At 40.7% G+C, this 57,671-nt stretch carries 47 protein-coding genes and 1 pseudogene (1 of these 48 running past the window's edge); 20 read left to right on the forward strand and 28 right to left on the reverse strand.

What is annotated here, in order from left to right; all coding sequences use genetic code 11:
- Positions 1–39: 39 nt before the first annotated feature.
- From ACM0OS_RS11130 to ACM0OS_RS11150, 5 genes are all read right to left on the reverse strand, one after another.
- Positions 40–660, reverse strand: coding sequence for a TMEM165/GDT1 family protein (locus tag ACM0OS_RS11130; protein ID WP_414543246.1), 621 nt, complete (start codon positions 658–660; stop codon positions 40–42).
- 302 nt (positions 661–962) lie between these two features.
- Positions 963–1,460 (reverse strand): SgcJ/EcaC family oxidoreductase, encoded by a 498-nt coding sequence (locus ACM0OS_RS11135; protein ID WP_414543247.1) that lies wholly within the window; start codon positions 1,458–1,460, stop codon positions 963–965.
- 371 nt (positions 1,461–1,831) lie between these two features.
- On the reverse strand, positions 1,832–3,559 hold the full coding sequence (locus ACM0OS_RS11140; RefSeq protein WP_414543248.1) for a succinate dehydrogenase/fumarate reductase flavoprotein subunit: 1,728 nt from the start codon (positions 3,557–3,559) through the stop codon (positions 1,832–1,834).
- Between the two features lie 253 nt (positions 3,560–3,812).
- Positions 3,813–4,130, reverse strand: a complete 318-nt coding sequence (locus ACM0OS_RS11145; protein ID WP_414543293.1) for a hypothetical protein — start codon at positions 4,128–4,130, stop codon at positions 3,813–3,815.
- Positions 4,131–4,267: 137 nt separating this feature from the next.
- Positions 4,268–5,194 carry an energy-coupling factor transporter transmembrane component T family protein gene (locus ACM0OS_RS11150; protein WP_414543249.1) on the reverse strand — a complete coding sequence of 309 codons (927 nt, stop codon included), beginning with the start codon at positions 5,192–5,194 and terminating at the stop codon, positions 4,268–4,270.
- A 162-nt stretch (positions 5,195–5,356) separates the two neighbouring features.
- On the opposite strand from ACM0OS_RS11150, the gene ACM0OS_RS11155 reads away from it, so the two are divergent.
- The 3 genes from ACM0OS_RS11155 to ACM0OS_RS11165 all read left to right on the forward strand — a co-directional run bounded on the left by ACM0OS_RS11155 (position 5,357) and on the right by ACM0OS_RS11165 (position 7,017).
- The gene (locus ACM0OS_RS11155) at positions 5,357–5,632 is read left to right on the forward strand and encodes a hypothetical protein (protein WP_414543250.1); all 276 of its coding nucleotides are present in this window, start codon (positions 5,357–5,359) and stop codon (positions 5,630–5,632) included.
- On the forward strand, positions 5,611–6,030 hold the full coding sequence (locus ACM0OS_RS11160; protein WP_414543251.1) for a type II toxin-antitoxin system VapC family toxin: 420 nt from the start codon (positions 5,611–5,613) through the stop codon (positions 6,028–6,030). The genes ACM0OS_RS11155 and ACM0OS_RS11160 overlap by 22 nt, the downstream gene beginning before the upstream one ends.
- A gap of 192 nt (positions 6,031–6,222) precedes the next feature.
- Entirely contained in the window at positions 6,223–7,017 is a 795-nt protein-coding gene (locus tag ACM0OS_RS11165; RefSeq protein WP_414543252.1) for a hypothetical protein, read from the forward strand.
- 3 nt (positions 7,018–7,020) lie between these two features.
- Here ACM0OS_RS11165 and ACM0OS_RS11170 read toward each other — a convergent pair whose 3' ends face one another.
- Positions 7,021–8,196 carry a DNA cytosine methyltransferase gene (locus tag ACM0OS_RS11170; RefSeq protein ID WP_414543253.1) on the reverse strand — a complete coding sequence of 392 codons (1,176 nt, stop codon included), beginning with the start codon at positions 8,194–8,196 and terminating at the stop codon, positions 7,021–7,023.
- Positions 8,197–8,386: 190 nt separating this feature from the next.
- Positions 8,387–12,373, reverse strand: coding sequence for a magnesium chelatase subunit H (locus tag ACM0OS_RS11175; RefSeq protein WP_414543254.1), 3,987 nt, complete (start codon positions 12,371–12,373; stop codon positions 8,387–8,389).
- A 298-nt stretch (positions 12,374–12,671) separates the two neighbouring features.
- Between ACM0OS_RS11175 and ACM0OS_RS11180 the strand changes: the two genes are divergently transcribed.
- Positions 12,672–13,910, forward strand: coding sequence for a lipid-A-disaccharide synthase (locus tag ACM0OS_RS11180; RefSeq protein ID WP_414543255.1), 1,239 nt, complete (start codon positions 12,672–12,674; stop codon positions 13,908–13,910).
- 165 nt (positions 13,911–14,075) lie between these two features.
- On the opposite strand, the gene ACM0OS_RS11185 is transcribed toward ACM0OS_RS11180, so the two are convergent.
- From ACM0OS_RS11185 to pheT, 3 genes are all read right to left on the reverse strand, one after another.
- Positions 14,076–14,474 carry a hypothetical protein gene (locus ACM0OS_RS11185; protein WP_414543256.1) on the reverse strand — a complete coding sequence of 133 codons (399 nt, stop codon included), beginning with the start codon at positions 14,472–14,474 and terminating at the stop codon, positions 14,076–14,078.
- Between the two features lie 234 nt (positions 14,475–14,708).
- Entirely contained in the window at positions 14,709–14,978 is a 270-nt protein-coding gene (locus ACM0OS_RS11190; protein WP_414543257.1) for a YciI family protein, read from the reverse strand.
- An 84-nt stretch (positions 14,979–15,062) separates the two neighbouring features.
- Complete coding sequence (gene pheT, locus ACM0OS_RS11195; RefSeq protein WP_414543258.1) at positions 15,063–17,498, reverse strand: phenylalanine--tRNA ligase subunit beta; 2,436 nt, start codon at positions 17,496–17,498, stop codon at positions 15,063–15,065.
- Between the two features lie 384 nt (positions 17,499–17,882).
- Here pheT and ACM0OS_RS11200 point away from each other — a divergent pair, with 384 nt between their 5' ends.
- From ACM0OS_RS11200 to ACM0OS_RS11210, 3 genes are all read left to right on the forward strand, one after another.
- The gene (locus tag ACM0OS_RS11200) at positions 17,883–18,230 is read left to right on the forward strand and encodes a hypothetical protein (protein ID WP_414543259.1); all 348 of its coding nucleotides are present in this window, start codon (positions 17,883–17,885) and stop codon (positions 18,228–18,230) included.
- Positions 18,227–20,308, forward strand: coding sequence for a dynamin family protein (locus tag ACM0OS_RS11205; protein WP_414543260.1), 2,082 nt, complete (start codon positions 18,227–18,229; stop codon positions 20,306–20,308). Before ACM0OS_RS11200 ends, ACM0OS_RS11205 begins: the two co-directional genes overlap by 4 nt.
- Before the next feature lie 287 nt (positions 20,309–20,595).
- Positions 20,596–22,818 carry a dynamin family protein gene (locus ACM0OS_RS11210; protein ID WP_414543261.1) on the forward strand — a complete coding sequence of 741 codons (2,223 nt, stop codon included), beginning with the start codon at positions 20,596–20,598 and terminating at the stop codon, positions 22,816–22,818.
- 118 nt (positions 22,819–22,936) lie between these two features.
- On the opposite strand, the gene ACM0OS_RS11215 is transcribed toward ACM0OS_RS11210, so the two are convergent.
- Both ACM0OS_RS11215 and ACM0OS_RS11220 read right to left on the reverse strand, forming a co-directional pair.
- Complete coding sequence (locus ACM0OS_RS11215; protein WP_414543294.1) at positions 22,937–23,521, reverse strand: Uma2 family endonuclease; 585 nt, start codon at positions 23,519–23,521, stop codon at positions 22,937–22,939.
- 106 nt (positions 23,522–23,627) lie between these two features.
- Entirely contained in the window at positions 23,628–24,266 is a 639-nt protein-coding gene (locus tag ACM0OS_RS11220; protein WP_414543262.1) for a peroxiredoxin, read from the reverse strand.
- Between the two features lie 164 nt (positions 24,267–24,430).
- On the opposite strand from ACM0OS_RS11220, the gene ACM0OS_RS11225 reads away from it, so the two are divergent.
- The 4 genes and pseudogenes from ACM0OS_RS11225 to ACM0OS_RS11240 all read left to right on the forward strand — a co-directional run bounded on the left by ACM0OS_RS11225 (position 24,431) and on the right by ACM0OS_RS11240 (position 29,223).
- Entirely contained in the window at positions 24,431–25,540 is a 1,110-nt protein-coding gene (locus ACM0OS_RS11225; protein ID WP_414543295.1) for an extracellular solute-binding protein, read from the forward strand.
- A gap of 169 nt (positions 25,541–25,709) precedes the next feature.
- Positions 25,710–26,438 (forward strand): hypothetical protein, encoded by a 729-nt coding sequence (locus ACM0OS_RS11230; protein WP_414543263.1) that lies wholly within the window; start codon positions 25,710–25,712, stop codon positions 26,436–26,438.
- Between the two features lie 14 nt (positions 26,439–26,452).
- Positions 26,453–27,577 carry an extracellular solute-binding protein gene (locus tag ACM0OS_RS11235; protein ID WP_414543264.1) on the forward strand — a complete coding sequence of 375 codons (1,125 nt, stop codon included), beginning with the start codon at positions 26,453–26,455 and terminating at the stop codon, positions 27,575–27,577.
- Between the two features lie 186 nt (positions 27,578–27,763).
- A pseudogene (locus tag ACM0OS_RS11240) lies at positions 27,764–29,223 on the forward strand (cation:proton antiporter).
- Positions 29,224–29,450: 227 nt separating this feature from the next.
- On the opposite strand, the gene hpsP reads toward ACM0OS_RS11240, so the two are convergent.
- The 5 genes from hpsP to glmM all read right to left on the reverse strand — a co-directional run bounded on the left by hpsP (position 29,451) and on the right by glmM (position 36,185).
- On the reverse strand, positions 29,451–30,647 hold the full coding sequence (hpsP, locus tag ACM0OS_RS11245) for a hormogonium polysaccharide biosynthesis glycosyltransferase HpsP (protein ID WP_414543265.1): 1,197 nt from the start codon (positions 30,645–30,647) through the stop codon (positions 29,451–29,453).
- A 47-nt stretch (positions 30,648–30,694) separates the two neighbouring features.
- Positions 30,695–31,876: a hormogonium polysaccharide biosynthesis glycosyltransferase HpsO gene (hpsO, locus tag ACM0OS_RS11250; protein WP_414543266.1), complete on the reverse strand. Its 1,182-nt coding sequence runs from the start codon at positions 31,874–31,876 to the stop codon at positions 30,695–30,697.
- Between the two features lie 27 nt (positions 31,877–31,903).
- A complete protein-coding gene (hpsN, locus tag ACM0OS_RS11255; RefSeq protein ID WP_414543267.1) occupies positions 31,904–32,896 on the reverse strand; it encodes a hormogonium polysaccharide biosynthesis glycosyltransferase HpsN in 993 nt (330 codons plus the stop codon).
- Between the two features lie 87 nt (positions 32,897–32,983).
- Positions 32,984–34,633 (reverse strand): hormogonium polysaccharide biosynthesis protein HpsL, encoded by a 1,650-nt coding sequence (hpsL, locus tag ACM0OS_RS11260; protein WP_414543268.1) that lies wholly within the window; start codon positions 34,631–34,633, stop codon positions 32,984–32,986.
- A gap of 79 nt (positions 34,634–34,712) precedes the next feature.
- Positions 34,713–36,185, reverse strand: coding sequence for a phosphoglucosamine mutase (gene glmM / locus ACM0OS_RS11265; RefSeq protein ID WP_414543269.1), 1,473 nt, complete (start codon positions 36,183–36,185; stop codon positions 34,713–34,715).
- Positions 36,186–36,730: 545 nt separating this feature from the next.
- Here glmM and ACM0OS_RS11270 point away from each other — a divergent pair.
- From ACM0OS_RS11270 to ACM0OS_RS11280, 3 genes are all read left to right on the forward strand, one after another.
- Positions 36,731–37,447 carry a heme oxygenase (biliverdin-producing) gene (locus ACM0OS_RS11270; RefSeq protein ID WP_414543270.1) on the forward strand — a complete coding sequence of 239 codons (717 nt, stop codon included), beginning with the start codon at positions 36,731–36,733 and terminating at the stop codon, positions 37,445–37,447.
- A 190-nt stretch (positions 37,448–37,637) separates the two neighbouring features.
- Entirely contained in the window at positions 37,638–38,678 is a 1,041-nt protein-coding gene (cobW, locus tag ACM0OS_RS11275) for a cobalamin biosynthesis protein CobW (RefSeq protein WP_414543271.1), read from the forward strand.
- 22 nt (positions 38,679–38,700) lie between these two features.
- Complete coding sequence (locus ACM0OS_RS11280; protein ID WP_414543272.1) at positions 38,701–39,171, forward strand: ABA4-like family protein; 471 nt, start codon at positions 38,701–38,703, stop codon at positions 39,169–39,171.
- A gap of 91 nt (positions 39,172–39,262) precedes the next feature.
- Here the strand turns inward: ACM0OS_RS11280 and ACM0OS_RS11285 are convergent, their stop codons facing one another.
- Both ACM0OS_RS11285 and ACM0OS_RS11290 read right to left on the reverse strand, forming a co-directional pair.
- Positions 39,263–39,961, reverse strand: a complete 699-nt coding sequence (locus ACM0OS_RS11285; RefSeq protein WP_414543273.1) for a Crp/Fnr family transcriptional regulator — start codon at positions 39,959–39,961, stop codon at positions 39,263–39,265.
- Positions 39,962–40,004: 43 nt separating this feature from the next.
- Positions 40,005–41,396 (reverse strand): amidase, encoded by a 1,392-nt coding sequence (locus tag ACM0OS_RS11290; RefSeq protein ID WP_414543274.1) that lies wholly within the window; start codon positions 41,394–41,396, stop codon positions 40,005–40,007.
- Between the two features lie 228 nt (positions 41,397–41,624).
- On the opposite strand from ACM0OS_RS11290, the gene ACM0OS_RS11295 reads away from it, so the two are divergent.
- Positions 41,625–43,115 (forward strand): hypothetical protein, encoded by a 1,491-nt coding sequence (locus ACM0OS_RS11295; protein ID WP_414543275.1) that lies wholly within the window; start codon positions 41,625–41,627, stop codon positions 43,113–43,115.
- A gap of 11 nt (positions 43,116–43,126) precedes the next feature.
- Here the strand turns inward: ACM0OS_RS11295 and ACM0OS_RS11300 are convergent, their stop codons facing one another.
- The 3 genes from ACM0OS_RS11300 to ACM0OS_RS11310 all read right to left on the reverse strand — a co-directional run bounded on the left by ACM0OS_RS11300 (position 43,127) and on the right by ACM0OS_RS11310 (position 45,290).
- Entirely contained in the window at positions 43,127–43,747 is a 621-nt protein-coding gene (locus ACM0OS_RS11300; RefSeq protein WP_414543276.1) for a Uma2 family endonuclease, read from the reverse strand.
- Between the two features lie 76 nt (positions 43,748–43,823).
- Positions 43,824–44,651: a type I methionyl aminopeptidase gene (gene map / locus ACM0OS_RS11305; protein WP_414543277.1), complete on the reverse strand. Its 828-nt coding sequence runs from the start codon at positions 44,649–44,651 to the stop codon at positions 43,824–43,826.
- A 126-nt stretch (positions 44,652–44,777) separates the two neighbouring features.
- Positions 44,778–45,290, reverse strand: a complete 513-nt coding sequence (locus ACM0OS_RS11310) for a plastocyanin/azurin family copper-binding protein (RefSeq protein WP_414543278.1) — start codon at positions 45,288–45,290, stop codon at positions 44,778–44,780.
- Between the two features lie 776 nt (positions 45,291–46,066).
- Between ACM0OS_RS11310 and aqpZ the strand changes: the two genes are divergently transcribed.
- Complete coding sequence (gene aqpZ / locus ACM0OS_RS11315) at positions 46,067–46,840, forward strand: aquaporin Z (RefSeq protein WP_414543279.1); 774 nt, start codon at positions 46,067–46,069, stop codon at positions 46,838–46,840.
- A 58-nt stretch (positions 46,841–46,898) separates the two neighbouring features.
- On the opposite strand, the gene ACM0OS_RS11320 is transcribed toward aqpZ, so the two are convergent.
- From ACM0OS_RS11320 to ACM0OS_RS11330, 3 genes are all read right to left on the reverse strand, one after another.
- Entirely contained in the window at positions 46,899–47,327 is a 429-nt protein-coding gene (locus tag ACM0OS_RS11320) for a VOC family protein (RefSeq protein WP_414543280.1), read from the reverse strand.
- A gap of 400 nt (positions 47,328–47,727) precedes the next feature.
- The gene (locus ACM0OS_RS11325; protein WP_414543281.1) at positions 47,728–48,702 is read right to left on the reverse strand and encodes a DUF1517 domain-containing protein; all 975 of its coding nucleotides are present in this window, start codon (positions 48,700–48,702) and stop codon (positions 47,728–47,730) included.
- Between the two features lie 278 nt (positions 48,703–48,980).
- Positions 48,981–50,207, reverse strand: a complete 1,227-nt coding sequence (locus ACM0OS_RS11330) for a cytochrome P450 (protein WP_414543282.1) — start codon at positions 50,205–50,207, stop codon at positions 48,981–48,983.
- 515 nt (positions 50,208–50,722) lie between these two features.
- On the opposite strand from ACM0OS_RS11330, the gene ACM0OS_RS11335 reads away from it, so the two are divergent.
- Positions 50,723–52,117 (forward strand): cytochrome P450, encoded by a 1,395-nt coding sequence (locus ACM0OS_RS11335; protein WP_414543283.1) that lies wholly within the window; start codon positions 50,723–50,725, stop codon positions 52,115–52,117.
- An 81-nt stretch (positions 52,118–52,198) separates the two neighbouring features.
- On the opposite strand, the gene ACM0OS_RS11340 is transcribed toward ACM0OS_RS11335, so the two are convergent.
- The 3 genes from ACM0OS_RS11340 to ACM0OS_RS11350 form a co-directional block, all read right to left on the reverse strand.
- Entirely contained in the window at positions 52,199–52,549 is a 351-nt protein-coding gene (locus ACM0OS_RS11340) for a DUF1257 domain-containing protein (protein WP_048868763.1), read from the reverse strand.
- A gap of 140 nt (positions 52,550–52,689) precedes the next feature.
- Entirely contained in the window at positions 52,690–54,201 is a 1,512-nt protein-coding gene (locus ACM0OS_RS11345; protein WP_414543284.1) for an AAA family ATPase, read from the reverse strand.
- 90 nt (positions 54,202–54,291) lie between these two features.
- A complete protein-coding gene (locus ACM0OS_RS11350) occupies positions 54,292–54,639 on the reverse strand; it encodes a hypothetical protein (RefSeq protein WP_414543285.1) in 348 nt (115 codons plus the stop codon).
- Positions 54,640–54,918: 279 nt separating this feature from the next.
- On the opposite strand from ACM0OS_RS11350, the gene ACM0OS_RS11355 reads away from it, so the two are divergent.
- The 3 genes from ACM0OS_RS11355 to ACM0OS_RS11365 all read left to right on the forward strand — a co-directional run.
- Positions 54,919–55,449 (forward strand): hypothetical protein, encoded by a 531-nt coding sequence (locus ACM0OS_RS11355; protein WP_414543286.1) that lies wholly within the window; start codon positions 54,919–54,921, stop codon positions 55,447–55,449.
- A gap of 116 nt (positions 55,450–55,565) precedes the next feature.
- On the forward strand, positions 55,566–56,720 hold the full coding sequence (locus tag ACM0OS_RS11360) for an NAD-dependent epimerase/dehydratase family protein (RefSeq protein WP_414543287.1): 1,155 nt from the start codon (positions 55,566–55,568) through the stop codon (positions 56,718–56,720).
- Positions 56,721–56,946: 226 nt separating this feature from the next.
- Positions 56,947–57,671 carry the 5' portion of a glycosyltransferase family 4 protein gene (locus ACM0OS_RS11365; protein ID WP_414543288.1) on the forward strand. 412 nt of this gene lie beyond the right edge of the window, so only the first 725 of its 1,137 coding nucleotides appear in the window; it begins with the start codon at positions 56,947–56,949; its stop codon lies beyond the right edge, outside the window.

The following is a 57,671-nucleotide window of genomic DNA, read 5'->3' on the forward strand; positions in this document are numbered from 1 at the left end:
CTGCCCCCCTGCCTCTTTCCCCCTGCCCCCTGCCTCTTCTCACACTCCTTCCACCGCAGCGAGGATACCAAAGAGCAGAAACAAGCATCCGCCGGCAAAGGTGAGCTGACGTTCGGAAATGCGCCCGGCGATCATTCTACCGCCGATGACGGCGATCGCAGTACAAATGGCATGTCCTAATACGGCTCCTGCTGCGACTCCAATGGGGTTGTGTCTGGCTGCTAGGGCAATTGTGGCAATTTGTGTGCGATCGCCCCATTCTGCTACAAATGTGAGGGCAAAGGCTTCTAGAAAAATTGCTAATGGGGTTTGTCGCTTTGGTAGTTGGGAATCGGCTTTTTCTACTGCTGCTTTGGCTTCGTCTACAACTTCTGTGTCACATGTGGAGGCGGGCATTTTACTTGCTGCGTATAGCAATTTAATCCCAAAGATCATAAATAAAGCGATCGCGGCGTAATGAATATAAAATTTTGGCAATAAAGATACTACTTGTCCGAATAGCACTGACAGAATTGTCATCGCCGCTAAAGCAGAAGCCACACCCATGAACACCAGTCTGCGTGAGTGTTTCATGGCTAAGATGACAGCAATGAAAAATGTTTTATCTCCCAGTTCGGAAACTGTAATTAGTAATAAACCTGCGGTAAATGCTGTTAACACTCTCTAAAACTCCTAAGGATTTTTTACCTGTATGGAGCTTCAATGAGAGCAAAAACACTTCACCGAAGCTCACACACTTTTTTGTGCAAACTTTAGTGAAGGTCTCGCTTCCAAATATTTGTTATTTGTCATCTGAACCAGGCTCATCGCCAGCATGTTGATTCAGATGGACTGGCACGGAAATTTCTTTAATGCCAGCAGCTACTCCCCTTCGAGTGCCTGAATCATACATCTTTACATGGTAGTAGTCAAGATAGTTTCAGCGTTGCTTGACTAACTTTGTCTTTGGCTGGGTTAGCAGATTACTTGTGAGCGCTAACATCAATTACTTCTGGCATAGCTGAAGAGTGATGCTCGACTATTACCCAGTTATCATCTATTTTTTGATACACAAATGTATATCTTGCTTGGACTTGTGCGGCTTGATTATCTTGAGTCACATTAAATGTATAAATGCCTGAATTGATGGCAAGACCACAAAAAACACGAATGTTTTGCTGATTAATTTTACCTTCGGGTTTCAGTGCCAAGAACTTGACAAAATAATCTTTGATTTCATCATGATTTGTTCGCACTTGATTAGAAACTGTCGGTAATAAAACACCATCTTGGGCATAGTTTTGGACAACTGCATCTGGATCACCCGTTTGTAAAGACGTATTCCAGCGGTCGAAGAGTTGGGCAATATCTTCTTCTTCAACTTTAGGACAGTTAGTTTGAGCTTGGACAGGTATGGGCACGATGCTAGAAAAAGCTAGTGCAGCTCCAAAAACTGATGACAGGACAGATCGAGCAATCATTGTTCTCATGACTTTTTTGTTTTTACTAGAAAGTGAACTTTGAATCACTCCAACCTAACTGTTAAAACCAACGGGTTTAGAGGTAGTCTTATCGCTTTTCAAACTTCCGGTTAGATCGGAGTGCTATACGCAAAATTCTCTCATATTTTGTTAGTAAGTAATCAATTATCAATAGTAACCATAGAAAAATAATATCCAATAAACGCCATAAACCTGTGTATTAATTATTTCTGCTCAATCCCTCAAAAACTTCCTCAACCAAAAATAACGAATTAATTTTTGACAAGGAAAGTTATGGGGATCAGCAGAATTAGAACAAAAGAAGGCATAAAATCGCCTTAAATCGAAAAAATAGGGGTTTATTGGAATTTTTAATATTTTCGCTCCTTTGGCTCAAACATGGTGATTGCCACTGGCCGATATTGAATATCAATACCTGCTGGTGAATAATAAGCCATAGTGTGTTGGAGAAAATTACTATCGTCTCTCTGGGGATAGTCTTCACGGAAATGTGCGCCACGGCTTTCTTGACGATTTATGGCTGAGGCTAAAATTGTTTGTCCTACTACCATTAAACTTTTTAGTTCTAAGGCTTCTACTAATTCTGTATTCCAACAACTACCTTTATCATCTAAATAAATATCAGAATATTTCTGTTGCAAATGATCTATTTTCTGCCATCCTTCGCGCATTAATTCTTCAGTGCGAAAAACGCCACAATGCTCAGTCATGCAATCTTGGAAAGATTGACGCACTTGGTTAATCCGATATTTTCCTGTTTGTTCGAGTAAGGCTTGAATTTGTTGTTGGGCTTCGTTAACGTAAAGTTGCTCGTCGATGTCTGGTAACTTTCGATTTTGCACATATTGAGCGATCGCCGCCCCAGTGCGCTTACCATAAACTACACATTCTAATAACGAATTACTACCGAGGCGATTGGCACCATGTACAGACACGCAAGCTGTTTCCCCGGCAGCAAAGAAGCCCTCAACTAAATTATCGCCACTGCTACGGACTTGACCGTCTGTGTTTACAGGTATACCACCCATACAGTAATGATTGGTGGGGCGAATGGGCATTGGTTGAGTTACAGCATCCACACCTACTAAACGATGGGCTTCTTCCCAACAGAAAGGAACGCGACTCATGATTTTTTCTTTACCCATGTGCCGCAAATCAAGATAGACAAAGGGGCCACCTGCACTACCATCAGGATGAATCCCCCGACCGGCACGAATTTCATAGGCGATCGCCCGTGAGGTAATATCACGAGGAGCTAGTTCCATCCGACTGGCTGCATAGTTTTTCATGAAGCGATCGCCTTCACTGTTAATTAAATATGCTCCTTCCCCACGCACTGCTTCGGAAATTAGTACACCCACTGGATACAAGCCAGTAGGATGAAATTGCACAAATTCCATATCTTCTAAAGGTAAACCTGCCATCGCCGTCATGGCCAAGCCATCACCTGTAGAGGCATAATCATTCGATGTGGTGTTATAAACGCGACCATACCCGCCAGTGGCAAACATCACCGCCTTGGCCCTCAGCACTTCTATATGTCCGTCTAGCAGGTGAAACATTACCACACCCTTGACCTGATTTGATTCCAAAATCAGGCGCATGACGTACCATTCTTGATAAATTTGCACCCCATAACGCCGCAGGTTGTTCACTAATTCGTGTAGAATTGCGTGACCAGTCTTGTCAGCGGCGTAGCAAGTACGGTTATGGGAATGTCCCCCAAAAGCTCTTTGGGCAATCTTACCGTCCGGCAAACGCGAGAATAAAACACCCATGTGTTCCAAATCAATCACCACATCTGGGGCTTCTTGGGCAAGAATAGCTACGGCATCTTGGTCTGCTAAATAGTCAGAACCCTTGACAGTATCAAACGCATGTGCTTCCCAACTATCTTCTGAATCAACATTTTTCAACGACGCCGCCATACCACCTTGAGCCGCCACCGAGTGCGAACGAATAGGGTGAGTTTTAGCTACCACAGCAATATTTAAACTGGGGTCAGTGCGTGCAATTTCCACAGCAGCGCGACATCCCGCCAATCCACCCCCGACAATTATCACATCATGTTCCAGCATAACTAGCCCCTGACTGCAAAAAGCTGCTGTTCTATTGTAGAGATGTAATTCATCCAGCAGTGAGTTAAATGCATTTTGAAAAAAAAATCCCTACCAACAAAGATTAGTTGATAGGGTAGATGACATTTTCAAACGTGAGTGTGGATACACTTCCATGACACTACATTTCGGATAAAAATGGTGCGTTGCGCTACGCGACAATGCACCCTACTGACTGGATATTTTTTTTAGAGGAAAATTTGATGATTAATAGTCAGCTAGTTGCCTGTACTGGTTGTTGCTGAGAAATATTGCCAGGGATAGGTTCGGTCTTAGTTGTTGATTCCATCGGCATGACTTCAATATGATTTAACAATGTCGTGACGAATGCAAACAACAAAAATGGCAGCGACAGCAGAACGATAAGACCTACTGTTACTAAGGCATACACAGGCCGTTTCGCACCCATCAATGCTAAGGCTGATGCCAAACTCAGAGTAATTGTGATTAACCAAATCATGATCTGACCGTAGATATCACCAAAGGTCAGGGTACAGACAAACCGATATTTTTGAATATTGCTCTTATTCATCATATTTACCTCAAGTCTCTCTTACTAGGTTCTACGTTAGAACCATGTTTGAATAGCAGGTAATTTCTCAATATTTTTGCAAGCTTTGTAATATCACTTAACAAAAAATTCTTTTTGTTACCCATCTCAACACTATTTTAAAACGCCATATTGCCTAGAACTAACCTTGCCCCCCAAAATAACGTTAAGATTGCGATCGCTAGCCAATCTCGTGCTTTAAGTCGTAGTTCGTGCCATTTGACTTGATGTTCGTTGGGGCTAGTAAAGCCGCGTACCATCATGGCGCTAGCCATTTGTTCTGCCCGTAATAAGAGATTTTCTAATAGTCTTTCGGCTACTATCATCCAAAGCTTGACTGCTCCCTTCAACCCCAGTTTTTTCCAGTTTATGGCCCTGGTCATGACAGAGCGAATTAAGTTTTGCACTTCTTCCAGGACTAGGGGAATAAATCGCAAGGACAAAGTTAAAGTTAAAGTAATTTCAGTTACGGGTATTTTCAGCCGTCGCAAGGGCTGCATTAAGCTTTCTATGGCTGTAGTAATTTCTTCAGGCGCTGTGGTGAGGAGATATAAGTTACTGCTGTAAATTACGGTAAAGATAATTGTACTCAAGCGCACAGCCAAATCCAATGAACGACGTGTGACTTTAACTGGCCCTTGGTGAAATAGGACATAGCTATAGCCTTGATTACTAATTGTGACTGGAACACTGTTGGCATCATTAGCATTTATCGGCTGAGTTAAGACTTGCTCGTTTACTGGTAGGCGTGGTTGATAATTTATACCCAAACCATCAGGACTGATAGATGCAATCACTAACACAAAAAAACAGAGCATTAATAGCCAGCCCATTTGCTTTTGCCAGACTCGGCGGGGAATGCGAGCAATTAAAGTAAAAAGAATTAATAGTGCTACCAACAGTATGCGCCATTCGTTATTGGCAAAACTGTAACTAGTGAGAAAGCTCATTAACCAAGCAATTTTTACCCTTGGGTCGAGCTTGTGTAGCCAAGTTTGCGGCTGTTCTAAATATAATCCGAGCGGTAGCGATCGCAATAAGTCCATGTGGGAGTGCTGGGTAGTAAAAACTCAATGGTAATGTTTTAATTTTATGCTTCGATGCCTAACAGAGCCATGTCTACCACAGGCGACACCTGCTGTCAGGGAGATTAACCCCTAGGGTATTGTTATAATTTGGGTTATGACCCATAAGAGAGAACTGATATTGTGAACTCTACATTTAAGTGGAATCCTGAAAAGACTTTATGGGAAAAAGTCATACACCTAGCTAGTGAACGTGGTCAATCTCCTGAATCAATTATTAGTGAAGCTGTGAGATTATACGTGGATACACAATTAGTAGAACCTGTTAATAATGTTGTGTCTGACCCATTAATTGGCTTATTTTCAACAACACCTGATTTAGCTATCAATTCAGAAGATATTCTCCAAGATGAGATTAGGGAAAAATCAGGTTGGACATGGAAAGAACACCATCAGTAGCTGATACTGGCTTTGTGGTTGCATTGTTGAATAGTTCAGATATACTGCACACTGCTATTACAAAAATATACATACAACAAAAACAAATTTTATTACCACAAACAGTATTAGCAGAAATAGCTTATCTAGTAGGAAAAAATACAGGTATCAAGACAGTAGTAGACTTCTTACAAGGATTATCTGCAAGCCGATTTACTTTAGTGGCTTTGACAGATAAAGATATCATGCGTGTGGGGGAAATATTGAATGAGTATGCAGATAGCAGGATTGACTTTGTAGATGCAAGTGTCATGGCTATAGCTGAACGTTATGGGACTCAACAGATATTGACGTTATATCAGCGAGATTTTAGATTATTTCGACCTCAGCATTGTGATAGCTTTGAGATTTTACCCTGAATAAAATAATAGTTTATATGGGAGCGATTGCATTGTAGAAAACCTCAAAAACTAGAGCGCTTGCCTGTTGTGAAAGAGCCAGCACATAAGTATATTTTATCAATTAGTAAATATAATTTTACGCAAGTATTGTATTATTGAGCATAATTTTCGGGAATACTAAGAAAGCCCCATGAGTTAAATGTAGTTTTTATGTCTACTGAGTTAGCTGCTGATGAGCTAATACCACTTTCTGTTAAAGAACGTAAAGCATTAATTTTACATCATGCTTCATTAATTGATGTGATTCACATCGCCGATGAAGATTTGCATACGGCTTACAAGTACGCAAAAGTGATTTCCTCAATAGCACCTGCTTATTTTCAATATCAAATTGCACAAGACAGGCAGAATGGCTCTGTTTTAGAATTAGATATACAATCTCAGTTAATTAGCAGTAAAACTGAGAAATTTGCAGATGATTTTATTGAGTGGCTAAAAGCAGATTTTGAAAATAAAAGTGCAATACTTGATCATCATCCTAACCCGCGAAATCTTTTTGAACTATGTGGAACAAAATTGCTTGTAACTAGCAACTCAGTGACAAGGAATCTTAGCACAACAATGGGTAGCCTGTGGGAACAGATATCTAATATTAGTCCTTATATTATTAACCCAGAATTAGAATTTGGAATTAAAATTACTGGTATTGATATTCTGCTATTTTCAGAAGTAACAGTTAAATTTGCACAATTAAAAACTCTAAAAGGTACGTTAACTGGTTCTCAATCACCTAGAGCAAAGAAAGAATTAAGTGTTCATGATAATCCTTTATTTATAGCAGCTTTTGATTTAGGTCGGTGGACATTTAATGATCCGAATATTCCTCGCATTGCTGGTCAAGTATTTTGGAATAAAATTCACATGGATTATAACCTTGTTGAGAACCATGTAAGAACTATGTTACAGAAAATTGATCAGGCTTTTACTGACTTGGCTGCTAAGTAAATTCTATAAAGAGAACAGTGAAAGTTGTTCAGCTATCTCTTTACCTTTTGGTTTATTTCCTTGTATCAAGTTGAAAAGATAAGTACCAATTTCTTTTGCCAATAGTACTGGTACTGCATTACCAATTTGTTTATATTTAGAAGTTACCGAACCATAAAAAATCCAATCATCAGGGAAAGTTTGGATTTTCGCAGACTCGCGCACAGTTAAAGAACGCAATTCTACTGGATGACACATATCTGTAGCTTTTTGGTGTGGACTTGTTGTAATTGTTGGTGAAGGTTTATCCCAAGATAATCTTCTATAAAAACCGACTTTTCCACCTCCAGAATTATAAGCACCTCCCATAGCCTCTTTTTTTAATTCTTCTGGTAAATGTCTCCAGTTTTGTCCGGCTTTTAATAATCTTAAAAATTTCAAACGATTTTCGGAATAAGCTATAAACTCTGGTTGTGGGTCAACTAAACCTGTTAAAGCATCTCTTAAGGTCAACCATTTAGGCAATTTTTGACCATCTTTACTATATTTAGCTAAAGGAAATGTAGCAGTTTCCCCATCTCTAGAACCAATAAAAACTACACGTTCTCTGTTTTGGGGAACACCGTAATCTGCTGCTTCTAAAAGGTTATAAACAATGTTATAGCCTAGTAAGTTCATTTCTGTTAATACCACCATTAACGCAGCACCGGCGATTTCATCAGGTTCTAAAGGTGGGTAATTTTTTCCCCGTTGGTTGATTGGCCTATGACGCAGAGGAGCAGAAAGCAAACCTCTCACATTTTCCATCAAGAAAAAACGGGGTTGTACTTCTTTGACAATGCGGATAAAGTCCATGAATAAACTACCGCGAGGGTCCATAACTGAACCTCTTTTTCCTGCGGTACTAAATGGCTGACAAGGTGGACCACCTGTTAATAAGTCTACTTCACCAGGGCGTAAGACTCTACCTAAATTTAAAACTCTTCCTCCTTCCTCAAGTAATTCTTGGGAACTGACTTTTTCTATTTCTCTGGGAACAGCACTTTCTTTGAGAAATGGTCTATTAATAGCTATTGTGCGAGTAGCATCAGGGTCTTTTTCTACTACACTGACTGTATGAAATCCTGCTTGTTCCATACCCAAGTCTAGACCGAAAGCGCCTGTAAATAAGGAAATAGAAATTGCTTTACCATCTATCATGGTTGTCAGTCCTAAGTGATTACCAAAATTAATAATTATATAATTATAAGCATGAAAAATTTGCTTCTATCTTAATAATTAGTTCAAGTGTATCACTCTCTTGAATTTAAGTATAGATGTGCTGATTTTTGGATATTTTTTGAATTGAGATTAAAAAATTAAGGCAGGCGTTATGCCTGCCCAGTTAGTTCTATTCTATTCCTTCAATCCGGTCTTCGACTTCTTGGTACAACTCGCGCAGGCGGTCTAAATTATCCTCGCTAGTCTCCCAATAACCGCGACCATTCATTTCCAACAAAGTGGAAACAATCTTGCGGAAAGAATGGGGGTTGAGGTTCATCAAGCGTTTTTGCATTTCTTCATCTTTGATGAAGGTTTCGTTGGTGTCCTCATAAATCCAGTTATCTACAGCGCCGGCTGTTGCACTCCAACCAGTGGTGTTTACCAACCGCTTGGAAAGTTCGCGCACGCCTTCGTAACCGTGAGATAACATTCCCTCGTACCATTTGGGATTTAACAACTTGGTACGCGCATCTAAACGCACGGTTTCGGATAATGACCGTACCTGTGCATTAGCTGTGGTGGTGTCTGCAATGTAAGATGCTGGCTTTTTGCCATCGCCACGCAGACTTGCTACCAACTTGGTAGGATCTGAGTCAAAGTAGTGAGAAACATCTGTCAAGCTAATTTCCGAAGAATCAAGATTTTGGAAGGTTGCATCAGCAGTTTTCAAAGAGGTTTCAAAAATCTGCCGTGACTCATCCATGACACCAGGATTATCGGAATTGAAGGAGAATGATTTGCGTTTCAGGTACATTTCCTGTAACTCGGCTTCGCTATCCCAAGTGCTGTTTTCTACAGCCAAGTTGATGTTTGACGAGTAGGAACCAGAAGCATTGGAGAAGACGCGAGTCGCTGCTTGACGCAGATTAATTCCCATTTCCTCGGCTTGTTGCAAAGCGTGTTTACGAACAAAGTTCATTTCTAAAGGTTCGTCGGCTTCAGCCGCCATTTTCACGCCTTGGTCTAGCAGGTTCATTTGGTTGATGAACAAATCGCGGAATACACCGGAACAGTTGATGACTACATCAATTCTGGGTCTTCCCAATTCTTCTAGAGGTATCAATTCCAACTTGTTTACCCGTCCCAAGGCATCAGGAACCGGACGCACACCAATCATCCACATGATTTGGGCTAGGGATTCACCGTAAGTTTTGATGTTATCGGTTCCCCAGAGGACACAGGCGATGGTTTCTGGCCATTTATCCTCATTTTCAGCCTTATTGCGTGCCAATAGCCGATCTACAACGATTTTGGCTGATTGAACTGCGGCTGATGTCGGGATTGATTGGGGGTCAAGGGCATGAATATTCTTACCCGTGGGTAATACATCCGGGTTGCGAATGGGGTCACCACCAGGGCCAGGGAGAACATATTCACCTTCTAGTCCTTGGAGTAATGCGCCGAGTTCGTTATCTGCACAAACTTGTTTCAGGCAAAATTCCAAATACTCAAACAGTGGTTTGAGGGGTTCTGGGTCAACTTTGGGATAACCTGCTTGATGCAATGCTTCTACCCAAGGTTCTTTTTTGCCCATGTTGAAGAAGTTCAACCGGGAAACCAAAGAAACACGTCCTTCAGCGTCGGTTTGGGCTTTGACTAGTGCGCCCACTGCTTCACGGGTGGCTAAGGTGATGTCTTGCAGGAGTTGGACATCTTCTAAAACACCGAGGTCGCTGTTTTTGTAAATGTCATCGATGTCACGCCCGATGCTGTTGGCAATGATGCGGGGTAAGCTGAGAATTTCTTCTTCTTGACGGTCTAAACTACCAATGTTAACTAGGGTAGCTACTGCTTCTTCAGCCGATGGTGGTTTACCAATGACGTGCAACCCACAAGGTAACAACCTAGACTCAATTTCCATTAACTTACGGTAGACGCTACCAACAATGCGATCGCGCTCATCGGCGGTCATATCTTTGGCATCAGTTTCTGGTAAATTTATGTCTTTATCCAGGTTGACGATGCGGCATTTATCCATGATGGTATTGACAATGGGAATACCGCGCCCACTATCTTTTAAGGTTTGGTAAGAAGCAATTAACTCGCTGAGTTCTTTCAAACCTTTGTATAAACCTGCATTTTCTGCGGGTGGTGTGAGGTAAGAAATTGTCTCGGCATAACTGCGGCGTTTGGCAATGGTGGCTTCACTAGGATTATTAGCTGCGTAATAATACAGGTTGGGAATTGTGCCAATTAAGTTATCGGGGTAACAGTCACCCGACATTCCCATTTGCTTACCGGGCATAAATTCCAAGGAACCATGTGTGCCAAAGTGGAGGACTGCATCCGCGCCCCAAATTTGCTCTAGGTAAGTATAGTAGGCGGCAAAACCGTGATGAGGGCTGGCGGAACGGGAGAACAATAACCGCATGGGGTCACCTTCATAACCGAATGTGGGTTGCACTCCAATGAAGACGTTACCAAATTGTTTGCCGTAAATAAGCAGATTTTGTCCATCGCTGTTGAGATGTCCTGGCGGTGGCCCCCAGTTTTCCTCTAGGCGTTGCGAGTAAGGGGTGAGTGCCTCATACTCTGGTACAGACATTCTGTAGGCAATGTTAAGTTCTGGACTTGCATACTGAGCTTGGGCATCATGGATGACTTCTTCCATCAAAGCTTGGGCGCTTTCGGGAACGTCTTGTACGTCGTAGCCGTTGTTTCTTAGCCCTTTTAATACTTCGTAGATGGAACCGAATACATCTAAGTAAGCGGCTGTGCCTACGTTACCTTTATCTGGGGGGAAACTGAAAACGGTAATGGCAACTTTTTTGTCTAGTTTGGGTTTACGACGCAGGTTAGCCCATTTTAATGCCCGTTGCGCTACTGCTTCTACACGATCTTGGAGAGCGATCGCCTTACCTGTTGTCCCATCTCTACCTGATAAAATTATCGGCTCAATAGCTCCATCCAATTCCGGAATGGCAATTTGTAAAGCCACTTGAATTGGATGTAACCCCAAGTCACTATCCAACCACTCTTCAGTCGTTTGGAAAACTAAGGGTAACGCCACCATGTAAGGACGATTCAGGCGTTTGAGTGATTCAATTGCCTTGGGATGGTCTTGTCTAGCAGGGCCACCCACCAAGGCAAAACCAGTCAAGGAAACAACTGCATCTATGAGCGTTGTGTTAGTCGCCGGTTCATAGAAGTAAGCATCCACGGGTTTGGAGAAATCCAAACCACCAGCAAATACAGGAATTACCTTGGCACCGAGTGATTCCAATTCCTGGACGATGGCTACATAATGAGCATCATCACCTGTAACTAAGTGAGTACGTTGTAATACTAATCCCACACAAGGCGCTAAGGGATCTTTGAGATCGCTAGAAATATCCTTGCGGGCTGTATACCAATTCAGGTACTCTTTCACATCCTCAAACATAGTCGTCGCCAAAGGATGCCAAATCCCCATATCGGGATAGACAACTGGCGGTTGATATGTAGGAGATGCAAATCTTTGTTTTTCTACATCTTTTAATACGTATTTATCAGCCAGCATCAGCAAGAAGTTTTCCAGGTTTTCTGGCGAACCTCCCAGCCAATACTGAAAACTGAGCATGAAATGTCGAGCGTCCTGTGCCTTTTCCATTGGCAAGAACTTTAATACTTGGGGTAGGGTTCGCAGCAGTTTTAGCATTCCATCTTGGAATCCTGCGCCTGATTTCTCCTTGCGTTTCCGCATGAATTGAGCGATCGCACCCTTCGATTGACCCAATTGTGCCAAAGAAAAGCTACCCATTTTATTTAGGCGCATGACTTCTGGCATGGATGGGAACACCACAGAAACATCCAGGCGATCGCGGTGTGGTTCTACAGCAGTAACTACTTTTTGTGCTAAGTCTTCTATAAAAATAAGTGAGGCGATAAAGATATTAGCCGTCTCCATCTCCCTTTTGAACTCTTCATAGTTCTCAGGATCGCGGAGTTCCTCAATCAAATACCCACTGATTTCAATGGCCAGGTTGGGATTGTTCGAGTTAATCGTGCTAACAGCTTGCGACAATGCACTTTGGTACTGGGACTCAAGCACGACATAGACCACCTTGATTAAATTACGTCCGCGTAAGTTATCAGGCGCAATATGTCTAATGGTGGACTTGACGTGTGTGAACATGCAGATAGGCTCCTTTGATGCGTGTTCTCTAACTGAAGTTCTGAGCGACATTCGCCGTCAGATTTACTTCTTTTTTTTCGGCAATATGAATTTTTTATCAGAAAAACCTTACCAATTGAGCATTTTGTGGTCTATATGACACAAATCGATATAAAAAAATAAATATTTATTTATAAAACTTGACAAAATAAAAAAGTGTTTGCTCACATTTGTGTAACATTTTCTTAATAATTGGGAAGTAGGAAGTGGTGAGTAGGGAGTGGGGGAGAAAATAAAATAACTAATGAATTATTGACCAATGACTGAACCAGTTGATATTTTGATTCTCTCCAATGGCCCTGGTGAGATAACTACATGGGTGCGTCCAGTTGTCAAGGCTTTGCGGCAAGAACTCGGTGATGAGCGTTCTCAGATGAGGATTTCTGTGGTGTTGTCACCTTGTCCTAATGCTAGTGGGAAAGAAGCTGCCATCGCTATGAGTTACCCAGAAGTGGATCGAGTACAAGCAGCAGAGCATTTTTGGCAGTTTTTGCTGTGGGGTAAAACATGGGAAAATTGGGATTGGCGCGATCGCGGTGTAGTTGTTTTCCTGGGTGGTGATCAAATTTTCCCGGTAGTCATTGGCAAAAAACTGGGATATCGCACCGTTGTTTACGCCGAATGGGATGCGCGTTGGCATAAATGGATTGACCGTTTTGGCGTGATGCAGGCAAAAGTGTCTGAACGAGTTTCCCCAAAATATGCCCACAAGTTTACGGTTGTGGGAGATTTGATGGTGGAAGCACAAACAAACATTACTCAAAAAACAACCTTAAATACTGAAATAATTGGTTTACTACCTGGGTCAAAAGCGGCAAAATTATCTCAAGGAGTACCATTATGCTTGGCTGTTGCCGAATATATCCATGCAAAAAGACCCCAAACCAAATTTGTGATTCCGGTAGCGCCTACTTTGGATTTACTAACTTTAGCTAGTTTTGCTGATCCTGAAAAAAACCCTTTTGTCAAAGTTTTTGGCAGTTCATCCGCCGTCTTAGTCGAGTCAGATATTCCCGTCCTGAAAACAGAAACAGGTTTGTGTGTGGAATTGTGCAGAGAAAATCCCGCCCATGAATTATTATCTCACTGTAGTATTTGTTTAACTACAGTAGGTGCGAACACAGCTGAACTCGGTGCTTTAGCTGTACCAATGATTGTTGTCATCCCAACTCAGCAACTTGATGCTATGCGTTCTTGGGATGGTTTACCAGGATTATTAGCTAATTTGCCTGTTGTGGGTTCTACTTTTGCAAAAGCAATTAACTGGTTAGTGTTAAGTCGTAAGGGTTTATTAGCTTGGCCTAATATTTGGGCAAAAGCGGAGATAGTACCAGAACTTGTAGGTAAACTCCAGCCCCAAGAGGTAGCAGAAATATTTTTAGACTTTTTGACTCATCCAGAAAAGTTAGATGATATGCGAAATAAGCTACGTAGCGCCCGTGGCGAAAGTGGCGCAGCGCAGAAGTTAGCAACTTTGGTGCGTGAGGAAATAAGCTAATGAGCATTGAAGTTGCATAAAACCAGGGCTGTACTGCTTCGCAGAACCCGTAGGGTAGCCCTTACTACAAGCGAATCAGTCTAGAAAATTGATTTACAGGTTTGGATTTTGAATTATTTTTAAATCCAAAATCCAAAGTTGGGTCATTTAATGACAAATTCAAACTTATCTTGTGTTGTTGTTCAAAATATGGATAACTGCACCCGCAGCTGCACCATCCACAGCATTGCCTAGAGGATCTTTACAATTGCCAATAACTGCACCAGTTACAGTACTAGCAACTGCGCCAACTCCCGCATTTCTAGCTATGTTGGGGTTTCTGCGGTTTTGTCTGTTGCTATTAGCCGCATTGACAGCAGCGCCAGCAGCAGCACCTTTCACTGCATTATTGAGTAAAGAGCCACATCCTCTAATAGCTCCCGATGCTGCACTAGTAGCGGCTCCAGTACCGATATCTCTGAGCATTGTGTTAGCCGCAGCCTGTTGAGCAGGAACTAAAGTAATACCAGTTAAACTTGCAGCCATGAGGCTGGGTAAAAGTGTACGTTTTAAGATTTGATTCATGGTAGTGCCTTGTTGAAAAATTCAATGTTTTGCAGTTGTTAAACAACTGATTTTTTAGGTTATACAACAACTGATAACCTTCTGATATTTACATTAGCGAAATTTTAACCGCATCTACTAAAAGCGGGAAATTATCATGTGATTTTCGAGATGTTCTTTGCTAATTTAGTGGACAGTAATTAAACTGACACATTGACAGAAAACATTAAAGATGATTTGGAAATTATCAGGTATTTAAAAAGCTTGAATCCACTCTTTCACGAAATATTCAGTCCAGATGCCATTTTTCCAATAGGGGTCATTTTCAATCAACTGGCGCACTGTGGCTTCGTCTTCAGTTTCGTAAATACCAAACACTTTGGTGACATCCTTGGTAGGGCCAATAGTAATCAGTACACCAGATTCTTTCTGTTTTGCTAATCCGTCTAAGTGTGCTTGACGGAAAGGGTCACGTTTTTCGAGAACGTTTTCACAGTAAGTTCCCCACATGATGTATTTAGGCACGATTATTGATTACTCCTAGTAAATTTAAGTGTGATTTTAATCGGGGATTATTAGATTCAATCCCAAACCCCCAATTTTTGTTAATTAACTTCTCAGGTTAACGCCGAATTTTTCTACTAAGGCTTCGCGGACTTTATTGTGTACAGGCTCCACTTCCGCTTCAGTAAGAGTGCGATCGCTTGACCGATAAATTAAGCGAAATGCTAAACTGCGTTGTCCTTGGGGGACGTTTTCGCCGCGATATTCATCAAATAATTCCACAGATTCCAGCAAACCTTTGCCAGCTTTATTAATGGATTTTTCAATGTCAGCAACAGAGATATTCACCGGTGCAAAAAAGGCAATATCACGATCGCTTGCTGGGTAGGTGGAATAGGGATGAAATGTAGGCACAAGCATATCATCTTGATCAAGTGCATCTAAAAGCACATCTAAATCTAGCTGAAACACGTAAACTGCATCTGGCAAACCCTTGTCTTGACGTAATTGGGGATGAACTTGTCCAAAGATACCGAGTCTGTTTCCTCTCACCCACAGAGAAGCTGTGCGTCCTGGATGTAAACGTTCGTCACGGCGATCGGGTTGATATTCCACTGGTAAATTAAATTGCTGGAATACGCTTTCTAAAATCCCTTTAGCGTCAAACCAAGTCATGGGCTGTTCTTTGTTGCCCTTTGACCATTTACCAACGGTGCGATCGCCTCCCATGATTCCGGCGATGGCGGCTGTTTCTTGTAAGCCGTCTTCCTCTTGCCAGAAAATTTGCCCCAGGTCAAAACCATTTAGTGAGCCGTTACCTTGCTCTAAGTTATATTGAAAAGCATCAATCAACCCAGATATCAAATCAGTTCGCAGTGCTGAATATTCTACAAATAACGGGTTACTCAACACTATCTGTCTGTCATCCCCTGGCTTGACTAAAGAATAGTGGATGACTTCTGTTAAACCTTCAGCCCGTAGACAAGCGCGCAATTTGCGGATCAATTCTTGATCTATAGATAAATAGCCAGCTTCCGACTTGTCTGGTAAAGTATCGCAAAAACGGTCATAGCCATAAAGACGGGCGATTTCTTCAATCAAGTCAATTTCCCGTTCTAAGTCGCGGTAACGATAAGGTGGTGCTGTCACCGTCCAAGTTTTTTCTCCGGCGGAAGTGACTCGACATCCTAGTGCTGTTAAGATGCGTTCTACATCAGCTTCAGTGATTTCGCCTGTATCTTCTCCTAAATCCACTGGCCCCAACACCTGATTTACTCGGTCTAAACGCAGAGCAATAGAACGACTCCAAGTAGATGGATCTGGGCGGGTATCAGCAATTTGCTGTTGGACAATTACGCCATCAGCTAGTTCGCTAATCAATGATAAAGCACGGTTACAGGCTACTTCCAATTCAGCCCGATTCACGCCCCGTTCGTATCTTCCAGAAGACTCGCTTCTTAAACCCACACCACGGGAGGAACGACGAATGGCAACAGAATCAAATAATGCGGCTTCTAAAACTAAGCTTTGAGTACCGTCATGGACTTCTGTTTCTTCTCCACCCATGACTCCCGCCAAAGCCACAGGTTTATCGTTAGCGGTGATTAACAAATTTTGGGTTGACAGGTTGCGAGTTTGCCCATCCAAGGTTTTGAAGGATTCCCCAGACGTAGCAAACCGTACACCAATTGTTAAATTTTCACTACCCGCAACCGATTGTAAACGGTCTTTGTCAAAGGCATGTAATGGTTGCCCCCATTCCAACAAAACATAGTTGGTAATATCGACTACATTATTAATTGGTCGCACACCAGCAGCCCGTAAGCGTTGTTGTAACCATTCAGGAGATGAGGCAATTTTGATTTGTTCAACAACTGTACCAATGTAGGCAGGGCAAGCTACTTTTTCTGCAATTTTTAAAGCTAAATTACCTGTACCTTGGGGAACCGATATTTCACTTGATTCAGGAATACTTAACTTCCCACCAGTCAAAGCTGCAACTTCCCTGGCTATCCCTACCATACTCAAGGCATCAGCCCGGTTAGCGGTAGTAGCCACATCTAAAATCACATCATCCAAACCCAACAACGGACGCACATCACTACCCAAGGGTAAATTTTCCTGGGAAAAAATATGGATTCCATCTACATCAGTGGGTAAACCGAGTTCTTTTAACGAACAAATCATGCCTTGGGATGGCACACCGCGGAGCTTTGCAGGTTTAATTTTTAAATCGATATTCGGTAAATAAGTACCTGTAGTTGCCACTGGTACATATATATCTGCCCGGACATTGGCAGCACCACAGACAATATTTAAAGTCTCAGATGCACCAATATCCACTTGGCACACACTTAATTTATCAGCATTGGGGTGGGGTTGACGCTCCAGCACTTTCCCCACAACAACGCCATTAGCCCAAGTGCGGCGATCTTCTATATCTTCTACTTCAAACCCAGCCATTGTTAGGGTTTCGGCTAATTCTTCCGGGCTAAGTTTGATTTCTACTAGTTCCCGCAGCCAGTTAAGAGAAATACGCATGGAGTGTGCTTGCTTGTTTGAGGAATCTTCTTTTGCTCTAATTTTAGGGCGTTTACTAGCTAGTGATGGCTACTCACCGTGCAAGGTAAACCCGTCTACTTGAATAATCCTACTACGTTGTTTGGACAATAGAGGCGCTTAAGCTAGGGGCTAGAGGGTAACTCCAGAAAAATAAATATCAATATTTATGATCAGATTTCTGGAAAACAACTGTAAATTCTGGAATCTAACTTACAGCTTTTTTATATCCCGAAAAATTGACCAGAAAAAACAGCTTAGGGAGGATTTTTACTGAGGCTGATAAAAATTTTAGTAAGTTAATATACAAGTAATTTATTTTGTGAAATCTGTATTATTTCATTGTCTTAGGTGGAGTGCAGACCAATGACATCTCAAGATGATCACCATCAAGAACTAGAGCAACGGGAACGCATACTGCGAGAACGAGAAGTGGAATTACGACTTCGAGAGATGGAGTCTGACATCCATACACCCAATGCGCCTTTTCAGAAAACTGTGAAACATCAACCGCATAATTTACAGAAACCGTGGGTAAAAAAAACTGATTCTGGGGGGAAAATTATTTGCTTTTGGTGTCACTGCATTGGTAGCTGTGAGAATAGCCTCAGCAGTAGCAGGAATTATGATTATTGCTGCGTTGGCGTGGATATCTTACAAGCTCTTTTTGGAATCAAAACAAAATCATCGTTAATCATGGGGAAATTTTCATGACTTATCAAGTTGGAACTGACAAATTTATCAACGACTTAGAACGCGTTGCTCAAGTCCGCTCGGAAATATCGGTATGTCTTAGCAGAATTGCTGATACCATCGGTGAGGCTGAATTGGTGGGTGAATCTTCGTCAGGAAAGCTCAGTTTAGAACGAGATATAGAAGATATTACAATAGCTAGTAAAAATCTCCAAAAAGGTGTATTTCGCCTGTTAGTTTTAGGTGATATGAAACGGGGTAAAAGTACGTTTTTGAATGCCTTAATTGGCGAAAATTTGCTGCCCAGTGATGTGAATCCTTGTACGGCAGTATTAACAATTTTACGCTATGGCCCAGAAAAAACGGTTACTATTCATTTTAATGATGGTAAAAGTCCCCAAAAGCTAGATTTTCAAAGTTTTAAATATAAATATACGATTGACCCAGCAGAAGCCAAAAAATTAGAGCAGGAGAAAAAATCAGCTTTTCCTGATGTTGATTATGCAGTTGTTGAGTATCCTTTACCCCTATTAGAAAAGGGAATTGAAATTGTTGATAGTCCAGGATTAAATGATACAGAATCACGCAACGAATTATCTTTGGGTTATGTGAATAATTGTCATGCAATTTTATTTGTGATGCGGGCTTCCCAACCTTGCACTTTGGGTGAACGGCGCTATCTAGAAAATTACATCAAAGGTAGAGGGTTGTCGGTTTTCTTCTTAGTCAATGCTTGGGATCAGGTGCGAGAATCTTTAATTGATCCTGATGATGTAGAAGAATTACAAGCATCAGAAAATAGATTACGGCAAGTATTCAAGGCCAATTTAGCAGAATATTGCTCTTTGGATGGTCAGGATATTTACGAAGAACGGGTTTTTGAACTTTCTTCCATTCAAGCGTTGCGACGCAGGTTAAAAAATCCCCAAGCTGATTTGACGGGAACTGGCTTTCCAGAGTTTATGGGTTCTCTCAATACTTTTCTTACCAGAGAACGGGCGATCGCAGAACTCCGTCAAGTGAGAACTCTGGCTAGACAAGCCTGTAAGCATACTCAAGAGGCGATCGCTAGACGCTTACCTTTACTTGATCAAGATGTCGATGAACTGAAAAAACGCATTGATTCAGTGGAACCGGAATTTAATAAACTCACAGGTATTGGGGAGCAATTTCAAAAGGAAATTATCAATACCAGAGATAGTCAAGCGAGAAAAATTTCTGAATCTTTTCGGGGCTATGTATTAAATTTAGGTAATACTTTTGAAACGGATTTTTTACGCTATCAACCTGAGTTAAATGTTTTAGATTTCCTGAGTAGTGGTAAACGAGAAGCATTTAATCAGGCGTTACAAAAGGCCTTTGAGCAATATATTGCTGATAAAGCTGCTGCGTGGACTTTAACAGCGGAAAAAGATATCAATGATGCTTTTCAAGTACTGTCTCGCAGTGCTTCCCAATATGGCGCTTCTTATAGTCAGATAACAGACCAAATCACAGCCAAACTCACTGGACAGCAAGTTAAAGTTAATCCCACATCTACTCCGGAAGAAGATCAATCCCCAGGATGGGCAAAATGGGCTATGGGATTGTTGTCCCTGTCTAGGGGAAATTTGGCGGGTGTGGCTTTAGCTGGGGCTGGTTTTGATTGGAAAAATATTTTGTTGAACTACTTTACTGTAATTGGTATTGGTGGGATACTAACGGCGGTGACTGGTATTTTTCTAGGCCCCATTGGATTTGCTTTGCTAGGTTTGGGAGTAGGTTTTTTACAAGCAGATCAAGCGCGCAAGGAATTAGTGAAAACGGCGAAGAAGGAGTTGGTAAAATATTTGCCACAAATTGCCCATGAGCAATCACAAACTGTGTATGATGCTGTGAAAGAGTGTTTTGATGCTTATGAAAAAGAAGTGAGTCAGCGAATTAATGATGATATTGCTTCTCGTAAGTCTGAGTTAGATAATTTGGTGAAGCAAAAAGAAACACGCGAAATTAATCGTGAAGGTGAGTTACATCGGTTGAAAAAATTACAGGAAGATGTGATATCTCAAATTCAAAAGATTGAGGCGGCTTATAGTAGTTTGTTGGCTTACTATAGTTGATTTTATCGTCTGTTGGATGGGGGTGGAGTTAACTTTAGGGACTTCCAAGTAAAAAAGTATGACATTTCGTAGTAAGGGCTACCCTACGGGTTCTGCGAAGCAGTACAGCCCTTATTTGAGGACTAAAGTCCTCACTACAAACCTTTAATTATTTACGTCGTCTTACTTATAATTAAAAGTTCGAGTCAGCGGATCTAGCCGTTTAAAACTTTATCAGAGAGCGATAAATCCCTGACTACGAACATATTATTATTTGCATTCTCAACTGAGCAGGGAAACTGTAAAATATGCCACCACAGAATGAAACTTACAGTAATTTAGCCAATTCTCTCAAATCTACATCTGCATTATTAAATTTAAATAGCCAATCACAACTGCATCAAGATATTGTGGCTGTGTGCAATTATCTGGCTCATCCTAATTTACGAATTGCTGTTTTTGGCCCCTTTAATCATGGTAAATCGACTTTATTAAATGCCATGTTGGGGACTCGTACATTACCAATTGATTTAATCCCGACTACAGGTGCGGCTATTACTGTTAAGTATGGTTCTGATGTGCGGACTCGGATTATGTTGATAAATGGAACAGAAATTTACCGCAGTGGGACAGAAGTTTTACAGCAATTTGCCATTCTCGATGATAATAGACAGATGCGAAAAGATGTGGCATCTGTGGAAGTTTTTTGTCCTCATCCTTTTTTAGCAACAGGTGTAGAGTTTCTAGATTTACCTGGAACCAATGACAGAGAGGAACAAGATAATTTAGTTAAAGAACAACTTTTAAGTGTAGATTTGGTAGTTCAATTATTAGATGCACGCAAGTTAATGACTTTGGGTGAACGGGAAAACTTGCGGGATTGGTTATTAGATCGTGGTATTAAAACAGTTATATTTGTTGCTAATTTTTTAAATTTATTGGAACCAGAAGAACAAAAACAAGTACAAAATCGCCTACTGTTTGTAGCAGAGAGTTTTCGAGCAGATTTACCCCCTGGTTTTAGTAATTTATATCGAGTGGATGCTTTACCTGCTTTGAGGGCGAGATTAAAAGGTGATGCGGCTGCGGCTAGTAGTAGCGGGTTAGTGGCTTTTGAAACCGCTTTGCAAAATACTGTCGGTATCTTACAACAAAATCGCGGTGATGTACGGTTGCCCAGAGTACAGGCGATCGCTTCTCAAATTCAAATATCTTTAAAAGCTAAAATTGATCCTCTTGTTCATGAAATTAAAGCCTTTGATGAGCAGCAAGCTGCTAAATTTACAATTAAACAAAAAGCCGCCAATTTAATTAGCCAAGGTTTTACTAAGAGTTTGCAAGCTTTACATAATTGGCTAGATTTATCCAAATTGCTCGCTAAATATCAAGCTGATGCGGCTGTGGCTTTAGCAGAAAATAATTTTAAAAATTGGCAAACAACTACTCTCAAAAAAGACTTAACAGAGTTACAACTTGAGGTAATGAGATGGCTTTATCAAGCTTATGAATTCTTTAAAGAAGAACGTCCAGAAGATTTATCCATTCCCTTACCTAGTGAACCACAAATCACCTTACCACCAAAACCCGGTAATATCGATAATTTGAGTGAACCTGGTGCAGTAGCAGTTGGTGGTGGTATTGGTTGGTTGTTGGGTGGCCCTGTAGGTGCTGCTGTGGTTGGTAGTATTTCTTATTTATTAAACAAGAATATTCAGCAGGAAGATGACAAATTAGCCAATGAATCTTATCATCAACAAGTTGCCAAAGTTTGTATAGCAGCTATTGAGGATTATTTTTCTGAATTTAGTAATCGGGGTTTAGCAATTTTGGCTGAATATGAGCAGAAAGCAGACAAAATTATTCGTTTTGAAGTTAGTAATGTAACGTCAGAAATGACTAATAAATATGCAGAGTTGCAGACTTTGCAAAATGGCTTTAATCAGTTGCTAACAGAGTTAGAGAAAGCCAAAATATCTTTAAAATATCAAGCTTATCAAGAAATATCAAAAAATAAAAATATTCACCGAGTTTATGCACCCCCAAGAGAAAAAGTTGTAAATTATTCTGCTAAAAACACTGCTAAAAAGCCAGCACAGGAAACTACCAGTACACGGGTCGAATCTCCACGTCAGCAAGTTTCTTCACCTCCCCCACCTCCTAAAAATCCTCCCCGTACCCAAGAAGTAGAAGCAAAATTTCGTAATTGGGAACTTGATGAAGAGATAGCGCGCATGAAAGCAGAAATGCGATCGCCTGGTTCTCAGAATCACAAGCAACAAAATACCCATCACAGCAAAACCCCAAACCCACCGCAAACTCAGGTAGAAAAGGATAAAATTGCTCGCGCCTACAGTATTTTAGGATTACAACCTTATACTTCTTTTGCTGAAGTGAAAAAAACTTATCGAACTTTAGTGAAAAAATGGCATCCAGATTTATTTGTTAATCAGCCACAGATGCAAAAAAAAGCCCATGAAAAAATGCGTTTATTTAACGAAGCTTATACAATATTGTCTGCTAGTAACGATTAATTAACTTCATTTTGTTGGATTCACTTTCATCTTAAGACTTAAACAGCATGGGTTACGCTACCCTAACCCATCCTACAATTCTTTGTGTCCTACCCTGCGGGTTTAAAAAAGACAATGACTACCAAACTTTATTCATATTCAAGGTAAACCCAGGTAAAACAGATTCACCGCTAAGAATATCAGGATTATCTAGACATTCTCTTGCTTGTCCAGGACGATAAATATAAACTTGATGATTTTGTCGATCAATTAACCAGCCTAATTTTATTTCTGGTTCTTGCATATATTCCTCCATTTTTTCCTGCAAAAGTTGGAGGCGGTCACTTGGTGATTTCAGTTCAATAATAAAGTCTGGACATATGGGGGCAAATTTTTGTTTTTGTTCTGTGGAAAGACTATTCCACCGTTCTAGTTTCATCCAGGAAGCGTCGGGAGAACGTTCCGCACCTGTTGATAGTTTAAATCCTGTACTGGAGTCAAAACAAATACCCGTACCGTCTTGTTCTGACCAGACATATAACTGTCCAGCAACGTTAAAGTTGCGATTACCTGTTTCTGTACCTGTCGGTGGCATAATTGATATTTCTCCCGATTTATTCCGTTCAATGCGTAAGTCACGGTTAAACTGACAGAACTCAAAGAATTGTTCGTCTGTCATTTGGATTGAAGGTGGAAATTGCAGCACTAAAGGAGAAGAAAACATCATGCTGTCCCAACTAAGCTTTAAGTTTATTTTCACGCAAAAACGCAAGGACGCCAAGATATAACTTCGCGCCTTTGCGTTTTCAACAAAAAATCATTTTGCAGATTTATTTGTTAGGCTGAGGAGTCATCCGTAAATAGGGTTTGATTTCCTGGTAGCCTTTGGGGAATTTTTCTTTGAGTACTTCTGGATCTTTGAGTGAGGGGACAATTACACAATCTTCCCCATCTTTCCAGTCAGCTGGTGTGGCTACGCTGTAATTATCGGTTAATTGCAGTGAATCAATTACCCGCAATAGTTCATCAAAGTTGCGTCCAGTGCTGGGAGGATAAGTGAAACTTAAACGTAGTTTTTTGCTGGGATCAATTACGAAAACAGAACGGACTGTAACACTAGCCGCAGCGTTGGGATGAATCATATCGTAAAGGTCAGACACTTTACGATCGCCATCTGCCAAAATTGGATAGTTGAGAGTGGTGCTTTGAGTTTCTTCGATGTCTCCTACCCATCCTTTGTGGGATTCAACATCATCAACGCTAAGTGCGATCGCTTTGACATTACGCTTGTCAAATTCTGGCTTGAGTTTAGCAACTGTGCCTAATTCGGTGGTGCAAACCGGTGTGAAATCAGCAGGGTGAGAAAACAGCACTACCCAGCTGTCACCTGCCCATTCGTAAAAATCTATGTCGCCATGTGTTGAGGCTTGCGTAAAGTTGGGTACTGTATCACCAAGACGGAGAGTCATGCGAGATTCCCTGTAATTTAGAAAGGCATATGTATTCTACTTTGCCATCATGACATAAATCACCGATTCTCCTATCGGCATTTCGTCGTTTTTAACAAAATTTTAATTTGTCAGTGAACTATCAATACCGAAATTATTATACAGGCTTGTGGAGCAGTAATGTGATGATTCTTCAAAAGCCTTTATTTATCAAGTGCTTAACACCAGCCTCTTGTCTTTTGGCGCTTGTGGCTTGTGGGGGTAACTTCAATTTAGCCAGTAACTTGAATCAATTGCCAGTCCAAGTTTTGGTGGGTAGTGCTTTGGTAGACTTTTGCCAACAAGCCGCACAAAATTTTCATGCTACACAACCGCGACTAGATAATGGTAAGGCTGTGCAAGTGAGATGTGACGCTAGAGGTAGTGGTGATGTTGTTAACCAGTTAGTTTCTTTAGCGACTCAGCTAAGAAATGGGACATTGCAGGCTGATGCAGTTGATTTTCCCACAATTATTTCACTTGATGGCGATATCTATCACAGTCAAATGATTTACCACATCAACCAACTATTTCCTGGACAAAGGTATATTCCAAGTATTACCGAATCACCACTGATAGCGCACACACCAATGGTGTTCATGGACCAAAGCGATGTAGCTGAAAAACTACGTCAAGGTGGTGACATTTTCAGCATTAACTATGTGCAAACTGCACCAACTCTTTCCAATTCGGGATTGCAAACTTTAGTCGCCCAATATGCCCGTGTATCGGGTAAATCTCCTGAAGATTTAACGCTGGCTGATGTACAACAATTACAGCCACAAATGCAAAAAATCTACAGCCAGATTTCCGCTTACAGAGGTTCTACTCGTTCTCTATCCGAAGCAATTGCCAAAAATGGTCAATTTGGGTCTGTAATAGCTTCAGTGTATGAATCGAGTGTGATTGCTGTCAATTCTCAATTACCAGCAAGACAGCCACGCTATGAGGCAGTTTATCCCGCAGCCACATTCATATCAAATATGCGGGCAATTGTGCCTAATGCACCGTGGGTAAGTGCAGATGAGAAGGCAGCTGCTGATAAATTTATTATTTATTGGCGATCGCCTGCTGTACAGCAAATTGCTACTGATTTAGGCTTACGTCCGGGAACCCCTGGAGTGGCTTTAGGTGACAAGTTTACCCCAGAATTTGGTGTTGACCCACAAGCCAAGTATGATTCATTACGTCCTCCATCCCCAGAAGTTGTAGAAGCTATGCTAAAAGCTTGGCAGGAAGCGACTCAGAACCCATAAATATAATTGCTATATTACAAGGTGATACTATTTTAGATTTTGATTTAGAAATAGTATTCTTAGTAGAGGCTTGGTAAAAGTAGTCACGTTCTTTTGGCAGATTTACGTAGATTTAACTGGAGTTTACGGATAATACTTTGTCGATAAATAATTACTAAGTGTTAAAATTATGAAATTGGCAAATCCATTGTATTATCCATTATCTGTCTTGATTGGCAGTATTGTTTTATTCATAGGAGTGCGTTTAGTTCAACTACCTAATCAAATTATTATTCCTTTGTCAATTGGTATATCTTTGTTTTTCGCTAACTTCTTTCAATATCGAGAACCCAAATATTTTGAATTAGATAATCCTGAGTTAGAACAGGAAATTACGGCAGTGCAAATTGCTGCGTTAACTTTAGCCAATCGAGCCAATGAACTACGTTTAGAAGCCAAAAATTTGTTAACTATAGCCGAACATGAGAGACTATTAGCCACCATAGAAAGAAGTTGCGATCGCGCCATTGAATTGCCAGGAAAAATTCGGAATATAGTTTGGTATTTATATGGTAGTAATTCTCTAGTTTCTGTTGGTTCATTGCAACGGCAATTGACAGAAATACAACAAAAAAAGATGCGGCTAAATTCTGGATATTTAGAAAAACAACACTTAAGTAAACTTGCAGAAAACATCAAACGCAACATTAAATTAGCTAAAAAAGGTGAAGATACTCGTCTATCAAGGATTTTTACTATTTATCATTTAATTGAAGATTATACTGTAATTTTAGAACGTTATGATGATAAATTGAGTGACGCTAACTTAATAAATTTAGAGGAACTTCAAGAGTTACAACTACTTGGTGATGAACTTAAAAGCCTAGAAGAAATTATTGATTTATTAGTTCGTAAATAAGCCAGAATACACAAATGATATATGGTGAAAACAAGTCAAAATTACTCAAAATTATTACCTCATGCACAATTATTTTAATAACATTAGTTATCACATATATTCCGATTGCGATTCCTGGCCTACAGCAAAAATTAGTCATTGTCAGTGGGACTGAACTACAAGCACCACTGCAAACATTAGAGGCAAAATTTAGGCAAAGTAATCCACAAATTAAATTAGAGCTAAAGTTTCAAGGTTCCCAAGAATTGGTGAACAGATATATTAATAAAAGAGATGATTTCCAACCAGCAGTTTTAATTCCCGGAAATGGAGAAATTTTAACAGATATAAGCGATCGCCTGCGTGCTATTTACAAAAGCGAACCTTTTTATGACTCTCCTCAACCCATAGCAAAAACCATGTTAGTAGGTATTGCTTGGCCAGAAAGGGGAAAAATTCTCTTTCCTAATGGCCGCTTTCAATGGTCAAAAATTGAACAAGCAATGCAAGTAATTAATTGGGGAAAAATAGGCGGTGCTAGTAGTTGGGGTAGCTTTGATTTTGTGATGACAGATCCTACCCGTTCCAATAGCGGTCAATTGACTTTAGATTTATGGATAAAATCAGAATCAGGAGTAAGAATTAACAGCACAAGTTTCATCAATTTATCTGTGCGATCGCTATTGAGTTTAATTAAAAAATCTGTTTATCAACCACCCCGTTCTACAGATATTCTTCTACAAGAATTTATTGTCAAAGGTGCAAACCAAGCTGATATCGCTACAGTCTATGAAAGCGTAGCCCTGCATCGTTGGCAACAATCAATTGCGACTCAAGGTAAACCTTACCAAATTTATTATTTAGATCCGTCAATGGAGACTACCGCCACAGCTGCAATTATCCGTCCTAATGTCGATGCTAATACAGCCAATGCTGCCCGAAAATTTCTAGATTTTCTCACTCAACCAGAACAACAAGCGGTATTTGTGCAATATGGTTTTCGTCCGGTGAATGATACTGTCGATGTCACAGCCGTAGCCAATAGTCCGTGGAATCAGAATATTCCCGGTGCTGAAGTTCAGCCAAATATCACACTTTTACCAGCACCAACTTCCCAGGCGATCGCCGAAATTCAACGGTTGTGGGAAAGGGTTGATTAGGGACTGAGAATTGAATCACTCATTTTGAGATTGGTGTCAAAGATGAGTTCACACTATTCATCTTAGACTAGTAAAAGTAGGAAAAATTGCAAGATTCATTTACGAAATCTATCTATAGATATTTTATACAAACCAGCAATTACCACTAAACTGACAAAGTTATCTTCAGTTTATATATATATTTACATGGTAGATATTTACATTCTTGATCTACTAATTATTGGTCTACTGTTACTAGGAGTTACACTAGGCTCAGGCTGGATTAAGCGCTTACCACTTTCTTTCGCACTGATATATCTATTAATGGGTATACTTTTAGGCTCTGAAGGCTTAGAAATGATCCAACTGAGAGAAAATAATGTATTTAATGCCAAAGTACTCGAAAGATTAACAGAATTTGTCGTGATTATTTCTGTATTTAGCTGTGGGTTGAAAATCATTAATCCTTTACGTTTGAGATTGTGGAATATTACAGCACGACTGATTGGGTTTTTAATGCCAATGACTATCTTGGGATTGGCAATTGTCGGGCGATTATTTTTAGGAATGAACTGGGGAGAAGCGATTTTATTAGGAGCCATTCTTGCACCCACTGACCCAGTATTAGCTTCAGAAGTCCAAATAACAGATATTAATGACAGAGATGAGTTACGCTTTGGTTTAACCTCTGAAGGCGGTTTAAATGATGCTTTGGCTTTTCCCTTTGTTTATTTTGGGCTTTATGCCATTAAAGATAATAATTGGAATAACTGGTTTAGAGATTGGTTAATCGTTGATTTAATTTGGGCGATCGCATCTGCTATTGTCATGGGTTTTCTGATAGCTAAATTAGTTGTTTGGGTTGATGAAAAGATTCAACAAAAACATTTTGTTGATGTAGTTATGGAAGATTTTATTGCCATTAGTACCATTTTAACCCATCTTCCGCACCCTAAACTGTCACACAACGAAAAATGGTCGTTTGGGGGTTTGGGATTAGCGATCGCCACCTAAGATTTCGACCTTTTTGTATAAAAAACATCCTAAAATGAATTCAAAAATACGAAATTACCGATTGTGACACCGGGGGGTGCGGAATGTGGGTTTTAATTACCTATTTTTTAACAGAAATCATCAATGGTTATGGGTTTTTGGCAGTATTTGTAGCGGGTGTAATTTTCCAAGACAGTTACAAAAATCCTGATAAACCAATGGCACAATTAGAATTTATTGAGCGGCTAGAAAAATTATTGGAAATAGGCACAATTCTATTATTGGGAAGCATATTATTATGGCAACCAATATTTAATTATGCCTCTCAATCTTTAATAGTTATAGTTCTATTATTCTTTGTAATTCGGCCTGTAGGAGCGTGGATTAGTACAATGTATCAACGTCCCTTAAACTCCCACCGTCGTATTTTTCATCCTGAAACCCGTTTCTTATTTGGCTGGTTTGGTATTCGTGGTGTAGGCTCTTTATATTATCTTGCCTATGCGTTTAGTCATGGTTTAACAGGAGAGGTTAGTGAACAAATATCTTGGATAACTTACACCACTATTGTAGTTTCTGTAGTTTTACATGGCATTTCTGCTACGCCTTTAATGAATTGGTATGAGCATAAATTTGCTACAAAACAATCTCTTAATCACACTAACATCAGCTAATTAAGTAAGTCGGCGAGAAAAAATCAAACTATGTTAAGCAATGTAAAATAATTAAAATTCATTTCGTAGTCAGCGGCTCTAGCCCTTATTTGAGGACTAAAGTCCTCACCCTACGGGTTCGTTAGTCGCTCATGGGGGAAACCCCCAAGACCGCGCTAACTCACTACAAAGTTTTAATTATTTACTTCTTCCTACTTAGAAGATAATTCTAAATATTAGACTTTAAATTAGTTGGTTAATATTTGTTGATAGGCTGAGACAATTTGACGAGCGATCGCACCCCAGCTAAAATGCTGCAAAGCATATTTTTGGGCATTTAATCCCCGGCGTTGGCGTTCTTGGGGATTTTGCAAAGCTGCTTGCAGTAATTCTACTAATTCTGACACATCAGTTGCACCCACCCACCCCGATTCACTATCATGTACCTGCTGCCAAATATGCACCTGGTCAGAAATAACCACAGGTATCCCTGCTACCATCGCCTCAGCGACAGCAATACCAAAGTTTTCATAGTAAGAAGGTAAAACAAATAAATCGGCAGCTTGCAGTAAACTAGCCTTTAACTCGCCACTGACAAAACCTGTAATTGTAGTGTGCGATCGCAGTGGTGAATTGGCAATCTGAGATTTGATTTTTTCTTCATAATCTGGGTCTTGAGGATTTGTCCCAGCCAAAACAAAATGAAAATTACATCCTGCAACTAACAGCTTTTCTAATGCAGGAATCAACAAGTCTAAGCCTTTTTTCGGGTCAATGCGCGACATAAATAATACCAAAGGTTTATCCGCTGGTATTCCCCAGTGACCATATACTTGATTCTTCTCATCTCCCCATCCCCCCATCCCCCCATCACCTTCACGGGGAACCACACCCAAAGGAATCACCCAATCTTGGGTAACCACACCAAAACGTTCTGATATTTTGGCTTCTTGATCACTGGTAAAATGAATTGCTGCTGCACCAGCTAAATTACGACGTTCTATAAGTTGCACATAAAGCTGTTTTAATTGGCGTTTCTTGCGTAAATCAGATGGATCAAGAGTACCCAAAGGACGCAAAATATAAGGTAGCTTTTGCTGACGACAAACAGTCGCCGCCGCACTACTTACAGGAGAGAATAACGCATGAATATGCGCCACATCAAACTCCTGAGCGTGAACCTTTAACCAGCGTAATAAATCAAGAGAAAACTTATAACGCCGAAATGGCGCACAACGAAAATAAATTATTTCATAACCATCTTGTTGCACCGGACAATTCAAAGGAATATCCAGAGGTGCTTGTCCAGAATCACCATTACTATCAGTAGTCAAAATTGTCACTTTTTCCCCCTCCCTAGCCAACGCCGCAGCCAACCCCATTACCATTTGACTAGGGCCACCATAAACCAGAGAAATTGAAGGAATAATTTGTAAAACTTTCATGCAATCTTCTTTGCGCTTTTGCGCCTTTGCGCGAACTTTTTTAAAACTTATTTCACACCGCCATTCACCAACTCTCGATAAAACGCCAACTGCTGCTTTGCCAAAGCCTTATTAGTATATTCAGCCATTGCTTTTTGATAACCCCTTTCCCCAATACTTTGAGCAAAATCTGGCTTTTCCATTAATTGCCATAAACAATTAGCCAATGCTTGCGAATCACCTTCAGGAAACACCAAACCAGCATCACCAATTACATGAGGAATTTCCCCAGAATCCGAACCAATTACTGGAACTTGACAAGCCATCGCCTCAATTATTACATGGCCAAATTGTTCCTTCCAACCCACAGAAGTTAAGGTTTTAAACTTGTAAGTCGTTTCTGAAGGCAGTACCAACGTACTCATTAAATTAATATAATTAGCAACTTCATCATGAGGCACACTTTCTATAAAAATCAACCGTTCGTCAACATTATTTTCCCTAGCAATTTTGATTAATTCATCTTTTAGTTCTCCCCTACCTAAAAGTAATAATTTCCAGGATTTATTTTGTAAAATTATTAATGATTTCAGTAAAGTTAATAAACCCTTCTCTGGCACAAAGCGCCCCACAAAACCCACAACAAAATCATCTAATTTTAGACCCAATTTAGCCGCCAACTCTGGTTGAGGTTTGGGAGTAAACAGTGTTTCATCTATACCCAGTTGTGGCATAACTTTAATTGGCCCATCATAACCCCTTTGTTGAAGAATCTCTGCCCCATCTTGATTACCAGTAATAATGCCGTGACTATGCTTAAGGTTATATTTTTCTAATAAAGCAACTGGTAATTTTAGTATATATGGCAAATTCCACCAAGTAAAAAATATATTTTTTGCCTTCAATCCCAATAACTGATTGAGAAAAATCATCTGAGAATAAGACAATCCTCTAGATCCTTGTTCTACTTGGATGATATTAGGACGAAACCGATTTAATAAAGATATTAAATCAGCACCAAAAGTCAGCAACGCTTGATGATTTTGACTAAAATTAGTAACTGGAACGATTTTAAAGTTACCTTCATCCCGGTATTGAGTTGCAATAACTTTATTTTGTACCCCTCCAGGTTTCCAAGTTTTGGGTACTACAACTGTGACTTCAATATTGGGTTCTAATTGAGCTAAAGCACGTAATTTTTCACAATTCAGATCCACAATATAGGAGTGACTAGCAACTAAGATTTTCATATTGAGTAATTATTTAGTTGTTCACTGTCAGTTATTTTTGATTAATGACTGATCTAAACGAGTATAAATTTGACCATCATTCCAGATTGATTGGATAATAGTACCTAAAGCTTTGATAAAACCCAAAGTATAGAAAATAGCGCGAGTGGCAACTTTTACAGGTGAACCACTTTTATTACAAGGTGGCCGTCCGAGGACGTGACAATCAAATAAACGGGCATATAGCCGTAAAGCCTGAATAGTATTGAGGTTTTTTAGCGCCATTAAAAAATGATTGTGATAGAAGGTGAGTTGATACTTGAGCGATCGCATACTAATATCATGACAACCCCCAGTTTCTTCCCCTAAATGGACTAAATAAGCCTCTGGGTCATACCAAATCTTATATCCCGTCTGTCGTAGCCGCAAACAAAAGTCTGACTCTTCGCGCACCGCACTACCGCGAAACCTTTCATCAAACTTCAGACCATATTTAGTAAAAATTTCCCGGCGAAACGACATATTGCAACCCCTGGCTGTGAGTACTTGCTGGGGTTTGATTGTGTGAACTAAATCAATATGATACCAAGCGATTCCTGGGTCCATTGCTTGGGGAGGCAAATATTCAATCTGTAAATCTCCGCCAGAATCACTTAACTTACCTCTGTCAAATACCCTTCCAGCCACCGCCCCCACCTCAGGATGTTGTTGATAGTTTTTGGCATGGGCTGCTAAAAATTCTGGAGTTAATTTGACATCATCATCAATAAATAAAATTATTTCACCTACTGAGCGCCGCACACCATAATTACGTGCGCCCGGTAAACTCGCCCACTCGAGGCGAAACCATTTAATTTTACCTGCTGCGGCGGTTTCTTCTAAATAAGCTTGAACTTCTGGTTGGTGGTTGGGGGATTGATCTACTACCAAAACTTCAAAGTTGCCATAATCCTGATTCAGAACATCTATAATACTGTCTCTAAGGATTTCTTCTCTCCCGTAGGTGGGGATAATTACGGAAATCAAAGGCAAATCATTCATGTGTTTTTATATAAAAATAAATTTGCGGTTGATCATAAAATTATCGGCCGTTGTCATTTTTTTCACCTGCTATAAAAATAAAATCCCTTAAACTTTGAAGTGTAAAGTTTTTTTCTTGGTAGTTTCTACAGTTGCGGCATTTTTGTTTTCTTGCTTCTCTAGTGCTGGCAATTTAAACAGTACTCCAGCAAAAAACCAGTAGTATACAGCTACCGGATCGACATCTAAAGGATAATAGTAAGTGTTGTAGCTAATAAACAGTATAAACACCCACATAGCTGCGCCGTAAGTGCGGAAATTACGGTTTTTGATGGAACGATACGTTTTAAAGGTAGTAATTGTCAGGGTGGTAACAAAACCTAAAAATCCCAGTACTCCCAGAATACCGACTTCCCATAACACCTTAGGGTAGTATGTTTCTACTAGTTTAGTTGAACCCAAAGCACGCGCAGAGTTAGTTGCTCGACCCAAACCACTACCTATGGGGCTTGCTACATTTTTCCAGTTTTCCTCAAATTGTTGGACGATAAACTCTTCTGGTGGTGAAGCTTCCCAACGACTAATAAAACTATCTGTTCGCTCTTGTACAATTTCTGGGTTACTAATCATCGCAATTCCTAGTATGAGAGCCAGTCCCACGCCAATGGGAATAAAACGTTGCAGGTTACGAACTTGTCCAGTCAGCAGTAGCAAAATAACGAAGCAGACGGGGACTAAAGCTAAAGCAATTCTCTGGCCAGAGATCACTGAATTAATAAAGACTGATGCCAAAGAACCTAAACCTAACAGTCGCCAAAGAAGGGAGGGGTCAGTGAACCCTGTTGCAAAGGCAAAAAAGGTACTAGAAATCAAAAACCATGCCCATTGCCAAGGCGCGACAAATGTCCCTGGGAGGCGAATTACTCCCTGGCTAGGGCTATAGAGTAGGGAACCACCAAAATAACACCTGGCTTCTAATGTGGCTCGAAATAAGTCATTGCCTGTGGCATTTCTCGTACCTTCACATACTCCAGTTAGTAGTAACAAGTATTGAATAAATCCCAGGGCGCAACAGGTGAGGATGAGGACAATTTGTAGGCGGGATAAAAATAAAAAGTCTTTTTTATCACGAATTAAATAGTAAGCACAGCCAATTAATGGTACATAACCTAAAAATACTTTCAGCCCCAGAATACCCATCGCTAAAGGCATTTCATTGGGTGGTGTTTGAAAAGGTCTTAGAGGAGGAGGGTTAAACTGTTGTCCACCATTGATAAATATCAGCGTTAACAGGCACAAACCTAATAAAATAAATAGTGGTGTTTTAATTGCTTTGTTAGGTATTAAAGGTAGGTTTTTTTGACGACAAGATTGCCAAAAAGCAATCAAAGCCGGAATATAAAAAGCATCTTTAGCTAATTGCAGGACGGGACTATTGCCGATGTAATAGGTGATAGTACCCCCAAAAGGCATATAAATGAGAAAAGCGAATAAGGCTTGACGGGGATATTTATAGGAAAATGACAATATCAAAATTGCCAACACACCAGGAACAGCTGTTTTAATTCCGCCTACGAAAAAAAGGATAATGCCAAAAAAGATACTAGCAAAACCAGATGCCGTCAGTAGGGTGGTAAATTCTTGACGTGCTTGGGCTGCTTTACGCTTTTGGGTTAACCGTTCTTTGAGAGTAAGAGTAGGAACTTCCTGTTTCTTTTGTTTTTTGGCACTTTTCGATTTTGGTTTAGTTTTTGGCATATTTCAGGATGAAATTATAGATTTGGGATTTGAGACTGGCAATTAATCCCAAATCCGGTTCTCCCAAATCCAAAATACCTTATTGTGCTAAATGTTGCTGGACTTGAGAGACTAATTCATTTGTCCAGTTGTTAGCTAGTTCAGCATTAGCGGCTTCTACCATGACTCGAATGACTGGTTCTGTACCAGAAGCCCGAACTAAAATTCTCCCAGCATCACCCATTGCTGTTTCGGCTTGGGCGATCGCTTGTTGTAAGGGTTCACAATTTTGCCAATTCAAGCGGCGATCTCGATCTACCACTCGCACGTTCCGTAATAATTGGGGATAAGTCTCAAAGCTTTGATCTACCATTTCGCCCAGGGAAACACCAGATGCTTTGACTAAAGCTGCAATATGTAAAGCCGTTAACAAGCCATCACCAGTAATTCCGTAATGACGGCAAAGGATATGACCAGATTGTTCACCACCCAGCATTCCCCCAGTCCGCAGCATTTCGGCTTGTACGTATTGGTCACCGACGGCTGTCCGAATTAATTGACCACCCTGGGTTTGCCAAGCCCTTTCAAAGCCTAAGTTGGCCATGACGGTGGACACAATTAAGTTATCTGGTAGTTGTTGCTGTTGTTGTAGGTGGCGTCCCCACAAATAAAGAATGTAATCGCCATCTACTATCCGTCCAGTGTTATCTACAGCTAAAACGCGATCCGCGTCGCCATCAAAGGCAAAACCCAAGTCGGCTTCATGTTCCCGGACTGTGGCTTGCAAAATATCTAAATGTGTAGAACCGCACTCAACATTGATGCGATCGCCATCGGCTTGATTATGTAAACATATTACCTCTGCTCCCATTTCTGTAAATACAGATGGCGCTAACCCAACTGCTGCACCCCAGGCTACATCCAAAACAATCTTCATTCCCTGAAGACTTGCCTGATTTTGCAAAGATTGTTTTAACGCTTCACCATAATTACTGATTAATTCCCCACGGGAGTAATGTCGTCCACAAGCATTGATGCTACCGGAAATTGTCTGGCCGCGTAGTCCTGCTTCAATTTCTGCCTGCAATGCTGGCGATAATTTAGCACCAGCCGCCCCAAAAATTTTAATCCCGTTGTCTTCTGGTGGATTATGACTGGCAGAAATCATCACTCCACCTACAGCATCAGTGATGCTAGTCAGGTAGGCCACAGTAGGAGTAGGACATAACCCCAAATACCAAACCTCTAACCCGGCGGCTGTTAACCCTGCACTTAAAGCCATTGCCAGCATATCGCTAGAGTTTCTCGAATCCTGTCCTAGAATTATTGGCCCGATGTGACTAGCATGATTTCGTAAAACTATACCCGCCCAAAAACCCACTTGTAACGCTAAGGGCGCATTCAGTAATTCTCCTACACGTCCCCGAATGCCATCTGTGCCAAACAAAGGATTAGCTGGTAGTGATGCTAAGTTAAGCCCAAAATTGCTATCAAGACTTTTTGCCGATTTATAAGATTCGGATACCGAATTGGCTCGAATTTCGTTTTGAGTCCGAATTAGAAATGAGACCATAAGTTTACACTCCCCACACAATCAAATTGGAAAATATCACTGTACACGTTAATTCAGCAATTGCATCTGAGATAACTGTTTTTCTGTAATATATACTTGTTTTCTCTTTTGACTATGAGTTTACTAGAATTGTTTTCAGTAATTTTACACAAAACAATCCTGATGGGTGGTAAATATTTGATAGGGAAGTATTTTTGTTGATTTATATAAATTTCGATTTAATTCTTTCCGGCGATAGTTATCAGTGACAACATGGCAATTTAATTGCAGGTAAAAAAATTGCGAATATCACCAATAGTAGGCAAGATTGACGGAAAAACTCTAACTAAGCTCAGGATGAGCCAAATTTAATTAAATCCCTAACGTATATCTGCCAATAATACTGAGCCTGGAAAACTTGTAACAAAAATACAAATTCAGCGTACTTAAAAAATTTTAATATAAGTTCTCATCAAATAGTTTTAATGTAACTTTTTAATGGCATTTTTTAGCCATTCGTAACTCAAGACTTCGGCAGTTAACCTTTTAAAGTTGAGAAATTTAGTATGAGCAGCAATTTAGCAACCAAATTACGTCTAGGTACGAAAAAAGCCCATACAATGGCAGAAAATGTAGGTTTTGTCAAGTGCTTTTTAAAAGGAGTTGTAGAGAAAAATTCTTACCGGAAGCTAGTTGCTAACTTTTACTTCATCTACTCCGCAATGGAAGAGGAGATGGAAAAACACCGTCAGCATCCAATTATTGGCAAAATTAACTTTACCCAGCTTAACCGCAAGCATACTCTAGAGCAAGACTTAAGTTACTATTTTGGTGCCAACTGGCGCGAACAAATCAAACTATCGCCAGCGGGTGAAGCTTATGTGCAACGCATCCGCGAAATCTCGCAAACCGAACCGGAATTATTGATTGCCCATTCTTATACTCGCTATTTGGGTGATTTATCTGGAGGACAAATCCTCAAAAACATTGCCGTCACAGCAATGAACCTGTCTGAAGGGCAAGGTACAGCCTTCTATGAGTTTGCAGATATTCCCGACGAGAAGGCATTCAAAGCCAAATACCGTCAGACTTTGGATGAACTACCCATTGATGAAGCCACAGGCGATCGCATTGTGGATGAAGCCAACTCTGCTTTTGGCATGAACATGAAAATGTTCCAGGAATTAGAAGGCAATTTAATCAAAGCCATCGGTGTCATGCTGTTCAACAGCCTCACACGTCGTCGCGCCCGTGGTAGCACCGAACTAGCTACTGCTGAGTAAATTTTGGTCAATCGATTTTTGTAAAAAATACTTGGGGCAACTGCCTTGGGGTCATCTGAAGTTAAACAGGCGATCGCGGGGAAGTTGCCCCTGATGCTGTTTTGGTATCCTGATTTCCCAGATCTGCCGCAATCAGTCAAAATGCAAAGAGATGCAAATTATAATCTCTAGGCAAAACTCTGATTAAACAATGGCTACCAAAATTCCTGTCACAGTAATTACAGGCTTCTTAGGCAGTGGTAAAACCAGCTTAATTCGCCACTTGCTACAAAACAACCAAGGACGACGGATTGCTGTTTTAGTCAACGAATTTGGCGAACTCGGTATAGATGGGGAGTTATTGAAATCCTGTCAGATTTGCCCCGAAGATGGTGATGATACCAGTAACATTTTTGAATTAACCAACGGCTGCTTATGTTGCACCGTACAGGAAGAGTTTTATCCCACCATGCAAGAATTAATCAAGCGTCGGGATAGTATTGACTGCATTTTAATTGAAACTTCTGGGTTGGCTTTACCAAAACCCCTAGTGAAAGCTTTTCGCTGGCAAGAAATTCGCGCCGCCGCTACAGTAGATGCGGTGATTACCGTAGTCGATTGTGCAGCCGTAGCCGAGGGAACATTCGCCAGCGATCCAGAAGCGATCGCAGCACAACGGCAGGCAGATGATAGCCTAGAACATGAAACACCATTGCAAGAACTATTTGCAGACCAACTTGCTTGTGCAGACTTGGTGGTATTGAATAAAACTGATTTAGTAGATGCAGCAACAAAAACGCAAGTAGAGGAATTAATTAAACAAGAGTTACCCAGAGTAGTGAAGATTGTGGAGAGCGATCGCGGTAAACTCGATGCATCTATTTTATTAGGATTTCAAGCCGCAGTTGAAGATAATTTAGATAGTCGCCCCAGTCATCATGATACTGAAGAAGACCACGAACACGACGAAGAAATTACCTCAACTCATGTAGTTTTAGATCGCGCCTTTGACCCCGAAAAACTGCAACAAACATTGCAAACACTGGCGAATCAACAAGAAATTTACCGCATTAAAGGCTTTGTAGCCGTGCCAAATAAACCTATGCGTTTAGTGATGCAAGGTGTAGGCACCCGATTTGATAAATTTTATGATCGTCCTTGGCAACCACAAGAAGCCAGAAAAACTAGCTTAGTTTTCATTGGCCGTGATTTGAAATCTTCAGAAATCGAATTACAACTAGTAGCTTTATAATTTGTTTTTTCTCCCCAAATCTATGACAATTACTCAACTATTTAACATTGCCAACATTTTTGTTGTGCCTTTTTGGTTATTAATGATTTTCCTGCCTAATTGGAAAGTGACACGGCGGGTAATGGAATCATATTTGCCTTTTGTGATATTGGCTGGCGCATATTTGTATTTATTTGTCAGCAGTATTACGCCAGAAAATGCCCAAGCTTTATCTAATCCTCAATTAACAGATATTGCCAGATTTTTTGCAGATGAAACAGCTGCTGCCACAGGTTGGATTCATTTTCTCGTGATGGATTTATTCGTTGGTCGTTGGATATATTGGGAAGGGCAAAAAACAGGTATCTGGACAATTCATTCTATTGCCCTATGCTTGTTTGCTGGCCCTTTAGGTTTACTATCTCACGTTGTCACCTACTGGATTACTAAGGTATTTTTTCCCGGTTCACAAACAAGTGAAGCTGTCGCAGAAGAGGCAGTATCATCAAATTGATGATTATTAATACTCCCTGGTAATTAAGCCTATTTAAGCCCCTTTCCGCGTGGGAGAGGGGTTGGGGAAAGGTTCTTAGTGAGTCCTATTCTCAATCGAGGTTTCCAGAAGCGATCGCCTCTAATTTATCACTATCCAATATCATAATTTTGCCACCCCGACTATAGACGACTACTGACTTTAAACTTTTAATTAACCGCACACATTCTTCGTAAGTAATGCCAATACTCCGAGCCATGCGATAGTAAGATAATTTAATTTTTAAAGTCTTACCTTGGGCGCTAATTTCGGTTCCTGATGTGGTAGCAAAATATTGGATTAATCTAGCCAGGCGTACAATTGCTCTTTCCGAAACTAATCCGTGTACTGTTTCATGTAATTGCTGAATACGAGTGTTAAAAACTATCAACATCCGTAAAGCAATTTCTGGTTGATTTTGAATTGCTTGCAGTAAAGCATCACGTTGGACGGTGAGAATTTCACAATCAAATTCAGCAGTCACGGTTGCAGGTGAAATGCCATTGCCTAAAAGTGCAGGCGCAGCGAAAATTTCCCCAGCACTTAGCCCACGTAAAATGGTTTCTTTCCCTGTGGTGGCTATTTTGGTAACTTGAATTGAGCCACTAACAACAGCATATAACTTTGCTGGTAGGCGATCGCCTTCATGCAGGACAATTTCTCCTTTGCGGTATTTTTGCACATGGGCGTAAGGTTGCAATTTTACCTTGTCTGCTGTTTCTAAACCGGCAAAAACAATAATTTGTGAGAGCTGTTCTAAAGATGGTTGCATCAAAAATCCTACTCCCTACTCCCCACTCCCCAGTCCCTAAGTCTTACAACGCTGGCCGATGTTGAATCCAAGGATTAGCTGCTTCGATTTGCGCTGCGAGACTGATTAACGTGGCTTCGGCGGCGGGTTTGCCTATTAGTTGCACACTTATGGGTAAACCATTGCTATCAAAGCCTACAGGAAGTGCGATCGCAGGTTGTCCAGTAGCATTAGCACCAGGACAAGGTGCCACCCAGCGCATAATGTTAGCGAATGTCTCTTCTGGACTTAAATTGGCCCATTCTCCGACACGGATGGGTGAATGCAGATAAACTGGCAATACCAGCACATCTACGGTATCGAAAAATGCCACAATTTGCCTAGCTACTATTTGCATTTGGGAAATTGCTTGCAAATACTCTCCCACGGAACCTGTACGTGCCAACAAGAAACGATTTACTGGCTGTAATGCTTCCGCCGGAATGCCTGATGCTGCTACTCCAGCTTGCCAAACGACTTGAAATGGTTCTACTAACCCACTGAAATCTGGGCATTTCTCTTCAACTGTATGCCCAAATTGTTCTAATAATTTGACTGTTTGTAATACGCCTTGCTGACAATTAGCGTCAGCTTCTCCCAAGGGAGGAATATTCGTACTAAAGGCAATTCGCAAATTACCGAGTTTTTCTTGAGTAGCAGCGAGAAATGATGGTTCTGGATCGGGTAACCAGTAAGGATCACCTGTAACGTAGCCAGACATAACATCTAATAAAGCCGCCGCATCTGCTACAGTCCGTCCGATGGGCCCATTAGTCGCAATCCCCGCCACGCGATCGCCTACTGGTGCATGAGTAACTCTACCTCTGGAGGGTTTGATTCCCACTAAACCACAGCAAGCCGCAGGCCCCCGCACTGAACCACCACCATCAGAACCTTGAGCGATCGCACATAATCCTGCGGCTACAGCTGCTGCTGCACCACCACTAGAACCGCCTGGGGTGTATTCCAAATTCCAAGGATTTCTGGCTGGGGGGAATCCCATCGGTTCAGAGTAAGGAAAAGAACCAATTTCTGAGGTGGCGGTTTTACCCAGAATAATAAATCCGGCTTGTTTAATTCGGGTGACTACCCCATCGTCATAGTTAGGGATATTTTGCATTAATGCTGGATTGCCGTAGGTACAGGGTACACCTGCTACAGCATTGAGGTCTTTAATGGAAATCGGTACACCAAAAAATGGCGGTAATTCTGAGGTAGTGGAGAGTGTTTCGGTTTTGGCTTTAGCATCTGCGATCGCTAAGTCTGCTGTTACCGTAAAATAACTTCCCAATTGGGGATTCAGCAATTGAATTCGTTCTAAATATAATTCCACCAACTCTAGCGGCGACACTTCCCGATGGCGAATTAGGCGCGCTAACTCTAATGCTGGGGTAAAAGCTAAATCAATTTTATTCATAGGTTAGTTGATGGTGATTGTGTCGGCGACTGAAATTTTTAAACGGCAGTTGTTACTTTATGGAAATTTTCGGGCATTATGAACCTTAGTAGATCCTGAAAATTGTCAATCAATCAGGAAGTTGAGCTTTAATAGGCGAGATTTAAACTTTTACTCAAGTTATCAACTCGCTGCATAGTCATTTTAATTGTTTCACATAAACTTTTGACAAATCCCCACGGGATATTTATGACTGATTTAGACAAAAATCTTCATGAACTGCCAAAACTCGTTTCTAGCCTCAAGCTGAATCTTGGTAATTCTCATGAAATCATGCCACAAGTTGTTTTAGTTAATAATATTCAAGATGAATTACACAATATTCAACAAATTATTGCTCAAGAAATCAAACTTATAAAACTTAAAAATAATTCTGTTGCGACAATTCCACGTCTGGGTACAGTAATCACTTTGTTTTTTCCTAATATTGATTTAGGAGATACAAAGATTAATGCCATGACAAGATATATTACAGCAAAATTTGGCAAGCCAGAAAAAGAAATATCAATTAGTGACTTACAAGCCAAAATTGATGGTTGGATTGAATGGGGTGATTTTATTCAGGTAATTTCCGCAGACATTTTAAGTGATACTCAGTTAGTAAATCAACTAAATGCGGATATTAATTATTTCAGCTTACCTACACAAATTAAAAATATTCACGAAAGCCTCAAAATTAACTTAGCTTTTACCGAGCCTAAAATATTACAACAGCAAATTCAACAAATCAGCAATATTCATCAAGAGATATTACAAGTACAGCAAAGAATAACTCATGTTATCACTACTATTAAAAATAGTCGTAGTTTATTAAATATACTTATAGGTATATCATCTTTTTGTGGTAATTCTGGTTTTACATTAGAATGGTTAGATGATGACCAAGAATTGATTATTTCTAGTGATGGTAAATTTCATGAATTAACAGATATTTTAAATGATTGTGAATTATTACAGCAAGAAATTGATCCTTTAATTATTAAAATTAACGCTTTAACAAAGCAGGCAGAACAATCACTGAACAATGTTGACCAAAAAACTGAGCAAACACCAGTTATTAATCATCAACCAAATAATATAGTACCCAAGATTGCCTCACAAAAAAAATTCCATTCGACTTTTCTCATTGCTTCAAGTTTAGTAATTCTAAGTTTTGGTAGTTGGATGATTAAAAACCAAATATCATATATGCAAAAAACAGTTGAAAGTTCTAATCAAGAAGCAATTGCATCTACCAATTTTAATTCTGCACTCAATCTAGGATTAGAAGCCTCTGCTTTAGTACAAAATCCCCCACTACCCTTGGAAGTTTGGCAGCAGGCAGAAAGCAAATGGCAACAAGCAATAGACTTGTTAGTAAGTATTCCCGAAGGAACATCAGTTTATCCTCCCGCAGCAGATAGATTAGTGCGCTATCGTTTAAACCGGATTGCTATCAATGAAAGAGCATTAAATGAAAAAAAAGCCGGAGAAAAATTAAGAGATGCTCAAAAGTTAGATACAGAAGCTACTTTCTTTGTGAAAAACTCGCCTCAATCTGTTTTAGCTTTACAGCAAGCAAAAAATAAATTGCAAGCAGCCATCAAATTATTAGAAAGTATTCCTCAGAGTACATCTGTGTATCAACAAGCTCAAGAAATTATGCCTATTTATAAAAGTAATTATGCAGCTATTAAGTAAACTAATAATTACTAATTACTGTCCACCTGCAAAATTTGTTCCGCCGTCAAAACTAAACCTGGAAATGCTAACGATTCAATTTTATCGCTACCTCTAAACTGGCTAACTTGATACTCACCTTCAACCAGTTGGTAAACAGAAATAGTGGGTTGCTTAGGGTTACCAATAAATTTCCGCCCCCCTAAAGCTAGGTAGTCCACCACCCAATATTCCGGAATCCCCATTTCTTCGTAGTCGGCTAACTTTTTATAATAATCATCTCGCCAGTTAGTACTTACTACTTCAATCACCAACGGGACAGATACACCTTGAGTAATAGTTGATTGTTTTTCCCATAAAGGTTCATTTTTTAGATTGTCATCATTTAATATCAACACATCAGGTAAATAAGCTGATTCGCTTTCAGGCGCTTTAACCAATGCTTGCTTAGGAATAAAATAAGCAAGATTTAATCGGTCAAATTCTATAGTTAGTTTTCTTGATAAAAACCCTATAACTTTTTCATGTTTTCCTGATGGCTGTGGCATCTCAAAAATTACCCCATCATGTAGTTCATAGCGTTTACCTTCAGGCTTCCACTCCAAAAACTCTGCGTAGGTTACTAGTTTAGGCTTGGGTATGGCTTGAGTCATAAAACTTCATCTAGTGCATTCAATTAATGAACTACTCCCACTAAACTAACAATAGCGGGAGTTTCCCCTTTCATAATTAAACTTTCGTGCGGTCTGTCAAAATTTCGTAACCAGTTTCCGTTACCAAAACTGTATGCTCAAACTGTGCTGATAGTGAATTATCTACAGTTACCGCTGTCCATCGGTCAGATAATATTTTTGTGTGCTTAGAACCTGCATTTAAAATTGGTTCAATTGCTAAAGTCATGCCAGCACGCAGTTTGACATTTGGCATTTCGCGCGTACGAAAGTTGAAAACTGAAGGTTCTTCGTGTAGATTCCGACCAACACCATGTCCGGTAAATTCTTCGACTACACTAAAACCATTAGCTTTCACATGGTCTTCTATTGCCCCTGCGAGGTCAAGTAAGTAAGCACCTGCTTTGACTTGTTCAATCCCTTTAAAAAGAGATTCTTCCGCTACACGAATTAATTTAGCCGCATCTGGGGTCACTTCACCCACGGCAATAGTAATGCAGGAATCACCGTGAAAACCTTGGTAAAAAGCGCCCGTATCTACTTTTAAGACATCCCCAGTCCGAATTACTTTCTTAGGATTTGGGATACCATGTACTACTTCATTATTAATACTGGCACAAATAGAACCTTTAAAGCCGTGATATCCCTTAAAACTTGGTGTAGCATCCATTTCGCGGATACGTTTTTCGGCATAAGCATCCAAGTCAGCCGTGGTCATTCCGGGCTTAACCATCTCAGAAATTTCTTTGAGAACAGTAGCCACAATTTTTGCTGACTGCCGCATAATTTCAATTTCTCGCGGCGATTTAATTTCAATCCCTCGGCGCTGTTTTTTTGCAGGTTTCGGCTGAGTTTTTTGAGCAAGCAAGTTACTGAGAATGTTCATGGGGAATTAATAATTACTGGCACGTTACTGCTATGGCCGCAGTATTTTTTCTTATATTTACGTTAACTTATTTTTGCCCCATCCTTTGTCTATGGGGGACTAGAGGCTAGGGGATAGGAAGTTTTCTTAGTTTGCGATCGCAATTTCACCCTTCATTCCAGCTTCCGTATGACCAGGTATAGAACAGTGTAAGTTGTAATTTCCTTGTTTCATCGGCACAAACACCCATTCTGCTTCTGCACCTGGCTTGAGTTCTAGTTCGTGAATGGCACCTTTGACTTCTACTTTGCCGGCTTCGACTTTTTGTGTCCAGATGCCATCAGCAAAATCTTTGGCGGTGAAATAATGCTTCAATTGGCTGGGATTATTCAGGCGCAGTAAATAGCGTTTACCTGGGACAAATTGCAAATGATCAGGTTCAAACTTGAGTTCGTTGGCAGAATTACCTAAGCTAATTTTAATTTCTGTAGCAGTTTGTTTCAGTACATCTTCTGCTAAATTGGCTGCGATCGCCGGATTAGCAACGATTAAACCCAGGCATAGCAACAAACACAATACAGCAATTTTCCCTAGTAGTTGAATCCTAGTGGCTAAAGAAAGGTATAAATTTTCGGAATTTTTTGTAAATAACGCCTTCATGGTTATCAATAGCCTTAATAAAAATCATGGTGGCAAATTGCCAAAACACCGTCTTACCTATTCACCATTATTCACTCTGTGTGCAACTTATGGCTTTTGATATGGCAATCCGAGTTGGGGAGGTAAAAAAAGATAAAAGTACTAAAAAAATTCAACAGTAGTTTGACATAATTTGGAACATATAAAAATATAGTTAAGTGTAGATTTATGAAAATAAATGATAATCAATGATATTTTTTATTTTATGTAGAGGAATATAAACAAGTTATGGTGTCATATCGCTGCTACACCGTAAAAGAGCCAAAAGATTAGTCTGCATAGCACAAGCGAATTGTCAGAAAATCCTCAAAAATAATTTTGCTTCACCTTAGTACAAGATAAGATTCATACTTAATTGGTTAATTACAGAGGATGATTTGCAATTTTTGTAGGTTGGACATCACCTAAATTAAGTAATCATAAATATTTTTTTTAAAGAGGCATCTTTTCTGATGAGTTCATGTATAATCCTCACTAAATAGAATAAACAGCTATTTACTAATAACTAAGAAACGTGTAAACGTCCTCTAGGAAGTTATTTAAATAAATGCATTTTATTGATGAAAATGTACTAAATTCACCTGGAGTAGAAATTTTGGACTGTAGGGAATTTAAAGGCATTTGCACATAAAGCTTGTCCAGCCTAATTGAACTCCAACTTAATCAAAGTTAGCAGAGTCTCTTTTTCGCTGATGTGTAAAATTTAATGATTTTGAAATCCACTAAGGAGTTTTTTAATGTCTCTTATCAAACGTAGCTTGGCGGAATTTATTGGCACCTTTTGGCTGGTATTAGGCGGATGTGGTAGTGCTGTTTTAGCCGCAGCTTACACAACCGAAAGTGCAAAAATCAGTGTCAATACTTCTTTTCCCTTGGGTATTGGATTAGTGGGTGTATCTTTAGCATTTGGGTTAACTGTACTCACAGGTGCTTATGCACTTGGTCATATTTCTGGCGGTCATTTCAACCCTGCTGTTTCTTTTGGGTTTTGGGCAGGTAAGCGCTTTCCTAGTTCAGACTTACTACCTTACATAGCCTCTCAAGTACTTGGAGCCATTCTCGCTGGAGGCGTTATTTATCTCATTGCTAGCGGACAAGCGGGCTTTACCTTAACAGGCTCTAATCCACTAGCAACCAATGGCTTTGGCGTTCATTCTCCAGGTGGTTACAATCTGTTGGCGTGCTTCATCACCGAAGTGATCATGACTTTCATGTTTTTGCTGATTATTCTCGGTGTCACAGATCGTCGCGCACCCAAAGGATTTGCGCCACTAGCAATTGGTTTGGCACTCACATTGATTCACCTGATTAGCATTCCTGTAACCAATACTTCAGTCAATCCTGCTCGTAGTACTGGAGTTGCTATATTTGCTGGGACACAACTTTTTTCCCAAGTATGGCTATTTTGGGTAGCTCCTATCTTGGGTGCTATTGTGGCAGGATGGTTCTATTTAACAGTCTTTAGTGAAACATCTGTAGAGGCACAACAAAATATCGAAGAGCTAGTTTAGTTACGCTCAAAAACTATCTCGGTTAGTACCACCTTTACTTATTGTCTTTGAGTAACAACTAACCGAGTTTAGCCAAACAGCGAATAAATTCTAAGGGTAAACCATCAGTATCAGCAATGAAAGCGACTTCCCAGATGCGATCGCCTATTTGCTGTTGTGTTGGTTCTAAAAGTATCTTTAAGGGTGGTAAATCTGTCACTGATGCTATCTGTGCTTGTAAACTTGTCAACCAACTAGGCAAGTCTGATGTGATGTCAGTTAAATCAAAAGACAGATGATAGTACCCCACATAATGTTCATCGGCAAAAGCATCCGGGGCTGGTTTTGGTTCAGGAATTTGAATTAATTCAATTCTGCCGCTCAATCCTTCCATCCAGCAAGCCAGGGTATAGCCTGTAGTGAAGCGTTCACACACTGTAAACCCTAACTGTTCATAAAAGGCGATCGCCTGATGAATATTCGCAGTTCTTATAGAAGCATGATGCATAGTTTAGCTGCAATTTTCGGCAATTTAATCAGGCAGTGCATGACGGAGCCAGTTAAGTGAGTGTGTCTCCCGACTAAGCTGGCGTGGGTTTCCCCCATCCACTGCTTTGGGCGTTTTTACCAAGAAGTGGAGAGACAGGGATCAGGAAGAGCAAGCCCTGCCTCGTTCGCGCAGCGTCTCCCAGAGAAGCCGTGGAGCAGAGTGGAACATGGGTATAAAGCCACACCCGTCTAGGGCGCTTTTGCTGGGGCGGAGTAACAAGCTCCGTTTCAGCTTTCTCCCTTGCTCCCCTGCCTCTTTTGATCGAGTGGTGTTCCGTTGTAGCAACTGCCTTTGATCACCGTTAATGGGATTGTCTTTGAACTGTGGAAATACAAAGGACTTGAATTGTCATCACTTGTTAAACCAGCTTTAAGTCAGCATACTCTGCCAACACATCATCAGAGGTTAAAGTATCGCCTTCTGCTTGGGGAGTCCAAAGCACTTCAATTGCTAAAAGTTGTTCACCGGACATACCACCAATTTGCCGTAAGGCTTGACGTAGGTCATCAGCGCTGTTGATTTGGGGAATTTCAAATTTACCCAATGTCGCTGCTAACAGAGTGACAATAATGTATTCTCCAGGGCCTTGACTAATCAGATTAGTGGGATTGTCTATTTCACCAGCCGCAGGTAAAGCATCTTTGCTGAGGGCTGCTTTTAGCTGGTTGTTGACGTTAGACAAAGTTTCTTCGCTAAATTTGCTGCGTTCGGCTAAAGACAAACGATTAAACTGAGATTCAGCTGAATTCAATTTGGCTTGTTGCGTGCCACCACCCGCATATACCCAATATTCTGGATGACGAAGCAAAGCTAGACTAACTTCTTGTAAAACATCGGCTCTGCCTTCTGGAGAGTTAGTGTCAGCAGTTTCCGCTATTTTGTTGAGTTCGGGTTGCAAATCACGGGCTTGGGCTAATAAACCTACTTGCAAACGAGTCACAGACACAGCAGGGTTGCTGCTATAGCCTACTTCTTCTCCTTCGCCATTGTTAACACGACGGAAGGTTTGCATTAGGAAGTTGGCGATCGCAAAGAAAATTAAGATGGAAAATAAGCCACCAAATCCTCCGCCAATACCCCAGAAGGGAATCAAGAACGGAAAGCCAAAGCCACCACCACCGGGATAATATCCACCACCACCACGAGGTGCGTAGGTACGAGGTGTGTAGGTGCGGCTAGAAGGCGCTCTAAAACCGCCACCGCCACCAATGCGACCACCACTACGGGCCGCTAGCGCGCCATCAGCATGACTCAGTGCCAAAGTTAACACTAAGCTGAAGACAAAGAAAATTTTGAAAAGGGGTTTGATGGTTTGTTGTAGTTTTTTACGCATAACACAGGCACTGAAAAAGTGATATTGTTTATGATTGCTGACAAAACTGGTAATACTTTCATGTTTATTGCAATAATGCCAGTCTGTAACAAGTCAGTGAATTTTAATCTTCATCTTTCGCTACATCTTTAATTTAACGTGTCCTATATTGGTTACGCAGCAAGCTTAGGGGGGATTTCTGTTGTAGATAACCGTACCTCAAAACCGATCCTCTAGAAAAAAACTTAGGAATCAATTAACTATTTCTCTAACCTGCATTAGTTTGAATGGGGAAAAATTCACGGATTGAATGCTACAGGCATTGATTTCATTCCTCTCAAGGACGGGTTTTCATGCCATTCAATCTGATTTGTATTGAGCCGGAGACTACCTAAGCGTTTTATAACTGTTTTAATGGAAATTTGCGCCTCAAGCCTGCCAAGAGATGCACCAAGGCAAAAGTGAGTTCCTTTTCCAAATGCCAAGTGAGGATTTTCGGGGCGTGTAATATCTAATTTATCAGGATTTAAGAATTGCTCAGGGTCACGGTTAGCTGCACCAATTACGAGAAATACGCGCTGTCCTTGGCTAATTTTTTTACCCCCGATTTCCAGATCAGTAACTGCTATGCGGGCTTGTCGTTGTACTGGGCTATCGTAGCGCAAAAACTCTTCTACAGCGGTCGTGATCAGTGAAGGTTTATCTTTTAATAATTGCATCTGACTAGGATTTTCCAGTAAAGCAAGTAAGCCATTAGCAATCAAGTTAGTGGTAGTTTCATGCCCCGCAAAGGTTAAGAACACACAATTTGAGATGATTTCTTCGTCATCAAGCGAATTTTCTTTTTCTTGTGCAAAGATGAGGTTACTTATGAGATCATCTTGGGGTTGACAACGACGTTCTTCAAGGATGATTCGGAAGTATTCTTTCATTTCTAGAATACTGTTTTTCGCACTAGTCAAAATTTCTGTGTTCATGCGAAACATCCCGAAAAATCTTGCCAAATCTGATGACCATTTCTTAAACTGTTCTCGGTCTTCGTCATTTGCGCCCAGCATTTGGGCAATTACGATGGCAGGCATTGGGTAAGCTAAGTCATGAAGAATATCTATGTTACCCCGCTCATAGACACCATCGATTAGCTCGTCTACTAGTGCCTGAATTTTCTCTGCCATGCTGCTAATAATACTAGGGGTGAATGCCTTGTTAAACAATCCACGCAGACGTGTGTGTTCTGGAGGATCGCAAAACAGCATCCACTTTGATAAAGTTTCCAGAAGTGGAAATATATTCTGTTGCTCTAATTCTGGTAATTTACTAATGGGCGGACGCTTGGCCGACATTCGTTTGTCTTGCATAGCAGCTGCAACGTCCTGATAGCGCATCAGATACCAACCACCTAAAAAATCACTCCAGTAAACAGGCTCTTCTAATAAAATACGGCGATAAGTAGGATAGGGATTGGCCAGTACTTCTGGAAAAATTAGATTATACTTATCTTCTTCTAGATTAATTGATGATGACATGAGTTAAAGGTAATTCAAGACATAACTCAATAATTTTATAGATGATGGCATTTTTGAGCAAAATCAAGATTTAAGTTATACCAATTTTCTCAAAAGATGTTACATATGCGTAGGTTGGGTAGAACGAAGTAAAAACCAACAATATCATAAGTTTTGGTGTTAAATTGTACTTCCGGTAGACTACCTAATCAAAAGGGGTAGGGGAACAGGCTGCGCCGTGAGCGTCAGCCGTATACCCGGAAAGTGACAGAAGATGGATGGCTGCTAAATTACAAATGGATAGCTCAATGGCTTTATCCTCTGCTTGCCCCTCAACAAAGAGGTGAAATTTTTGCTAACTTTAAAAAAGGGAAAGAACTGGGCAAAAAAATCAATTTTTTTATTAGGTTATCGTTTTGAAAACACTGGAAAGATTCTCTTACTAATTTATGAACCAGTTTATCTTACCGCCAGTGTAAATAAATTGCTGACTAAAAAGTTAGGTATAGATAATCTTAAATTAGGAGTAATAATTCATGGTTACCATTGAAGAAAAAACTGCAAATCAAACGATTGCTAAACTACCACCAAAATCTCGCGTACCTAGAGTAATTCAAACTATTCGCTCAATTTTTACACCAGTCTCGTTTTTAAAAGCAACTCAACAAGAATATGGAGATATTTTTCTCTTTGAATCTAAGCATTTTTCTTCACAAATAGTTTTGAGTAATGTGCAAGCAATTCAGGAACTTTTGACAGCCGACTCTAAACTATTTGAATCAGGTTCAGGAAGCAAAATTATTCAACCGCTTGTGGGAGCTAACTCGTTAATATTGCTCGATGGCGATCGTCACCTACAACAGCGTAAACTATTAATGCCTCCTTTTCACGGTGAAAGGATGCGGGCTTATGGTCAATTAATCTGTGATATTACCAATCAAGTCACTAGTCAATGGACTGTGGGGCAAAGTTTTTTAGCCCGTCCTAATATGCAAGATATTTCCTTGCAAGTGATTTTGCGTGCTGTTTTTGGATTAAAAGAAGGCGAACGTTACCAACAAATCAAGCAAGTTTTAACTGAGATGTTGGATACTTTTAATTCTCCTTTAAGCGCTGTGTTGTTATTTTTTAAGTCATTGCAACGTGATTTAGGCCCTTGGAGTCCTTGGGGGAAGTTTATCCGCCGTAGACAGCAGCTTGATACATTGATCTATCAAGAGATTAATGACCGTCGCCATCAAAGCGAATCACAGGGTGAAGATATTCTCAGCTTATTATTATCTGCACGTGATGAAAATGGTGCAGCTATGACTGATGTGGAGTTACGTGATGAGTTAATGACTATGTTATTTGCTGGTCACGAAACTACAGCTATTGCTTTAGCTTGGGCGTTATATTGGATTCACTATCTGCCTGAAGTGCGGGAAAAATTATTGCAAGAACTCAAATCTATTGATGTTGCGAATGCAGATCCCACAGTAATTACTCAACTACCATACTTGAATGCTGTTTGCTCAGAAACGCTCCGAATTTATCCAGTTGCTTTCTTTAGTTTGCCGCGCATTCTTAAAGAGCCTATGCAATTCATGGGTTACGATTTACCCAAAGGGATGATGCTTTCTGTCAGTATTTATCTAACTCACCATCGCCCAGATGTTTATCCAGAACCTGAGCAGTTTAAGCCAGAACGTTTTTTAGAACGGCAGTTTTCTCCTTATGAATTTTTACCCTTTGGTGGGGGAAACCGTCGCTGTATTGGTGCAGCATTTGCTTTATTTGAAATGAAATTAGTTTTAACAAATATCCTCTCACATTACTCATTAGAGTTAATGGATAAAGCGCCTTTAAAACCTGTGCGTCGTGGCATAGTATTTGCACCCAATGGCGGCGTGCATTTGATGGTAAAAGATAAATACGGGACTGGAAAATAACTCCCAATCCCGATAAAAAAGCGGGCTAACCGCTAATGATGTGGTTAACCCGTTCAGCTTTGGGAACGCGCTGAGAAATTTTTATTGCAATACCAACTTGACATTGGCGTTTTGCAGACCGCGCTGTTTTACTTCAGCCAAAGTCTTGTTAACGGCATATTTTTGGTTGATGGAGTTGATCAACTCGGTTTGGTTGTGCTTTTTAGCAACACCCCATAGGTCAGCGATTAGGTCAAAGGAACCATCGCTGTTGCGAGACCAACCTAGATCATATTCGCCTTCTAAAACAGCTACGATGTCGGAGCGTACACGCTGACCGTTATAACCACGAACATCAGCTTCAGTCTTTACGCTGATACCAAGGTCGCGCAAAGAAGATTTGAGGATTTCGGCATCGGTGATTTTGGTACGCAGAGTGCTAAAGTGAGACATTTGGGTTTCCTCCAGTGAGAAGATTGAGAAAAAGACAACGGTTTGTTTTTGGGAAGCCGCGCTTATTGAGATGCGGCTGTTTTTCGTAACTGCTAGCTTTTGGGGCTAGCCTTTGCCCCTGGGTTAGTAGGGGAAAGCTTTTAAAACTCCATGCGCTGATATTCGGCAACGGAGGATGCGGCTGGTCGTGCGCGCTGTCTGGCCCAGTCCCTCAGGGCTGTTACCTGTTCTTGCATGGTACGAGACAGTGGCAATGTTGCTTTTAGAGCCGCAATAATATCTAATTGGGTGAACTCGCGGTCTTGGGCAAAAGCTTCATACATGGCTGCCACAAGTGCTTGTTCAATTTCTGCCCCAGAAAAGCCGTCAGACATCTTGGCGAGTTGCTCAAGGTCAAACCTGGAGATGTCTTCACGACGCTTGGCAAGGTGGATTTTATAAATATCCTGCCGTTCTTCTGGTGTGGGCAAATCCACAAAGAAAATTTCGTCAAAGCGTCCTTTCCTTAAAAATTCTCCAGGTAGGCGTTCCACTCGGTTAGCGGTTGCCATGACGAATACTGGAGATTTTTTGTCTTGCATCCACGTCAGGAAAGAACCAAAGATTCTACTTGATGTACCACCATCAGAATCAGATGAACCTGAGCTACCTGCAAAGGATTTATCTAACTCGTCTATGAACAGAATCGCTGGAGAGATGGATTCTGCTGTTTTTAGGGCGTTACGTAGATTGGCTTCACTTCGTCCCACCATTGAGCCGTCGTAAACTCGACCCATATCTAAGCGTAACAATGGTAAACCCCATAGTCGGGATGTAGTCTTGGCAATTAGCGACTTACCACAACCGGGAACTCCGAGAATCAGCATTCCTTTGGGCTGGGGTAAACCATACTCTCTTGCTCTTTCTGTAAAAGCATTAGAGCGCTGTTTAAGCCATTTTTTCAGTTCTTCTAAGCCACCTACAGCATCAATGGTTGCATCTTCTTCAATGTATTCTAAGATCCCATTGCGCCGAATTAGCTGCTTTTTCTCAGATAGAACTATATCAACTTCATCTTCTGTCAGGCGTCCCGTGGTTACTTGCGCCTTGCGGTATACTTTCTCAGCTTCATCTTTAGTTAGACCTAAAGCTGCTCTGAGAAGCTTTTCTCGCGCCTCGGTGGTTAATCGCCGTCCACGACTTTGCTCTAGATGATGAGTCAACACTTTGTTCAACTCAGCCATATCTGGTAATCTAAAGTCGAGTACAACAACTTCCTTTTCTAGTTCGATGGGAACTTGCTGCATGGGTGACATCAATATGATGTTCTTTTGCATTCCCTTGAAGCTAGCGATCGCATCACGTAACGATCTTGTTGTCGCAGGCGCATCAATAAACGGATGTAAATCTTTAAGAATAAATATACCAGGTTCTCTCTGCCGGATAATCCACTCAATGGCTGCCTCTGGAGAAACAGTATTGTGTTGTGTGACGTTCCGGGGTTGCCCATATTCCACGATGCCGTGAGTTACTGTCCAGACGTAGACGCGGCGTTGGGGCTTTAATAATTGGGCGATTGTGGAAATTGCCTGCTCCGCCCGCTCTTCCTCGGAGGTCACAAGGTAGATTAGAGGATATTGAGCTTGAATTAGAATATTGAGCTCTTCTTTCATACAATCGACCTACTTGAGACCTTATACAGTAAAGACATCGTTTGTTGGTTGCGACAACCGAATTATGAACTGTTTATTCATAATTCTTACCTAGCAAGGAACTAACTCCTCTTCACCCTTAGGATGAGTTTCTTCTTTTTCCATTTCGTCAATGGACAGAGGCTCTTGAGTAGTTACTCCTGGTTGATTACCCATAGCAATCAATTCTCCATCCCGCAAGACTAATGAACTCTCGCAATTTGGACAGGAATAAACTCGGTGAGTTCTTCCATATACAGAAGCTTCAAGTTCCTCCACTAATTCTGAGTTAGCTAGGTAGAAGACTAGGGCACGTTCGGCAAGTTCTGACATCGGTTCGGAATCAACAGCTGAACGAATCTTCAGTCTTTTGTGAACTTCTGGTGACAAATACAAAGTAACCTTTTGCTTAGCTTGCATATAACTCTTTAACGGCCTTACCCGGGTATGTATATTACGTTATCGGTTGCTTTCTCTGTTGTCAAGACGTTAAAACGTTTTGACGCTAATTTTGTTACATTTGTTTATATTCGGTTGGTAGTTGTTTAGTGACATGGTTCCCTAACTGAGTTACTTATGAAACAGTTTTTGGTTTGACCTCATTGAATTAAGCAATAGTAAACTCCCGCCACTTTATCCATATAAATGTATTTGATATAGTACTTATAAGAAATCAGTGACTTCAACAAAAATCTCATTATGTCTACTACTACAGTAAAAATATGTAGGCATCAACAAAAAAATTATACTAAAATTGCCAACATTGGCGGAGCAGTTATCTTGCTCTTAAGTTTGTGGAGTTGCACTGCCACAAAGTTTCAGAATGCTCCTGTGACATGGAATACTTATAAAAATTCCCGTTATGGCTTTGAATTTCCATACCCTAGTAATTGGAATACTTTGCCTGCACCAGGAAATTATGATGGCATTGCCTTGGTGTCACCGCAAAACGAAGCCGTAGAAATTCGCTCATGGGCAGTTAATTTACTACCTGAATCCATAACCACCGAAAAAAACAGCAAAACCACGATAACTCCTAACTTTCAAACAGCCCAGGGTATATCTGGAGTGCTACTGGTGGAAATTGATCAAGGAATCAGCTTGATGAAACTGAGTTTAATTCAGGATGAAGTCGAATATTACTGGCAAGGACGCAGCCAGAACCAAGAATTTCCCAGTTACTATCCTTTGTTCTACTACATTGCCCAGCAGTACCGGATTGGAGAGTGATCTGTTTGGTTAATCGCATCTTTAAACTCAAAAATTCGATATCTTCTCCAGAATGATGATGAACAGGGTACAGAAACCTGATAGATTTAGCTATCAGCGAGTAAAAACTGGTGAAGATGAAAGTCCTGGTTATTGGTGGCGATGGATATTGCGGTTGGGCAACTGCACTTTACCTTTCCAATCGAGGTTATGACGTTGGAATTTTAGATAGTTTGGTGCGGCGGCACTGGGATAATGAATTGGGTCTCGATACTCTCACTCCCATCGCACCAATTCAGCAACGCCTCCAGCGCTGGCAAGATTTGACAGGTAAATCCATTGACCTATTTATTGGCGATATCACTAATTACGAATTTCTCAAGAAAGTTTTACACCAATTTGAACCAAATGCCCTAGTACATTTTGGTGAACAGCGATCAGCGCCCTTTTCGATGATTGACCGTGAACATGCTGTTCTTACCCAGGTCAATAACGTAGTAGGGACGCTGAACTTACTGTATGCGATGCGAGAAGATTTCCCAGATTGCCATTTGGTGAAGTTGGGAACGATGGGTGAATACGGCACACCCAACATCGATATTGAGGAAGGTTACATCACAATTGAACACAATGGGCGCAAAGATACTTTGCCGTATCCCAAGCAGCCTGGTTCAATGTACCATCTCAGCAAAGTCCATGATAGCCACAATATCAACTTTGCTTGCCGTATTTGGGGATTGCGCGCTACCGACCTCAATCAAGGGATAGTTTATGGTGTCTTGACCGAAGAAACGGGCATGGACGAACTATTAATTAATCGCCTTGATTACGATGGGGTATTTGGTACAGCACTTAACCGCTTCTGTATTCAAGCTGCGATCGCCCACCCCCTAACCGTCTATGGTAAAGGTGGACAAACGCGCGGATTATTGGATATTCGGGATACAGTGCGATGTATTGAACTAGCGATCGCTAACCCAGCCGAACCTGGAGAATTCCGGGTATTTAACCAATTTACTGAACTATTCAGCGTTGGTGATTTGGCATTAATGGTGAAAAAAGCCGGGAATGCCTTGGGATTGAATGTGGAAATCAATCACCTGGATAACCCCAGAGTTGAAAAAGAAGAACACTACTTCAATGCTAAAAATACCAAACTGCTGGATCTAGGTTTAGAGCCTCACTATCTCTCTGATTCGTTGCTTGACTCTTTGTTAAACTTTGCCGTCAAGTATCAACAACGAGTTGATCATAAGCAAATTCTACCCAAAGTCTCTTGGCACAGAAATTAGGGTAACGCCTTATATCTGCTGGTTGTCATGTCTTAGCACAATATGACAACCAGTTAATTATTGTTGATACAGATGTAACTTAGGAAACATAGTTAAAAGAAGAATTTTTGAATTACGGATGACTCTGTGTTTGATTTCCGCAAGCCGCACACTCGTGACTTCTAGTCATGGGAGGTTCAAACCACAATGCAAACAAAGCTGGGATTATTTGCTTGTATAGTTTTTTATGAGAATTGCCCTATTCAGTGAAACCTTTCTACCCAAGGTTGACGGTATTGTCACGCGCCTACGCCATACTGTTGACCATCTACAGCGCAATGGTGACCAAGTACTAGTGATTGCCCCTGATGGTGGTATTACTGAACACAAAGGAGCCAAAGTTTACGGCGTTACTGGTTTTCCCCTGCCATTGTATCCAGAGTTAAAAATGGCACTGCCCCGCCCAGCTATTGGTTATGCCCTAGAAGAATTTCAGCCAGATATCATTCATGTTGTCAATCCGGCTGTTTTAGGGTTGGCAGGAATTTTTTACAGCAAAATGCTGAAAATTCCTTTAGTAGCCTCTTATCATACACATTTACCCCAATATCTCCAGCATTACGGTTTGGGAATGTTAGAAGGGTTTCTTTGGGAATTAATTAAAAATGCCCATAATCAAGCATCATTGAATCTGTGTACCTCCACAGCCATGATGGAAGAATTGACAACACATGGTATTGAACGGGTACAAGTGTGGCAACGCGGTGTAGATACAGAATTATTTCACCCAGATTTAGCTAGTCCAAAAATGCGATCGCGGCTCACACAAAATCATCCTGAAAGCCCCTTGCTGCTTTATGTTGGTCGTCTTTCTGCCGAAAAAGAAATTGAGCGCATCAAACCCATATTAGAGGCAATTCCCGACGCACGATTGGCATTAGTAGGTGATGGCCCTCATCGCCAGGAATTAGA

The sequence above is a fragment of the Nostoc sp. CCY0012 genome, from assembly GCF_963920855.1.
In the GTDB taxonomy this organism is placed as follows: domain Bacteria; phylum Cyanobacteriota; class Cyanobacteriia; order Cyanobacteriales; family Nostocaceae; genus Cyanocohniella.

What these genes read in the sequence shown, in the direction of transcription:
- ACM0OS_RS11175 (WP_414543254.1), bottom strand. Translation starts at nt 12,373, where the DNA reads ATGTTCACACACGTCAAGTCCACCATTAGACATATTGCGCCTGATAAC.
- hpsL (WP_414543268.1), bottom strand. Translation starts at nt 34,633, where the DNA reads ATGCCAAAAACTAAACCAAAATCGAAAAGTGCCAAAAAACAAAAGAAA.
- ACM0OS_RS11340 (WP_048868763.1), bottom strand. Translation starts at nt 52,549, where the DNA reads ATGTCTCACTTTAGCACTCTGCGTACCAAAATCACCGATGCCGAAATC.
- ACM0OS_RS11180 (WP_414543255.1), top strand. Translation starts at nt 12,672, where the DNA reads ATGACTGAACCAGTTGATATTTTGATTCTCTCCAATGGCCCTGGTGAG.
- ACM0OS_RS11330 (WP_414543282.1), bottom strand. Translation starts at nt 50,207, where the DNA reads ATGTCATCATCAATTAATCTAGAAGAAGATAAGTATAATCTAATTTTT.
- ACM0OS_RS11280 (WP_414543272.1), top strand. Translation starts at nt 38,701, where the DNA reads ATGACAATTACTCAACTATTTAACATTGCCAACATTTTTGTTGTGCCT.
- hpsN (WP_414543267.1), bottom strand. Translation starts at nt 32,896, where the DNA reads ATGAATGATTTGCCTTTGATTTCCGTAATTATCCCCACCTACGGGAGA.
- hpsO (WP_414543266.1), bottom strand. Translation starts at nt 31,876, where the DNA reads ATGAAAATCTTAGTTGCTAGTCACTCCTATATTGTGGATCTGAATTGT.
- ACM0OS_RS11350 (WP_414543285.1), bottom strand. Translation starts at nt 54,639, where the DNA reads ATGCAAGCTAAGCAAAAGGTTACTTTGTATTTGTCACCAGAAGTTCAC.
- ACM0OS_RS11360 (WP_414543287.1), top strand. Translation starts at nt 55,566, where the DNA reads ATGAAAGTCCTGGTTATTGGTGGCGATGGATATTGCGGTTGGGCAACT.
- pheT (WP_414543258.1), bottom strand. Translation starts at nt 17,498, where the DNA reads ATGCGTATTTCTCTTAACTGGCTGCGGGAACTAGTAGAAATCAAACTT.
- ACM0OS_RS11200 (WP_414543259.1), top strand. Translation starts at nt 17,883, where the DNA reads ATGACATCTCAAGATGATCACCATCAAGAACTAGAGCAACGGGAACGC.
- ACM0OS_RS11235 (WP_414543264.1), top strand. Translation starts at nt 26,453, where the DNA reads ATGATATATGGTGAAAACAAGTCAAAATTACTCAAAATTATTACCTCA.
- glmM (WP_414543269.1), bottom strand. Translation starts at nt 36,185, where the DNA reads ATGGTCTCATTTCTAATTCGGACTCAAAACGAAATTCGAGCCAATTCG.
- ACM0OS_RS11215 (WP_414543294.1), bottom strand. Translation starts at nt 23,521, where the DNA reads ATGTTTTCTTCTCCTTTAGTGCTGCAATTTCCACCTTCAATCCAAATG.
- ACM0OS_RS11165 (WP_414543252.1), top strand. Translation starts at nt 6,223, where the DNA reads ATGTCTACTGAGTTAGCTGCTGATGAGCTAATACCACTTTCTGTTAAA.
- ACM0OS_RS11285 (WP_414543273.1), bottom strand. Translation starts at nt 39,961, where the DNA reads ATGCAACCATCTTTAGAACAGCTCTCACAAATTATTGTTTTTGCCGGT.
- ACM0OS_RS11185 (WP_414543256.1), bottom strand. Translation starts at nt 14,474, where the DNA reads ATGAATCAAATCTTAAAACGTACACTTTTACCCAGCCTCATGGCTGCA.
- cobW (WP_414543271.1), top strand. Translation starts at nt 37,638, where the DNA reads ATGGCTACCAAAATTCCTGTCACAGTAATTACAGGCTTCTTAGGCAGT.
- ACM0OS_RS11270 (WP_414543270.1), top strand. Translation starts at nt 36,731, where the DNA reads ATGAGCAGCAATTTAGCAACCAAATTACGTCTAGGTACGAAAAAAGCC.
- ACM0OS_RS11145 (WP_414543293.1), bottom strand. Translation starts at nt 4,130, where the DNA reads ATGAATAAGAGCAATATTCAAAAATATCGGTTTGTCTGTACCCTGACC.
- ACM0OS_RS11230 (WP_414543263.1), top strand. Translation starts at nt 25,710, where the DNA reads ATGAAATTGGCAAATCCATTGTATTATCCATTATCTGTCTTGATTGGC.
- ACM0OS_RS11290 (WP_414543274.1), bottom strand. Translation starts at nt 41,396, where the DNA reads ATGAATAAAATTGATTTAGCTTTTACCCCAGCATTAGAGTTAGCGCGC.
- ACM0OS_RS11160 (WP_414543251.1), top strand. Translation starts at nt 5,611, where the DNA reads ATGGAAAGAACACCATCAGTAGCTGATACTGGCTTTGTGGTTGCATTG.
- ACM0OS_RS11210 (WP_414543261.1), top strand. Translation starts at nt 20,596, where the DNA reads ATGCCACCACAGAATGAAACTTACAGTAATTTAGCCAATTCTCTCAAA.
- ACM0OS_RS11320 (WP_414543280.1), bottom strand. Translation starts at nt 47,327, where the DNA reads ATGCATCATGCTTCTATAAGAACTGCGAATATTCATCAGGCGATCGCC.
- ACM0OS_RS11150 (WP_414543249.1), bottom strand. Translation starts at nt 5,194, where the DNA reads ATGGACTTATTGCGATCGCTACCGCTCGGATTATATTTAGAACAGCCG.
- ACM0OS_RS11310 (WP_414543278.1), bottom strand. Translation starts at nt 45,290, where the DNA reads ATGAAGGCGTTATTTACAAAAAATTCCGAAAATTTATACCTTTCTTTA.
- map (WP_414543277.1), bottom strand. Translation starts at nt 44,651, where the DNA reads ATGAACATTCTCAGTAACTTGCTTGCTCAAAAAACTCAGCCGAAACCT.
- ACM0OS_RS11345 (WP_414543284.1), bottom strand. Translation starts at nt 54,201, where the DNA reads ATGAAAGAAGAGCTCAATATTCTAATTCAAGCTCAATATCCTCTAATC.
- ACM0OS_RS11300 (WP_414543276.1), bottom strand. Translation starts at nt 43,747, where the DNA reads ATGACTCAAGCCATACCCAAGCCTAAACTAGTAACCTACGCAGAGTTT.
- ACM0OS_RS11205 (WP_414543260.1), top strand. Translation starts at nt 18,227, where the DNA reads ATGACTTATCAAGTTGGAACTGACAAATTTATCAACGACTTAGAACGC.
- ACM0OS_RS11140 (WP_414543248.1), bottom strand. Translation starts at nt 3,559, where the DNA reads ATGCTGGAACATGATGTGATAATTGTCGGGGGTGGATTGGCGGGATGT.
- ACM0OS_RS11220 (WP_414543262.1), bottom strand. Translation starts at nt 24,266, where the DNA reads ATGACTCTCCGTCTTGGTGATACAGTACCCAACTTTACGCAAGCCTCA.
- ACM0OS_RS11295 (WP_414543275.1), top strand. Translation starts at nt 41,625, where the DNA reads ATGACTGATTTAGACAAAAATCTTCATGAACTGCCAAAACTCGTTTCT.
- hpsP (WP_414543265.1), bottom strand. Translation starts at nt 30,647, where the DNA reads ATGAAAGTTTTACAAATTATTCCTTCAATTTCTCTGGTTTATGGTGGC.
- ACM0OS_RS11335 (WP_414543283.1), top strand. Translation starts at nt 50,723, where the DNA reads ATGGTTACCATTGAAGAAAAAACTGCAAATCAAACGATTGCTAAACTA.
- ACM0OS_RS11170 (WP_414543253.1), bottom strand. Translation starts at nt 8,196, where the DNA reads ATGATAGATGGTAAAGCAATTTCTATTTCCTTATTTACAGGCGCTTTC.
- ACM0OS_RS11355 (WP_414543286.1), top strand. Translation starts at nt 54,919, where the DNA reads ATGTCTACTACTACAGTAAAAATATGTAGGCATCAACAAAAAAATTAT.
- ACM0OS_RS11135 (WP_414543247.1), bottom strand. Translation starts at nt 1,460, where the DNA reads ATGATTGCTCGATCTGTCCTGTCATCAGTTTTTGGAGCTGCACTAGCT.
- ACM0OS_RS11225 (WP_414543295.1), top strand. Translation starts at nt 24,431, where the DNA reads ATGATTCTTCAAAAGCCTTTATTTATCAAGTGCTTAACACCAGCCTCT.
- aqpZ (WP_414543279.1), top strand. Translation starts at nt 46,067, where the DNA reads ATGTCTCTTATCAAACGTAGCTTGGCGGAATTTATTGGCACCTTTTGG.
- ACM0OS_RS11325 (WP_414543281.1), bottom strand. Translation starts at nt 48,702, where the DNA reads ATGCGTAAAAAACTACAACAAACCATCAAACCCCTTTTCAAAATTTTC.